Genomic DNA, 57,671 nt, shown 5'->3' on the forward strand with positions numbered 1-57,671 from the left:
TTATGCCAACTCCTTGCTATATTTCCATTGAAGGAAAAACTCAGGGCAACATCACTGCAGGCGCGTTTACTGCAGATTCTGTCGGCAACATTTATGTACAAGGTCATGAAGACCAAATGTTGGTACAAGCATTTTCTCATGTGGTGACAGTACCGACCGATCCGCAATCAGGACAACCTTCCGGCCAACGTGCGCATAAACCATTTCGTTTTACCGTGGCATTAAATAAAGCAGTTCCCCTGCTATATAACGCATTGGCTTCCGGCGAAATGTTGCCAAAAGTTGAGCTAAAATGGTATCGCACCTCGGTAGAAGGTAAACAAGAGCACTTCTTTACCACGACACTGACTGACGCGACTATCGTGAACATCGATTGCCAAATGCCTCATTGCCAAGATCCGGCTAAAGCCGACTTCACGCAACTTATCGAAGTCTCCCTCTCTTACCGCAAAGTTGACTGGGAGCATACTGTTGCCGGGACTTCAGGTGCAGATGACTGGCGTGCACCACTCGAAGCATAAGTCATGGGTTAAACGAGTCCTTAGGGGCTCGTTTACCGTTTTAGTCTCCTACTTCCCGTGAAGGATTATTGGATGTCTATAACAAATTCAAAAAAATATCAAAGGCTGGGTGATAAGGATGGCAACTCACTGAGTGGGGATAAGACATTAACCCATGGCGGTGGCAGAACATACGCGCAAGATCTCGCTTTACAAGAGCAACATAGACAACTTATAGAGAAGATCTTAAGTGGCGACATGCAAAGTGGCTTAGTGTTTACTTGTCAGATTGGTGGATTACCCGAAGAGACTTTCCAAGTCACGCAATTCGATTTACAAGAAGGGATCTCACAACTTTTCACCCTCTCCATCCAAGCCGTCAGTCCACTCCCGGAAATTGATTTTAATGATGTGTTAGGCATGGCTTCCAGTTTGACGGTAAAGCGAGATGGCCACATTCTGCGTACAGTACAAGGTATCTTAGCAGCGGCAGAGCAAGGGAATACCGATGGGGTAAAAACCTGGTATCAATTTGTGATACGTCCTGAAATGTGGGTAATGACCCTCAAACAAGATAGTCGTATTTTTCAAGATACCACCGTCCCTCATATTCTTGAGACATTACTCAATGAGTCTCACATTAAATATGATAAACAGCTTTATCACCCAGAAGAGCATTTGCAGCGCGCCTACACCACTCAAAAACGAGAAACAATGTATGACTTTTGGTGCCGTTTAGCCGCAGAAGAAGGGATTAATTTTTGGTTTGAAGAAGGCCCACAGTTATTTTATAGCGACCGACATTTGGGCATGAGAGCGGGGATATCCTTAACCTATAACCCACAATCGGATACAGATATCACCGATAGCACCGCCACAACGTGGCGCTATGTTGAACAACTCTGTAGCGATATTCGCGTTGATAAAGATTACAATCAACTTAGACCTTCCTACCCCTTAAGCCATCAAGTCACAGGAGAGGTTCATCAACAACATGAAATATTTGAAAGTTATGGACGCTTTGAAGAAGATGCACAGGGACAACCCTTTAATCAGATACGTTATGAACAATCACAAAATCAGCGTCAAGTAGGCTCTGCGACCACAAACTGCATTGAATTAGCGCCGGGGCGTATTTTTACCTTGTCTAACCACCCCAGTGCACGCATGAACACCACATGGCAGGTGATTAGTATCTCACATCACGGTGTGCAACCTCTTGCCGACAACAGTGGCGGTGAAGGGACGCAATTGAGTAATCAGCTTTCCTTTGTGCCGAGTACTCAAGAGTGGCGCCCACCTTACCGTTTTAAACCTACCGCCGATGGTGATGAATTAGCCACTGTCGTCGGCCCGCCGGGCGAAGAAATCTATACCAATGAGCAAGGTGCCGTTACGGTCTATTTTCATTGGGATAGGCGTGGTAAACCAGACCATAGTGCATCATGCTGGGTAAGAGTCGCTCAAGGTTGGAATGGGGACGGATTTGGCTTTATGGCTATTCCTCGTGTTGGGCAAGAAGTGATTATCTCTTATTTAAACAATGATATAGATAAACCGATTATCACCGGATGTACCTATAATGGTCGCAATCGTTCCCCCATTGATTTACCTAAACATAAAACCCGTACCACATTTCGCACCAAAACCCATAAAGGTGACGGGTTTAATGAATTGCGCTTTGAGGATAAAAATGGCGATGAGGAAATTTATCTTCATGCGCAGAAAAATTTAGCAATCAATGTACTGAATTCACGCGGTGAACGTATTAATTATGACCGAACGACAAGCATTGGGCATGATGATGAATTGGTTGTTGCTAATAACAGAACGGTAACTGTTGAAGGAAACCAAGCTCACAAAACAACAGGTAACTTTCAAAATAAAATAGAGGGTGATCAACATATTTCTATTAGTGGTGATCTTGTTGAAGCCGTTCAGGGTGTTGTAAGTACCGATGCTCAAGGTGATATCACACTACAAAGTAGCAGTAAAATCACCTTAAAAGTGGGAGGAAGCTTTGTCGTTATTCACAGTGGTGGAGTGGACATTAAAGGACCTTCAATTAATTTAAACTCGGGGGGAAGCCCTGGTGATATTTTACAAGCGACTAATCCTGCCGTACTCAAAGCCGCTGCTAGTAGTGGTGCCGTCTTCGTTGCTCATTGTCCGATGAAAGAAGGGCAAGAGGAGGCTGAACATGATTAAACCTGAAACTTGCTATGCCATTATTGATGCAGCTTCAGAGCCAGATATATTTAACATGCTTGCAGAGTATGAACCACCTGCCAGTTGTTTATATAGTGAACCAATACAACCAGAGGTTGAATCATTAGCGCCTTATTTAGTAGAAGCGACTGAAGAAGTTCAACGTTGGCTTAGTCAGCGAGAAACCCCTTGGGGAATTTATGTTTATACGCATGCGACAATGTATGAACTACGGCAACATTTACGTAAATATTTGATGGTCATGATCCCCGGGCAAGAAAAACCGGTATTCTGGCGTTTTTATGATCCTCGCAATGTATGGGATGTTCTTGGAACATTTGATAATTGGCGATTACATGTCTTTTTAGGGCCGATTAGCCAATTAAAAACATTATTGTGGGGTGATGAGATTGTTTCACGTTTTGAGCGAGAGCGTCGAGGTTTTCCCGATAATGCCAAACTTGGGGGCAAGTTGCTGAAGTTTACTGATTCAGAAATGGAATTGTTATCTGAACAAAAAGTGAAGTTATTGACTTCAAAGGTAACGCTATTTTTTGTTAGGGCAACAGAAAAGTACAATACACCAAATAGTGAAATAGATATTGATGAATTAGTTTGGCAGACAATCTGTAATCCTAAGATACTTTCTTTAAAATATTTTACGGAAAATTTATGTCATGAAAAAACATGGGAATATTATTTTGATTATGCCCAAAAAGTATTGAATATCTGTTATGAGTACAATATTAAACACAATAAAGCTATAAGTTTATTTTCCTATCTTATAGTTTATTCGGATATATATGATATCAGCCTTATACCAGATTATTGGTATAACATCCTATCAACTCCAAATTCAACAGACTTTTATAAAGTTGAAAAATTATCCATGACGCTGATAGATAAAATTCCAGCTTTTTATAGACAGATATAGTTACTCAAGGAGATGGTTCATGTCTAAAGAATATCCCGAAGTTGTCTGCGATTGTCAATTACCTGATGACTGCACTCTTGAGGTAGAAATTGAATTTGGAAATCAAAAAGAAACTTATCGACAAAAAGGCTTTAGTAAGAAATTCTTTCATTTGATTGATTTTAATGGAAAATATAGCACTATAGTAGCAGAGGCATTCGATTTTGATCATCTATTAGATTCAAAAAAAGAGCCAAGCTCTTTTTTACCAGAAATATTAGTCCCCTTAAAAGTCAACGCATATTCTAAAATGTGTGTTTCTAACAATCCTGAATGTCCTGTAGGTAATTTATATGGAGATATAGCTTATAATTCTGGTGAACAGCTTAATTATAATAGTAAATTAACACAGATATCCACAATAACTAATTCACGACCAGTAAAGGTAGAAAAACACTCTTTCATTGATAATATTACCCCTATAAAACCCATGGATACTTCTTTAGTTTATACAAAACAACTACATGGTTTTGGTTCAGAGGTGATAGATCCTTTCGAAATTTTTAATCAACTTCTTGTGGATGTATGGCAAGATGTAAATCATGGATTTTCATTCGAACGATTACGGCATGTTCAAAAATATCAATTATCTTTTTCAGAGTGTGGTCATAAACCTTTAAAGAAAAAAGTGCATGATGCTGCATATGCTTTAGCTCCAATAGGAACACTTTATTCACAAGCTATTCGAACTGGAAAGTTCCTATATGAAACTATTGGAACAAAATTTATTTTTTACACTACATTTTATTTAGTTTTACAACAAGAAACTAAAATTGATTTAAAAATTTCGTTTAAAGAAAAGACAGAAGCACAAAGTGATAAAGAAAGAATCAAGTTAACTACCGCTAATAATGAAGCGCTAGGAAGGAATCGTTCAAAACCAAGAAGTGGTTGGACAAAATCAGGTACAGAACTTTGTAAATCAAGTATTACATTAAAAGGTTATATATCACATACTCTTGGTATGGATAAAATAAAATGGAATTATGAAAAAAATCATGAATATTCAAAATTAAAAAAGAAAAAGGATCTTTCTATACTTGAGAAAATAAATAAAGGTGTAGATAGTTTTAATAAAATCTTATCATCAGTACCAGATAAGAGTCCAAATAAATATGAAAAGCAAGAATACGACCTAGTAAAATTCGAGCTTATTTACCCTACCATAGAAGCGTCTCTAGAGAGGAAATTAGCGTTAATAAAAAATGATCAAATAAAACCTAAATATGAAATTTATATTGGTGGAAAACCATTCTTTGGCTTTAAATTTACTTTTGATATGATTCAAGCATTTGCAGCTTATTTTGGAATTAATTCAATTGTAACGGTTATTCGTGAGAAAGGAACTGAGGATGAAGAAGAGGTAAAACGAGGCGAAGATGGTGCTTTTATCGGTGCTCAATTAGATTTAATATTTAATGTATCATTAAACTGTGGATTAAAATATAAAACAGATGATGAAGGTATAACAAAATTTGATCAAGAAGGTAGCGGTGTTGAATTACCTTTTAAAATAAGTTGTGAAACTAATATACGTGGTGGTTTTCAATACTATGGTATTTCTGGTTTTTTTAAAGCAGAAGCAAAAGTAGAAACAACACTAAAAGCAGGATGGGCTCCTAGTGGAAATGGTGAAATAGTTTTTTACCATGAAGGAATAAAAGCTTATGCTAGTGTGGAGTATGGAATAGGATTATCTATCGAAAAGGATGAAAAAATCGATGGAGTAGAATTTGGTAGCGATAAATCTAATTCAAAAATTAATATCAGTGATAAACCATATGATAAGGAATGGATTATTCTTGATCCTTTACCTAAAGATAAATCAACATATCGCTGGCAACCTTTTAATTAGTAACCACAAACATACAAGTGAGGGAAAATGAGTCATTATTCATTATTTAAAAATTCTTTATGTATTGCCATTTCCATAATGGCGTTAAATTTTAGTGGAGTCACTATGGCAAAAAATACCATGAATGATATTTATGTTATTAATTTATCCTCAAATAATGCAGTTTGTGGCGTAAAAATTAATGAAATGTTAGTAATGCATAATAAAAAATACCCTAAAGGTCATTATTCCGCTGGTCAAAATATCTCTAGCGTGCTTGAAAATGGGAAAAATACCTTAGGTATAATTATGTTTAATGGATCTGTTTTTACTGGTGAAGAAAAACTTACCCCTGATATGTGGTGTGAAGTCGAACTTAAGAAATTATCTGCAAATGGCGATAACACCTTAATATCGGGACTTAGGTTAAACGGAAATAATGACGGGAAAATGGTGGTCTCGGATAAATATCAAAATAACAGTGAGCAAATCTATTTTGGTGGTCCCAGTCGAAAAAGTGAATATAACCTTTTAGAAGCAAAAAAACAATTTAATATACAGGACCTCCCCCAATGGCAATGGGAAAAAGCAACTCCCGTTACTGAGGACGATATTCCTAAAATTCGTGCTTTTTATACCGAACTACGACAAGCATTTATCGATAAAAATCTAGATAAATTAAAAACTATGGGGAAAATATCATGGGAAGAAATGGCCTATGCCGATAATGGCTCTCCTGATATCTTTTGGAAATCGCTTAATTTTCAAGAACGATTAGAACAAGGATATAAACCCAATACTATTAATTGGGATGAATATACTTTTGTTACTTATAACGACAATCGAGTCTTTCGCTATGAGGTTGGTTTTAGCCGATTATCCCCCATTGAATTAATCAACTCTGAAGGGGATAATTATTTTTATAACCCTTACCTTTCTATTATTGATGGAAAAGTGACTATTGTCCGATAAGGTGCCTCTTTTATGCCTACCATTATTCTTATAGGTGACTCGGATACAGGCCATGATCATCATGGCCCTACCAAAGTCATCACAGGTTCATCAACAGTAAAAGTTGATGGTAAAGCGGTTGCTCGGCTAGGAGATACGTTAACCCCTCATGGAGAACATTCTAGAACGATAATCAGTGGCTCAAACAGTGTATTTATCGACGGGAAACCCGCTGCCCGAGCAGGGGACACTATTAGTTGTGGTGGGGTACTTATCGGTAACGCATCCGTTAAAGTTGGTTAAATTTTAATAAAATAACGCCCTTTAGCCTTATACATCTTTATTCTCACGTTGAAATTTGATGGATCAAAATATGAAATATCATTCCTTATTAAAAAATTTATTTTATGCAACATTTTCCATAATGGCGTTAAATTTTAGTGGCGTCACTATGGCACAAAATACCATGAATGATATTTATGTTATTAATTTATCCTCAAATAATGCACTTTGTGGTGTAAAAATTAATGAAATTCTGGTTACAGATAATACAAAAAATCCTAAAGGTAATTATTCTACCGGACAAAATATATCTAGTATATTAACTAATGGGAAAAATACCTTAGGTGTAATTATGTTTAATGGGTCGGTTTTTACTGGTGAAGAAAAACTTACCCCTGATATGTGGTGTGAAGTCGAACTTAAGAAATTATCTGCAAACGGCGATAGCTCCTTAATATCGGGACTTAGATTAAACGGAAATAATGATGGGAAAATGGTGGTCTCTGATAAATATCAAAATAACAGTGAGCAAATCTATTTTGGTGGCCCCAGTAGAGATAGTGAGTATGATGTTTTAGAAGCAAAAAACCAATTTAATATACAGGGTCTCCCCCAATGGCAATGGGAAAAAGCGACTCCCGTTACTGAAGACGATATTCCTAAAATTCGTGCTTTTTATACCGAACTACGACAAGCATTTATTGATAAAAATCTAGATAAATTAAAAACTATGGGAAAAATATCGTGGGAAGAAATGGCCTATGCCGATAATGGCTCTCCTGATATTTTTTGGAATTCTTTAGAGTTTAAAGAATTACTCAAGGATGGATATAAACCCTCAGATATAGATTGGAATCGATACGAATTAAATACCTATAACAATAACCGTTTGTTTCGCTATGAAATAGGATTTAGCAGATTATCGCCAATAAAACTTGTTAATCCTGAAGAGAGAACATTTCATTATAATCCTTACCTTTCTATTATTGATGGGAAAGTGACTATTGTCCGATAAGGTGCCTCTTTATGCCTACCATTATTCTTATAGGTGACTCGGATACAGGCCATGATCATCATGGCCAATACACTTTAAAGTCACACCATTACTCACAATTCCCTATAGAGTAATATTTATCAAAGATAACAATATACTTACGACTTTTTTGACTTATGCGCAGATCTTTAATTTGTTGATTGGGTAATAAATAAAATACATAAGGCTCTGAGTCATCATCACCATCACAATTTTGATGTAACAAAACCCTAAAATAAGTATTGCCTGTATTTTTTAATATTCCTTGATTAATATTTAAATCATATTTGAAATCTGGATCTTTAGGTCTAACAACAAAATAGGTTTCTAAACTTACTGTGGGGTAGAACAGTGGTTGTTTTTTTTGCCCTTCATCATTTCTTATATCAAGTGGCGTTTCACTAATAATAATTTTATAATAACGTTCTTTCTCATCCGCCTCTCCTCGATAGAAAATTTTGAAAAATTCCTGCTCCCCGGGTAATAGAATTTTTTTAAGGGGAGTAAAAAGAATTTCTCCATTCTGAATAGGTGTGCCCTGCTCTTGATAACCCGGCCTATCAATTTGGTAAGCACTAAATGTATATAAATTGGTTTTTTTAGTATCATTAATATAGGGCTTAGAAAAGAAGGATTCCCCCGACTCCATAGAGGAAATATCTGCACTAATATAAAGTGCATATGCATGGTGATAAAAGAAGACTAACAACATCCCGCAAAGTATCTTAAACCAAGATATTAGTTTCATATTAAAATTTCAGTATTCGTTATAATAGAAAGCGACTTAAATAAAAAAACCAGTACGTTCTTATCAGTCGCCATAACATAAAAATAATCAACTTTAGTTAATATCAGGCCCAGTCCATATAGCCTTAACCGTTACCGTTCCACTGGCTGAGACTGTTCCTAGCCAATCAATACCATCTAAAGTGAAAAATGAGTTAGCATCATTCATTGGAAAAGATAAATCTAGGTTCGTTCTATAAAAAGAGCCTAAGTCTTCATCAGGTCTATCCCATGGTGTTTCTGTCCATAACGCATTTTTTAATGAAATTTCATGACTATCACAACTCGCTCTATATTTTGCATCCGTACCATCACTATTTTTAAATGAGAGATAAGCCGGAAAAGGCACATTAAGTCGGTTATCACTGGAAGAGAATAAACAATAAGATTGCCCTTTTAATGTTGTTTGTGGCCCTTCTACAGATGCAGTAATAGAGTCGGCTTGTCTGGGGCCACTGGTGGTAACAATATAGTTAAACTCAATGGGTGGCTCTTCATTACCCACTTTTCCCGTTTTAGATTGATGAGGGTTAAAATCCGCAGGGATAATGCTTATGCCATAATCTCTCGGTTTCAGGATAAGTGTATTTGAGGGGGTGAACTCATAATACCCAGATTGAGGCACCGCTGTATTGGTAAATGAAAAGGTAAAAAAGTCTTGGCTATTTTTAAAGTCGACATTACTAGAGACGAGTCTTTTTAAAAAGGTATTAGATAAAAAGATAGAAACATTTTTATTATTAACTTTAAAATAATAATTAGCGGGATATGTTGTATTATAATTATACCAGTTATTACTGCCATCATCGGGGCCAATTTTTATTGTATTTGCCGCTGGCGTAAAAGGGATCAGTGTATTATTAATTTTTAAATTAAGCCTAATATTGGTAAATATATCCCCAGTAGTTTCATGATCAATCACCTGACAAATAATACCATTTTGGTTTGATACAATACCCACTCGGCAAAACTGAGAGCCTAAGCCAATCGTGGGATTACCGTTACTATCAATAAATATTTCTTGTAAAGCTCCCGTTGAGGTCAGTTTTATATGCCCAGACTTAGTGATATTAAACTCATGTGATGCAAGCATTCTTCCGCCGATACTTTGGCAAGATTCGCCTTTACTGGGATCATAGTCTGTTTTTGTCATACAGGCTCTATAACTATAGGTCTCTACAGTGCCGACAGGCAATTGGCGAAAATACAGGTATGCCGAATCACTAAATATCCCCCGAGCATAAGCCGATTCACCGTTAGTATTAGTCTGAACTATTTTATAAGCCCCGTCTTTACCTATATATTGCGCAGGCCAATAGCCACTATCATCTGTACAATAACGCCTCATACATCGGTTACCCACAAATGGCTTATCTATTTGAGAATTTTCTAGCCAAATATCGACATATTGATTGGCCTGAATAGATGTATTGGTATACCCCATATAACCTAAACTGAGCTGTGAAGATTTTGAATAACGCGTATATTTATTGGCACCCGAAAAACGCGGATCGGTTGTTCTTGGGGTAATAAAATATTCATTATCCACATTATTCTCAATAAAAACGTAACTATTAGTTACCGTAGCGGCTTGACTGGTTGTAGACAGCGATAAATTTAAAAGACAAGGTGCTACGAGTAAAAAAAATATTTTGCTATTCATAATAAAGTTCTCGTTATCTTTTTACGAAACTAGACTGAGGTTGACAAGTTACCTCTCCAACCCACATTGCTCCTTGTGCCCCTTTAAGATCTAAGTCTGCTTCACAGATTGTTTGCTGATCTTCTTGTAGTAACGAGATCACCGGATAACGGACATCTACATCCATTGAAAACTCACCATTTTGATCTGTTTTAGTTCGACCAATATGGTTTCGAATTGAAGCATATTTTAAAAGTTCACCATTAGGGGATTTCAGACGTCCGAAAACCGTGACTAATTGCCTCACTTCCGGTTGATAAAAGGCAATATTTCCTGGATACAATGTGATGGATTTATTTCGGCCAGAAATAATGTCAAAGCTGTCTTTCGATTTGCCATCATTCATCAATTGGATGTCATAATCTGAATAAGGAGATAATGGAATAAAGGTATTTTTTCCACTAATCGGGTAATTTTGCCCGTTAACTTTAGCGAGCATACTGCCACTACCTTTAATATCTGAATTGATAATAATGCCAGATTTACCTTGTTGACCACTGGGTGTGATCATCCCTTCACTATAAGCTATAGAGCCACGAGAAGTTAAATTACCATTGAGTCGTTTATTATCAGGGCGATTAATGGTCACCGTACCAGAGTTATACTTCGTATCATAAGAAGCGTAACCTAGTGTTGAGAAGTCAGATTCACCATTATCTTTATCATGTACTAACTTAGAAACAGAAACGCCCGCATTAGTGATCACGGAGTTTTCAAAATTCTTATTCACATAAATATTGGCTTTTACATTGCCATTGGTTGAAGAGATCCCAGTACTTAACCACGTTGAAAGAGGTAAAGAGAAATCAAGATTAATAAATTTTTCATTAGTGCTATTTTGATTATCATAATGATAACGCTGAACCCCAGCTCTTAATCCTACCGTGCCATAACGTCCCGAAAATAATGTATTTGCATATTCATAATTAATAGAATCACTACCAACTCGCTTATCTTTGGTATTGCTGATAGTAAATGAACCCGTTCTATCCATTATCTTATCGAAATTAATAGTTCCTCCATAAGAGTAACTGTCTGCCTCATATAGCGGTAAATCACCTCTTACGATAGTTTTCTCTTTAGATGCCCATAATGAACCATAGCCTTCAGGGATATTAATAGAAAGCGTACTAATATTACGGTGACTACCATGATTCTCTAACATTCCTTGCCAAGCAATAGAAAGGTAGTTATTTACCGCTACACTGATATTCGTCTCCTGTACAATAAATTTATCAAATCCATAGTTAGACATTTGAAAACGAATACCGGATAACACAGGAAAGTTATAAGCAAAAGAGCTACCGATTAAATAACTTTTTTCGGGAGTTTGGTTATAAGAGCCACCCTCTTTGATATAATGACGTTTATCAAAATCAATATAGCCACCATAAATTTCCCAATTTAATTGGTCAAAATTACCGTTAGCGGTACCAAAAGACTTATTAATGGTTTGATGTTGTGTTGTCACTACCTTGCCATCAATAACGGTTTCAATCGTTACTTCATAAATACCATAAGGCAACATGCTGGTATCAACTTCAAAATTACCCATCGGGAAATTTTGAATATTTAATAATTTACCTTGGCGATAAATACGAACTTCACCAGGACTATTTAAAAAAGCATAAATCGGAGTTAATGATTGCTGTTTATTCACCACCCTACTTGATGAATTATTCCCGATTGATGCTGCATAAATTTTACTGCTGCTCAATACTGTTAAGCTGGCTAAGGACTGTAAATTCCAAGTGCTCATTAACCCGATAGCAAAACGCAATCCATTAAAATCACGTTCATACATTGCTCTATAGAGTTCAATATTGGAATTGGATTTACCTATACTGTAGGCAGATGCATTAATATTAAAATGGTGTTCAGCTTTAGCTAATAACGTGTCTAAATTAAAGTAGCTACTGGATGAATCTTGGGCGTTTTTAACACGACTTTGAAAGACGCCCAAATCATAGTTGGCCACAGCAGAAAATGAATTAACAGATGAATTTCCTAATATGGATTGTCTAGCATGTTCTTTGGGTGCAAAAGCTGACTTATCAACATCTAATGATAAATTAAATGAAGAGACATTTAATTGAAGAACAGCATTACTATCAATAGCTATACTATTATTTTCATTAAAGATAGCATTTTTTTTACTTTCAATTTTATCAACTAATAACTGATTTAGTGTTGCGCCTTGATTATTTTCGATTAATTGAATACTTGATAGTTTTATTTTATCATTATCGATAACAATAATCGCATCTGCAATTTTCTTTTCACTTTGGTTTTGTTTATTTGCATCATTAAGTCGTAAGAAAACGGGCACCGACATACCTTCCTCTAAAGCATTAACAAATGCCGGAGGAATAATATATCCGCCCACTTTAATTCTTTTTATTTCATTAGCATTAATCGTATTCGAAAAAATAATACCTAATATTGATAAAGCGATAATACTCTTACGCATGATTTAGCCCATTCTTTATTTTTTATTTGACAACAATGAACTCTCCTTTGTGCCAAATGCCTACGCTAGATTTTTTATTTGTGAGATCGACAAGTTGTAATTTAACGGCTAAATGTGGCATAAGGTAATAACGCTCGCGACACATTCCCTCCACACCATATTGTTGTTTTTCTGCTAGACAAGGGCCTGAAGCCACAACACGAAATGAACTATTACCGATATTAGAAACTTTATTATCATGATACTGATAATTAAAATTTTCAATTCTGGGTGCAACCACTAAAATTGTACTAATAGTTGCAGATATTGTTGCTGTCGCTGATTTTGAGCTTTGTGTTATACCATTTTCAGCAATAGGATCATCTTTCCAATTTAATCGATAATAACGCTCTTTATCATCCTTAGGCCCTTGATAAATGATTTTAAATACATCACTTGCATGACCGGGAAGAATCAGATTAGCCGGTGTTGATAAAATTTCATTGGGATCAGTAACCGGAATAACTTTCCCATTTTCAAGTGGTGAGTCTAATTTTTCTATTGTCAAATTGACTAATCTTGCCGTATTTACTGTATTTTCAATTTCTTTGGCAAGAGTACTTTCATCAGAAGATATTATCTCTGTTATATTACCTACATTTACTGCAAAACTATTTTTTAATGGAAACCACAATAATAAAAAAAGGATTAATTTTATCTTATTCATAATAGTCAGTTTCTAAAAATAAATAACGATAAAGATATTACTTCCCTATAGTATCTTTATCGTAATATCAATTAGCCAATAAAGGAGAATTAAGGTTCTGGATTAGGTTTAACGGTAGAAAAGTCACCATCCCAAGTGGCAGTAAATTGCACTTTTACATCACCATCCCAGACACCATCAGCCAGTGATTTAAAATCGGCTGTTGCTCCTGCTGCTTGTGCACTGGCAATTACAAAAGTGAATTCACCACGATCTGTAGCGCGCTCAGAACCATTGTAAATACCATCAGCAGCTAAATTATCTAAACCTGAGGTTAACCCTTTTGATGTATCAATTAACACGACATCAGTTGTTTTAGAAAGGTCTTCCCCATTCCATTTAACACCAACTGTTAATGTTGAATCATCAGTTGTTCTTGCTAACGTATTAGCAATCAGTTTTGATGATAATTTAAAATCGGTTGCGCCAGATTGTCCTTGAATAGCAATATCAAATGCACCATTTTGTTGGTTAAATGATTTTTGGCCTTCAGCATAATTAAAAGTCAGACTTTTTAATGGAGTGACAACTAACATACTGGTTGTATCTTTAATTGCAGTTGCTTGCCAAGTCGCGGTTGCTTGTGCAACACGAGTATCTGCATTAGCAGCCGTAGCAAAAGAAGCAGCAATAATTGTTGATAGCATCACCGATGCTATTTTTTTATTTAACATATTATTCTCTCTAATTTTGATTTATAAAAAACAATTACATAGTATAAAAAACACCTTTAATTGTGCTTTTTATAAAATATAATCAATAAAATAATTGTAATGATAATTATTTTATGTGATTTATTAATTTTTAATGTAATTAAAAGTTATTTATGAAGTTTTTTGTTTGACAACCTTTCCATAAAATATATTTCTTTTTATTATCGACTTTGTTTATTTCTCTCTCATCGGAAAACTCATTTTCAAGATATTTAAATACATCTACCCATTTTTTATCTAAAATTAATAAAAAATTTGCTAATTGATCAACGGTAATTGCAGTAGCTCCTATTTCATATCGTGAAATTTGTTGTTGGCTAACATTCATCAATCTTGCCAACTGCTTTCCTGTCATATTTTTTTCTTTACGTGCTTTTCTTAAAAAAATACCAACATGACCACTAATCATATTAGATTTCATTAATTACACTCCAATAGAAAATTGTTAACTAAACATTTCATTTAAATCAATCATAAATATATAAAAATAAGAGTAAAAACGTTTATACCGATCGAAGTTAGTTAACTTAATAGCTACAACCTATCAAATATTGGTTATTGATCGATTTAATTTATTAGCTTACGCAAATAATTTGTATTTAAAAGAAAAGATTTTTATTAATTATATGATAATTAAATAAATTAAGTCTTTAATTAAAAAATAATTTAAAAAATATATTTTTTATAGAATTGCAGAAAAATAAAGAATAATGCATTATTGATATAGCCTAATTGATATATTTGATCATATACATTTACAATTTGTTACATAATTCATCAAATAGCGATTTAAGTACTAATAATTAGAGTACTATAATACTCTGATAAAAGCGCATTTCTGGTTGAATATCCTGTAATCATACTCATGAAGAACACTTAAGCCCAAAAATAGCACTTAATCAAAGAATTAGTATCAATATATTTGTAAAGTAATCACATGATTTTAAATATCTTTTTTAATTCTATTAATACTAATATAAAGTGTAAAAACACATTTTAATGAAAATAGAGATCAATTTTAATAAGTAATTATAATTACAGACTGACTAGATTATTGATTTAGATCAATAATAGCATTCTGTTATTATATTTTTATATATCTTTAACGGTAATTAAATGCCTAAGAAGTTATTTTAATAAAAATAATATATATAATTATGCAAAAATATTTTTCTTTGCATTAATAATATGGCAAGAAGTTTATCAATATATCGATTATAAAGATGATGTCGATTTACATGAATAATTAGCTGAATGGGAGGCTTTTTATAATTGTCATCGCCCTCACTCAGCGCATGCTGGTAAAACACCGTATGAAGTGTTAAAAAATAAGCTTAGTCTTTAAGACTAAACGTCATCCGAGATTCTGAGTGACACAGCGTAGAGATTTTTATCTAAGAACATTCTATCCGTAGTGGTAATTTCACTTATTTTTAGAGGATGGTAAATACACTACTTATCTTATTATCTTACTTACCTTTTTTTAGCAAATCTTTCAATGCCTCAATATTTGCCCTTTCCCCTTCGGTTTCTTTTAATCGACGACGTTTTTGAGCATAAATATCAAATATCTCTTTGGCTTTTTCATCAGCGGCTTTCTTACTAATTCCACCTGCGCCTTGTAATACATCACGGTCATTGAAACTTAAAAACTGATCTAGCTTAGTATCCCAATCTTGTAAAAAAACTTGCTTACGGCGCAGCGCTTGGTCTTCAGCAAAATCCAGCCACATATTGACGATACGGTTTAATTCTTTCAGCTCATTTTCGCGTAGATAATTCTTCGCAATCGTGACATCGGTTTTACGCACCTCATCAAATTTATAGCTGGTTAAGCCCATATCCGGCTGACTGGCATCTGCGCGACTAGCTATAAGCTCCGCAGCAGTCATGCCAGTACAAGCAAAATGCAGTTTGTTTTGGATAGATTGGAAGAAACGAGTTGTTTCTTTATTGGATGGTTCGTAATCCGCTGCCATGGTGAAGATCTCTTTCACCCGTAAATATACCCGCCGCTCACTGGCACGAATATCACGGATGCGTTCGAGCATCTCATCAAAGTAATCCGGTACGACTGACTGACCGATAGGCGGGTTTTTCAGCCGTTCATCGTCCATCACAAACCCTTTAATCAGATACTGTTCCAGCGTTTGCGTTGCCCACTGACGAAACTGAGTACCACGGACAGAGCGGACACGGTAGCCAATGGCAAGGATCATTGAGAGATTGAAGTATTTTACATTGTACTGCTTAGCATCATCCGCAGTTGTTCGGTAAAACCGAACAACTGAATCTTCGACTAACTCACCCTCAGTAAAAATATTGCGAATATGCTCACTAATCGTGGACTTAGCTTTACCGTAAAGCTCACAAATCGAGGATTGAGATAACCACAACGTATCAGACTCAAAGCGGCATTCGACACGAGTTTGACCATCTTCACTGCGGAACAAAATAAATTCACCCTGTGGTGCTTCAGGAAGATTATCACTCATTACATGGCCTCCGCTCTATACGTTATGCATAAACTGTGAACAACAATATAGCATATTTAACAAAAAAATAAGGCCACCAGCAAATAGATAGCAAGCACATTATTTTATGAAAAAACAATGTAATACGATCCCCGATACTATCCATCTTTCTGAATAATATTCGTACATTTTTCAGTCATCACCCATAGCGCCTTATGCAATTTACTATCACTATCAATACCATTCACCGAACATGTACGAGTATGCTTACTTTTCACATATCTGCCTAATAGCACTCCTGTGAGTCAATTCTCTTGCAAACGTTTTAACATTTGTTGAACTAAAAATAGCTTAATAACTGATCATTAAGGGATTGATTGAGTTTTGGGAGGTGTAATGAACTTAAGTGGCGGAAGATCACAGGAGTCGAACCTGCCAAGGACCGCTGGCGGCCCCATCTGGATTTGAAGTCCAGCCGCCCCACCGGGGACGATGATCTTCCATATAGGATTATTTGTATGAAATAACATGATGATTATACGCTGAAATAAAATCATTCCCAAGTGCACTAAATCAATAAAACCTCTTTCAAAGAAAATAATCCCGCTTTTGAGTAAAAAAACTGATAATTAACGCGATACTATTGAACTTATGCACTTTCATCCTCATCTTATTACCTATGACGAATAAACTCAGTGATGTATGCCATGTCACTGTAAACCCAGATACAGGATGTTTTTTATGTCAAATCCATTACTTAGCACAACGGGATTACCTGCATTTTCCCAGATAGAACCAAAACACGTTGTACCTGCCATTAAAGAAGTTTTAGCTAATTATCGTGCAACCGTAGAAAAACTTCTCGCTGACAACACCGCTTTTAGTTGGGATAATCTTTGCCAACCGTTAGCCGAAGCGGGTGATAAACTTTCTCGTGTTTGGTCTCCTGTTAGCCATTTAAACTCCGTTAAAAATAGCGCTGAATTACGCGAAGCTTACGAGCAGAGCTTACCTTTACTGTCTGAGTTCAGTACTTGGATGGGTCAGCACGAAGGATTATATCAAGCCTATAAATCTATCAAAGAAAGCGCTGATTTTGCCTTACTGACTCAACCACAAAAAAAAGCCGTTGAGAATGCATTACGTGACTTTGAATTATCCGGTATCGGTTTACCAAAAGAGAAACAACAGCGTTTTGGTGAAATCAGTGCACGCCTATCAGAACTGAGCGCCAAATTTGGTAATAATGTGTTAGATGCGACCATGGGGTGGTCTAAACTTATCACCGATGAAAGTGAACTTTCCGGTATGCCGCAAAGCGCCATTGATGCAGCCAAAGCAATGGCACAAGCAAAAGAGCAACAAGGTTATCTATTAACGCTCGATATGCCAAGCTATCTACCTGTTATGACCTATGCTGATAATCGTGAGCTTAGAAAAGAGATGAGTATTGCTTATAGCACTCGCGCCTCTGATCAAGGCCCTAATGCAGGTCAATGGGATAATAGTGAAGTGATAGCGGAAATTTTAGCATTACGCCATGAGTTAGCTCAGTTGCTCGGTTTTAAAAATTATGCCGAAAAATCACTTGCCACTAAAATGGCAGAATCACCAGAACAAGTACTTAATTTCTTAACTGATTTAGCCTCTCGAGCTCATCCTCAAGGCGAAAAAGAGCTGGCTGAATTAACGCACTTTGCCAAAACACATTATGGTGTGGAGAAACTAGAGCCTTGGGATCTGGCTTACTACAGCGAAAAACAAAAACAACATCTATTCTCCATTGATGACGAACAGTTACGTCCTTACTTCCCAGAGCACCGTGCATTAAGTGGCTTATTCGAAGTGGTTCACCGTATCTATGGTTTAACGGCTAAAGAGCGTCATGATATCGACACTTGGCACGATGATGTACGTTTCTTTGAATTATATGATGAAAGCAACACATTGCGCGGTAGCTTCTATCTTGATTTATACGCTCGTGAACATAAACGCGGTGGTGCTTGGATGGATGATTGCATTGGTAGAATGCGTCATGCTGATGGCACACTACAAAATCCTGTCGCCTATCTTACCTGCAACTTTAATAAACCAGTAGGTGATAAACCCGCACTCTTCACCCATAACGAAGTAACCACGCTATTCCATGAGTTTGGTCATGGTTTACACCACATGCTAACGCAAATTGATACCGCTGATGTATCAGGTATTAATGGCGTACCATGGGATGCGGTTGAGTTACCAAGCCAATTTATGGAAAACTGGTGCTGGGAGCCAGAAGCGTTAGCCTTTATTTCTGGTCATTATGAAACTGGCGAGCCATTACCGCAGGCTATGCTTGATAATATGCTCAAAGCAAAAAATTATCAGTCTGCGATGTTTGTATTACGCCAACTAGAATTTGGTCTGTTTGATTTCCGCCTACACGCTGAATATGATCCGGCTAAAGGTGCTCGTATCATGGAAATACTAAATAGCGTAAAAGAGAAAGTCTCGGTAGTACCTGCAACACCTTGGGTGCGATTCCCTCATGCCTTTAGCCATATTTTTGCCGGTGGTTATGCAGCAGGTTATTACAGCTATTTATGGGCTGATGTACTGGCAGCTGATGCCTTCTCTCGCTTCTCTGAAGAGGGCATTTTTAATCGCCAAACAGGTCAATCATTCCTTGATAATATTTTAACCCGTGGTGGTTCAGAAGAGCCAATGGAGCTGTTCAAACGCTTCCGTGGTCGTGAGCCGAAACTTGATGCTATGCTCAAAGGCTACGGCATTAAAGGATGATATGTGAATATCTGTTTACTTTGTGAAGAAGGCGCTGATAACAGCGCCTTATCTGCTTTAGCGCAACGTTGGGGATTAATTCACGACGCCACACAAACTATGGCGTTAGTCTTAACGCCCACTCACCTTGAATTGCGTAAACAAGATGAGCCTAAACTTGGTGGGATCTACGTGGATTTTGTCGCGGGTACTATGGCTCATCGTCGTAAATTTGGCGGTGGTCGTGGTGAAGCGGTAGCCAAAGCAGTAGGTATTAAAAAGGATTATCTACCCGATGTGGTTGATGCAACAGCAGGATTAGGCCGTGATGCCTTTGTATTAGCCTCTATTGGTTGTAACGTAAGAATGGTTGAACGTCACCCTGTGGTAGCTGCATTACTTGAAGATGGCTTGAAACGCGCTTATCTCGATGCGGATATTGGTGAGTGGATGCAACAGCGTATGAAGCTCATTTATGCTTCATCTGCACAGGCTCTCACGCAAATCAGCCCTGCACCCGATGTGGTCTATCTTGATCCTATGTATCCCCATAAAACCAAAAGCGCATTAGTGAAAAAAGAGATGCGGGTATTCCAATCTCTTGTCGGTGCGGATGAAGATGCTGATGCATTATTAGCACCAGCCATGGCACTGGCTAAAAAACGAGTGGTTATTAAGCGTCCTGATTATGCTGAGCCGTTAAATAATCAACCCGCACATGCAAGTGTCACCACCAAAAATCACCGTTTTGATATCTATCCTTGTATCTAGCCATAGATAACCCATAGAGGGGCGTGTCTCCCCCTCTTTTTCCGTAACTTTTTAATTATAATATTGCTATCTATTGAATAGTATATCCACCATCAATCACCAGATTATGGCCATTGATCATATCCGCTGCAGCGCTTGCTAAAAATACAGCCGCGGCAGCAATCTCTTCTGGCTCAGCAAATCGCCTTGCAGGTATTTGCGCTTTCATCTGTTCACCTTTTTCACCTTCCCAAGCCTTTTTACCTAAATCGGTCATCACAATAGTAGGGGATATCGCATTGATTTGTAGGCCTTTGGGTCCCCACTCTAGCGCCATCACCTTTGTCATATTGATAATAGCGGCTTTACTTGCACAATAGGCAATATGTTCTGGTAAAGCGATAATACCTGCTTGAGAGGCGAGATTAATTATCTTACCTTGCCCGCGTTGTAGCATATGCTGCCCCACTTGCTGACACAGTAAAAAAGTCCCCGTTAAATTAACTGATAAGGTTTTATTCCAATCTTCAAGAGATAACGATTCGGCGGGAGCTAAAGCGACAATACCTGCACAATTAACAAGAATATCAATGCGATCGAACTCTTCAATGACTGAATGTACCGCTTGTTTTACGGACTCTTCACTTGAAACATCACACCAGATCCCCACCGCACTATTTAAACGATGCGCCACTTGCTCAACCTGCTCTGATCTATCCAATAAAGCGACTTTAGCCCCTTTTTCGATAAACATCTGTGCGATAGATAAGCCAATTCCAGCCGCACCACCAGTAATAACAGCCACTTTATTCGAGAGAGTAAAATAAATTTGCGTAGCCATATAACCTCCAGCTTAAAAATAAATAGTCACTCTTTTAAGCATAGCAGATGAAAATTAGGCCTAAGGGGGAAGAGAAAATGATTGAAACGGTCAGAGCGAGCGCTATGCGCTCGCACTAACTTAAAAAATTACAGCACGCCTTGCGCTAACATTGCATCAGCAACTTTAACAAAACCCGCAATATTAGCCCCTTGAATATAATTAGTTTGTTTACCCTCACCGCCATAGTTTACACAAGCGTGATGAATATCCAGCATAATATGATGTAAGCGAGCATCAACTTTCTCAGCTTTCCAACTCAAGCGTGCTGCATTTTGCGCCATTTCTAACCCCGAAGTTGCTACCCCTCCAGCGTTAGCGGCTTTACCCGGTGCAAACAAGACTCCCGCCTCAATAAAAGCATCGGTTGCCGCAATGGTCGTTGGCATATTTGCGCCTTCGGCAACAGCTTTAACACCGTTTTTAATTAACACTTTTGCGGCGTCTAAATCTAATTCATTTTGTGTAGCACAAGGTAGTGCAATATCAACAGCGACAGCCCAAGGCTGTTGCCCTTCAAGATAAGTTAAACCAAACTCTTTGGCGTACTCTTCAATACGACCATAATTATTTTTAATTTCAGTTAAGCGAGCCAGTTTTTCGGTTGTAAATCCAGCTTCGTCCACCACGGTTCCGCCAGAATCTGAAGCGGTGACCACTTTCGCCCCCAGCTCAAGGCATTTTTCAATGGTAAATTGTGCCACATTGCCAGCACCAGAAACGGCTACACGCATTCCCTCAAGGGACATACCGTGACGTTTAAGCATTGCGTTAGTAAAATAGACTAAACCGTACCCTGTGGCTTCTGGACGGATCAAACTGCCACCAAATGATAAACCTTTACCCGTAAAGACACATTCATTGCTATTCGAGAGCTTTTTCATCATTCCGGCCATAAAGCCAACTTCCCTTGCTCCCACACCAATATCTCCCGCGGGGACATCAGTATCAGCCCCTAAATGACGATAGAGCTCAGTCATTAACGCCTGACAAAAACGCATCACCTCTGCGTGGCTTCTCCCCTTGGGATTAAAATCAGATCCCCCTTTAGCGCCTCCCATCGGCAGTGTTGTCAGTGCATTTTTAAAGGTCTGTTCAAAACCTAAAAATTTTAAAATAGAGAGGTTTACCGATGGATGAAAACGCATTCCACCTTTGTAGGGACCAATAGCAGAGTTAAATTGTACTCGCCATGCGCGATTAACTTGAACTTGTCCTTTATCATCTAACCAACAGACGCGAAACTGAATAATACGTTCAGGCTCAACTAAGCGCTCAAGTAATGATTGTTCACGATATTGTGGATTTTTCTCTAAAAAAGGCCACAGAGTGGTAAAAACTTCACGTACCGCCTGATGGTATTCAGGTTGATGAGCGTTATATTTTTCTACCTCTTCTAAAAACGAAGATAATGAGCCAGATCTATTCATTCAGCTATTCCTTTTTATGTAATGTGATGTTGGCATAACCTCATTTATTCGGAATATTTTTGGGATTTATGTGAGGTTGATATTGTTTTGCCTATTGAATATATCATTAAAATGTATTCCTACTTCAAGACATTTTTTTTACAATTAGACAAAAAAAAAAGCTTGACCTCACTAAAGGCTAATAAAATCAGGATTTTTGGACAAAAAAATACCTGCATAAGCAGGCATTTTTTTTGCTTAAATAATCAGTTGATTACTCTTCATCATCTTTCAGAGGAACAATTAACATATCAACATGAACGGTATTAATTAGTTGACGTGCTGATGACATCAATTTGCTCCAGAAATCTTGGTGATGACCACAAACCACTAAGTCCATATCGTATTTTTTAATCGCATCAACAAGAACTTGGCCTAAATCCCCGCTACCACTGAGTGTTTCTTGGATCTCATAACCTGAGTTATCAGAGAGATCTTTTAGTGCATTACGTGTTTCATCAGTGATGCGTTGTTGCATATCACCAAGGTTAACATCAATTAAACCGGTATACAGATCAGAGTAGTTAACATCAACGTGAATTAAGGAAACTTTGGCATTATAGGGTTTTGCCATAGATACAGCTTTCTGCACCAAGACGTTGCTCTCAGGGGATAAATCAACTGCAACTAGAATATGCTTATAAGCCATCGTAAACTCCTTCCATAAGCTGATTAATCGGTCGGAAAGGCTATTACGCCTATATCCTTTACATTAAATATAACGTTTTATGATGAAAGTTAGATGTTGCCTTGATCACAACTTAGTGCAAATACCATCAAAGAAAGCATCTATCGGTAACAACAATATACACCATTTTAAATAAGTGAGGAGTCGTTCTTCGACAATATCCACATATTAATGTGAATAATGCACAAAGCACAATAAAAACACCCTATTAGAGTTATTTTTTAATCATTTTTTTGAAAAAGCGAACAACTTGAACAACTCGCTTTTATTTCTTGCTTAATATCACCTAGACTTAAATAAGAGAAAAATTAACCTTTCCATGTAAATGCAAAAGGTTTTCTCATCTCAGAATCAGCTATTCTAGGGAGGGGATTATGTTTAGTGTCATTGTTATCTTTTGGGCGTTGTGTATTCTTTGCCTGATTAATATGATGCGTTATTTCTCATCAATTCGGGTATTACTCACCATATTGCGCCAATCTGATCCATTACTTTACCAATCTGTCGATGGGAATGGATTTTTCACTATGCATGGTCAATTTTCAAAACAGTTAAGACTTATTCGATATATAAATCAACGCCAATATACTAACCACCATGATCCTGAAGTGATTATGCGTTGTGAACGGATTTATCGACAATTCTACCTAGTAAGTCGCTTTTGTATTCTTGCTGTAGCAAGCTTGATCGCCATGATTATTTGGTAGGTTTTATAGGGATAAAAAAACGGTGACGAGTTAGTCACCGTTTCTCAATACTATTAGGATGCTTATTATTATCAGCTATTCACCAGCAGTGAAAGTGAAATCCAATAAAGCACACCGGATAAAGCAATACTCACTGGTAATGTTAAGATCCAGGCCAACGCAATATTTTTCACGGTTTTGGTCTGCACCCCACCACCATCAACAATCATCGTACCTGCAACCGCAGATGATAACACTTGTGTTGTTGATACTGGCATACCTGTATAACTTGCTACACCGATAGAAACTGCCGCAGTCACCTGAGCAGAAACACCTTGTGCATAAGTCATACCTTTTTTACCAATCTTCTCACCGATAGTTACCGCAACGCGTTTCCAACCTACCATTGTCCCGATAGAGAGCGCTAAAGCCACAGAGATAATGATCCAAATTGGTGCATATTCCACTGTATTTAGCAGGTCACGACTCAATGTTTTTAAGAACCGTGCATCTTGGGCGCTAGTTTCTGGTAGTTTAGCAACTTCCGTAGCTGTATCAGCAATACACATCAGTAAGCGACGCATTTGAGCACGCTGGTCTGCACTCAGCTCATCATAAGAGCTAATACCAGACAACATTTGTTCTGTTTGATTGAGAACAATTGGCGTTCTTGCGCTATTACAATGAAAATCCGTGTCGTTAGGATCAGCTTGTGCTGATACTACCGGGGTATTTTCAATCGCATGTTGTAGAGCTGGTTGATGCTTCTCATAATACTGTTGTAAGTGTACAACGGCATCATGAGTTTTAGTGATATCGTATCCGCTAGCATTCATATTGACGACAAACCCTGCTGGGGCGACACCAATTAAAACTAACATGATAAGACCAATACCTTTCTGACCATCATTCGCACCATGTGAGAAACTCACCCCTACCGCAGATAAAATCAGCGCGGTACGAGTCCAAAATGGTGGTTTGCGTTTACCATCTTTTTTCTCACGTTCGGCAGGGGTTAGGTGGATACGACGACGTTTTTTCGTGCCACTCCAATAGCGACGTAACAAGAAAATCATTGCGCCAGCAATCACCAAGCCAATAATTGGGGAAAGGATAAGAGAAAGGAAGATACTGATCATTTTAGGTATGTTTAATGCATCAACGATTGACGAGTCTGTCACGATAGCATTTGTTAAACCAATACCAATGATAGCACCTATCAGCGTATGTGAACTGGATGCTGGAATACCGAAATACCATGTACCTAAGTTCCAGATAATGGCAGCTAACAGCAACGAAAAAACCATGGCAAGGCCATGAGCCGAGCTCACATTTAGCAGAAGATCTGTCGGTAATAAGTGAACAATAGCGTAAGCCACGCTCAATCCACCGAGCAAAACTCCAAGGAAGTTAAATACACCCGCCATCACGACCGCAAATTGCGCACGCATAGCACGAGTATAAATAACAGTTGCTACCGCATTTGCGGTATCATGAAAGCCATTAATGGCTTCATAAAATAGCACGAAAATCAGTGCTAAAACCAACATTAAACCTGTATGAAATTCCAGGTCAGTAAACAAATGTAGCATAGACGTTAAGCCAGTTAGTTGGACATGAACGCGGCGCATTATCAGCGACAAATGCGAACGGTGGAAGCGAAATTTAACCTTTTTTTGATTTGATAACCAAGGAAAATGACGGGTTTTTAAGATAATTCCTTATATATCATTTAATTAATAAACATAAAAAAAAAGTAAATTTCTGATAAATTTTTTGCTTGCAAATACGAATTTAGGTGAAAAATACAGATTTCTCCATATAATTTTACAAAATACTCTGATTTTACACGAAGATCACTGATTAAGTAGTCAGAGACAACCAAGAACGAGACATCATTGTGGGATCATTCGATACAGTTATTATAGGTGCGGGGGCCGCTGGACTTTTTTGTGCCTCTTTAGCAGGACAAGCGGGATTATCTGTTTTAGTTTTAGATAATGGCAAAAAAGCCGGCAGAAAAATTTTAATGTCTGGTGGTGGACGTTGCAATTTTACCAATATGTATATCGAGCCATCAGCTTACTTATCCGATAATCCTCATTTTTGTAAGTCAGCACTTGCTCGCTATACACAATGGGATTTTATCGAGTTAGTACAAAAGCACCATATTGCTTACCACGAAAAGACGTTAGGGCAATTATTTTGTGATGATTCTGCCCAGCAAATTGTTGATTTATTACTCGCAGAATGTCATGAAGGAAAAGTAAGTATTCGCTTACGTAGTGAGGTGACTCAAATAGAGAAAACCGCCGAAGGCTTTACTCTTTTGGTAGGAGAGAAAACAATAACCGCCTCCTCTGTAGTGATTGCCAGCGGAGGACTTTCAATGCCCGGTTTAGGTGCCACCCCTTTTGGCTATAAAATTGCGCAACAATTTGGCCTTAATGTATTGCCCACTCGTGCAGGCTTAGTCCCTTTTACATTACACAAGCCACAACTTGAACAACTCAGCCCGCTCTCTGGTGTGGCGATCCCTGCTATTGTCACCGCTGAAAATGGCACCCAATTTAAAGAGAATATTCTTTTTACTCATCGTGGGCTTTCCGGTCCTGCTATTTTACAAATCTCTAGTTATTGGCATCCGGGAGAGAATGTGAGCATTAACTTACTTCCTGACACTGACTTGGAAAGCTATTTACAAGAAAAACGACAAGCACAGCCGAATCAATTATTAAAAAATACACTTTCTCGCCTACTACCGAAGCGTTTTATAGAGATAATGATTGAAAATAATCAACTACCTGATACCTCACTGGCTCAACTTAGCAATGAACGTATTACACAAATAACGACGTTGCTACAAGCATGGCTTGTTTTACCTAATGGTACAGAAGGTTATCGCACTGCAGAAGTCACCCTAGGTGGTGTTGATACCCGTAATCTCTCCTCTAAAACGATGGAAGCGACAAAGATAACAGGTCTCTATTTTATTGGTGAAGTGGTTGATGTCACAGGTTGGTTAGGAGGATATAACTTCCAATGGGCATGGAGCTCTGCTTATGCCTGTGCCCAAGCATTGATCTCTCGACACATGACTAAGTAGGCACGTTATTTTTATAAATAACCACACAAAGTATAGGCTAACTTATTGGTTATAACGATTTTTTTAAAAACAAAATAAAATAACTCGTTAATCAGTGAGTTAACGAAATTGGCATTATTTTTTTCTGTTTTGATTAAAAAAAACACTTTACAAATGATAGTGAGAACTATTATCATTAAATCACTTTCAGATGCACCACCTTCAGGGTCATATGAAAGAACGACATTGCTCACATTGCTTCCAGTGTTTTACTTTAGCCAGCCTGGTGCTGGCTTTTTCTTTTTGTTAGAATGGACAAAATATCAACATCCATATAATAAATATATATTTTTCAATAACCTTATGCTCATTATCTATGAATAGATATGATATTAAAAAATTTTAGAAACCAGTGAAACTGGTAAAGAAAGAGGCCATATTTTTATATCTTTTATTCTTGATTTTTCTAATAACGAAAAACTAATTTCGGCTAATTACCTAATTTTTAGTATAAAAATGAATGTGTATACATTTTATCATATTATTATTATAATATTTCTTCTTATACAACATTAGTACTTATTCATCAATAAATCTAAAAACAATAAAATTAAGAAGGCAAATATGCTAAATAAAAATGATAGAGATAAGCTAATTAAAAATAACAAACATAAAAATATAAAGTTTAATGTAAAATGTAACATTCAAGTTATTTTATTTATTGCATTGATTTCATTTATTTTTCTTAATAATCAAAACTTACCACTAAAATATAAAATTGTATTTAGTGGTGGGATGATATCTTTTATCTATATATTTAGCGCATACCATTCATTTGGTAGTCTATATCTAGCAAACAAAATAACATATGTATTTATAAAAATAAAAATAAAAAAACTAATCACTTACATTTTCAGAAAGTAATAATCTAAACTTATTTAGCGATTATTTTTACTTCAGAGCTAGTTAAAAGAAAAGATAAGAAGCCCCCTCCTGAAAGAAGTTTCAATTAATACCTAAGTAATAGTAGTTTCATACTTTATATATGCACAGTATCAACTCAATGCTCCCTTATTCAAATTATTTGGATCCTCAGATTAAATTCCTCCGCTTTTTTACTTAGCATAATTGCGTAAACTGTGTTCAACAACTTCAGAGAAGGAAACACATTATGATTTATTTACGCAAAGCAAATGAAAGAGGCCACGCTAATCATGGTTGGCTAGATAGCTGGCATACCTTCTCTTTCGCAAGCTATTACGATGCTAACTTTATGGGGTTTTCCGCCTTACGCGTCATTAATGAAGATAGAGTGATGCCCGGTGAGGGTTTTGGTACCCATCCTCATAAAGATATGGAAATTTTAACCTATGTGCTTGAAGGTAATATTGAGCATAAAGATAGTATGGGTAATAAAGAAAATGTACCCGCCGGTGAATTTCAAATAATGAGCGCAGGTACAGGTATCACTCATTCCGAGTACAACCCAAATAGTGATAAAGGCCTGCATTTTTATCAAATTTGGATCATGCCTGATACCACCGGTATTACACCACGTTACGATCAACGTCGTTTTAATACCACAGAGAGTAAACAGCTTATTTTGTCACCAGATGCACGTGATGGCTCGTTAAAAGTGTTCCAAGATATGACGCTGTGGCGTTGGAACCTAAAAAAAGGAGAAGAGGCACAATATCAGCCAGAAGCAGGAAGAAATGTTTGGTTGCAAGTCGTTAAAGGAAAGATAGCAATTAATGACATTATTGCGACCACCAGTGATGGCATCGCCATCGCGAATGAAGATATTATCTATTTCGTTGGTGATGAAGACAGTGAAGTCTTGCTGTTTGACTTACCTCCTGTAACAGCATAGTTGGGCTACCAACCTAAAGCCACTTTTTCTCAAACAATTTATTTCACTTTGTTTTCTTGTTAACTCCCTGAGATGTCTTTCATCTCAGGGAATTTTTTATCAATAAAACCAGTAACTAGCGTTTAGGGCCCACTTTTGTTAACGCTTGCCCTACTGGCGTATCAGTATATTTATCAAAGTTTTTCACAAAGCGATCAGCAAGATCGTCCGCTTTAACATCCCATTGTGCTTTATCCGCATAGGTGTCTCGAGGATCTAAAATTTCGCTATTAACGCCAGGAAGCGCTGTTGGGATCGCCAAATTAAATACAGGCAGAGTTTGAGTCTCCGCTTTATCAATATCACCATTTAAAATGGCATCAATTATCGCTCGAGTATCTTTAATTGAAATGCGTTTGCCCGTACCATTCCAGCCCGTATTCACTAAGTAAGCTTGTGCTCCACAAGCCTGCATACGTTTTACTAACACTTGAGCATATTGTGTTGGATGGAGTGATAAAAATGCTGCCCCAAAACACGCAGAGAATGTCGGTGTTGGCTCTGTCACACCACGCTCTGTTCCAGCAAGTTTCGCAGTAAAGCCTGATAAGAAGTGATATTGTGTTTGCTCGGGGGTTAAACGAGCAACCGGAGGTAGCACCCCAAAGGCATCGGCAGTTAAGAAAATAACTTTTTTAGCATGACCCGCTTTCGATACCGGTTTGACAATATTATCAATATGATAGATTGGATAAGATACACGGGTATTTTCTGTTTTTGAGCCGTCATCAAAATCAACACTACCATCTGCTAATACCACGACATTTTCTAATAAAGCATCACGTTTAATGGCACCGTAAATATCTGGCTCAGCTTCTTTTGATAGATGGATAGTTTTAGCGTAACAACCTCCTTCAAAGTTGAATACACCATCATCATCCCAGCCATGTTCATCATCACCAATCAGTTTACGCTTAGGATCTGTTGATAATGTCGTTTTACCTGTCCCTGACAAACCAAAGAAAATGGCTACATCACCACTTTCGCCAACGTTTGCCGAACAGTGCATAGAAGCAATACCTTTTAATGGCAAGAAGTAGTTCATCATAGAGAACATACCTTTTTTCATCTCTCCGCCATACCAAGTACCACCAATTAACTGAATGCGTTCAGTTAAGTTGAAAGCAACGAAATTTTCAGAGTTTAATCCCTGCGCTTTCCAATTTGGATTGGTACATTTAGCACCGTTCATCACAATAAAGTCAGGTGTAAAATTTTCTAACTCTTCTTGCGTAGGGCGAATAAACATATTCTTAACAAAATGCGCCTGCCAAGCCACTTCGGTGATAAAACGCACTTTTAATCGCGTATCTGCATTAGCACCACAAAAGGCATCAACGACAAACAAACGTTTGCCTGATAGCTGCTCAGTAACTAATGATTTTAAATCAGCCCATACTTGCGGTGAGAGTGGTTTATTATCATTTTTACCTTTACCCTGATCAGCCCACCACACAGTATCACGAGTAACATCATCACGAACAATGTATTTATCTTTCGGAGAACGTCCAGTAAAAATCCCCGTATCAACAGCAATAGCGCCTAACGAGGTTAATGTGCCTTTCTCATAACCTGTTAATCCTGGCTTAGTTTCTTCTTCAAATAATAAGTCATAGCTAGGGTTATAAATGACTTCACTAATGTCATGAATACCGTACTGCTCGAGATCCTTAGGGGTAAGACCTTTAACGTTCATAGTTTTGCTCCTGATAAATAGGCTTTTCTATGAGCATTATTAAGGTGTTACAACTAATTAACAGCGATTGTTATCAATATTTTGAAAATTTATATTTTTTTTATGTTAATAACGAGAACTAATGCACAAATCTACAGAAAAATTGTTGAATAAAAAAGGACGCAAAATAGCGTCCTTTAGGGTGATTTACGTTGCTAAATCGAATCAGTGCAAATTAGAGCTAGATAATTTATTGATATTATTAATATCTTCTTCAGTGAAGATATAATGAGCACCGCAATATTCACACTCCATATCAATTTTACCCTGTTCTTGTAACAGATGAGCTACATCTTCTTTAGATAATGTTACTAATGTATCTTCACAACGTTTACGAGAGCACGTGCAATGGAACGCTATCGGTTGTGGATCATATAATGTCACATCTTCTTCATGATATAAGCGATGTAAAATCTCTTTAGTATCAAGTGTAAACAGCTCTTGAGCTTTAATGGTGTGCGTAAGTTGTGTTAATAGCTCAAAGTGTTCTGCTGTCTCATCAGCACTATGTTCTGCACTCGCAGGTAAGGCTTGTAATAACATACCTGCCCCCGCCGCTTTTCCATCTTGCAGACCTGTGCGGATAAAGACACGGGTAGGTAACTGCTCTGATTGATTAAAGTAGTTATCAATACAAGCTTCTATCGTTTCACCATCCAACGCTACAATACCTTGGTAACGCTCACCTTTTTTAGGTGTGATGGTAATAACCATAAAGCCATTGCCCATCATCTCTTTTAAGCTGCTACCGGCTTTAACATCATCACTAAAACGTGCAACACCGCGCATCTGTTGTTCATTATTGCCGTTAATAACCACTAATCGTACTGGGCCATCACCTTGTAATTGAACGGTAATATCACCATCAAATTTCAGCGTAGCTGTTAACAAACTTGTCGCGACCAATAAATCACCTAACAGGTGTTGAACTGGCTCAGGATAATGATGATTTTCAAGTATTGATTGATAGGTTTCCGTTACGGTAACTAATTCACCACGTACCGCGCTTTTTTCAAATAAAAAGCGTGATAAAGCGTCTTTTTTAGACATAATCTTCTCTCATTGCTGGGGAGCGGTTTAATCCGATCCTGGTAAATTTGTCTGTTTCAAGCGAAGTAAGGTGCGTCTTTCCTTTTTATCAGGTCGACGTTCGGGATGAGGCATCGTTAACGCATTCATTTTTCTTGCTAGAGCGATTTTTTCTCTCTTGGCAATACTCTCTGGTGTTTCACAATAGAGCAATTGTGCTTGAGCCGCCCCTAGGCGCTGTGCACTCACCATTAAGACTGTAACTGTCCGTTCATCATTACCTTGTCGTAAGCGTATTTCAGCCCCAACTTCAACATTTTTACTTGGCTTGCCTCGCACACCATTGTAATGGACTTTCCCCCCTTCAATCATAGTGCGAGCAATGGCACGCGTTTTATAAAAACGTGCAGCCCAAAGCCATTTATCTAAACGGACAGCGCTTTCTTGCGATGGTTGACTCATCCCTTTCTCTCCTTAACTTCAACTTCTTCATGAAGGCGATAGAGTAAACACATTGCCTTCCACAACAAGGAACTTACTGAGGAGGGCGATAAAAACAGTGCTCGTAATATTGACTGATTTTATGCATGCGTTGATTATTTTGTCGCCGGCGCCGGATGATAAAAAATAAATTCAGGATCAAAAATCCAATAGCGAATAATAATAATAACGTATTACCGATATAATATAACAGGGTCATTGAGTCAGGCATGCTATGCAAAAAGATTTGTAACGTGCCATTCGCATCAATTACCATCCCCGTTATTACACCTCCAGTATTAAAAGGTGTGTGTAATAAAATATCAGATAATCGCTGTAATTCTCGCCATTGCTCTAATGGTGTAGGTTCAAATACAGAATTGGTATTTGAAGCATAATCAACGAGCTGTTTTCTTTCATCACTGATTAAAAGCACACCACCCGGTGGTGGACTATTTAACAGTATTGCGGCCTTATCTATTTCTCGGTAGATAAAAGATGATGTGGTGGTGTCAACGAGCTTTTCCAAGGCCTCAGCACTAACAGCACGTAATAAAACATTGGTTCCTGTTAATTTGCCACTTTCTGCACGTTGAACTAATGATGGCCAATCATTGACATTACTTAGGTTTACCAAGGCCATTTTAAGCCGAATACATTCATTTTCTCTCGGGCATAAATCTTGTGTTTTCAAGATAATGCCATCAAAATTATCCAAAAGATTCATGCCAGATTTAGTAATAGCTTGACCTAAGCTTGGGTTTACACGGTTGTTAGATACGGGGTGTAGCTGCTCTTCAACCAAATATAATAATGCTGCCGCTTTTTCAATCGTACTAGACTCAGGCATTGGCATTGGGTTGCTGTTGTTCCAATAAATCCCCGAACAATCAAAAGGTGCAAATATTGTTTTATTATTCTTACTGGAAAGGTTTGGAGGCATATAACACATTCCGACACCTTTGGCCTGAATAATATCCCCTACATGCAACTTGGCCGTTTCTAACTCCGTAAAGTTAGTCACTAAATGAGGTTCACTCTCTTTTATCCATGAAAAAGTTAACTTCATTGATAATGATAACGGTTGATAGAGATACAGCATACCTATAATAAATAGGCTACAAACAACAAAGATAATATTTTTAATGTAACGCTTATACGGATAGTTTTTTTCTTCATCATGCAATGATAAATAAGGCCCTTGCTTGATAACATGATGATTAGGATACATTTCTAAATAGGTCACCTTATCAATATCATTTTGAATATAAGGTTCCCAATGAGGAGGATAAACTAAATCAATTCCCCCCAACGAAATATTTTTTACCTGCCCATGATCAAAATTACCAAACAGTCCCCAGCGTTTTAAACGCCCTTTAAAACAGTGTACTTCTTGTTTTCGTGATTTGATGATGGGTCGATAAATAAGAAACAAGCCTAAAACAAGAAAAGTCCCTCCCGCAGCCATTATCCAAGGGAGAAAGACTTGTGGCATCATTAATGCCGTTAACCATAAGATTAACCCTAAGCAAATTAACGAGCCATTCCAAAAACCTGAAGAATGATGTAACCGATACTCTTCGTTGGTTTCTTGGCGAATATGTAATAAATGCGCCGCATCACCTTCATTTTTCTGGATAGTGGAAGTGCCATTTGACAGTATGGGTTCAGAAAGTTGTTTTAAACTTAACGCAGAAAAATGTGATTTTTCATCTTTAAGAAAATGGCCATTCACACCAATGACAATGGGGATAGAAGGAGTACAAACGACATCGAGGACATTTTCTTGTTGCAGATAAGGCACCAGTAATGGAGGAATATGGATCTCTACCGCATCAATGTAATAGCGCCAATGATTGAGCCCCTCTGATGATCCCGCAAACCGATTAACAATATTACGCAGTGTCGTAACGACTTCACCTTTAGTGGGTATTTCAGGAAAGTTTTGTAACGAATACCCAGAAGAAAACTTAGAGGTGCCAAAATAGGACAAATAGTCACTAATTACCCCATAATCATCTTGTGTTAGTTTACGGTAAGTCGGTTTGGCGAGGGATGGAAGATGATATGAGCCATCAAGCCGCCTTCTTTTAAAGAATAGAAAGGCGGCCATTATAAATAGGCTAATCATGAAGATAGCCAATATAATGACTGATAATCTCATTTTTTCCCCATACTCATGCTGGTGTTGCTTAGTAACAATAACAAATTTGAAATGCCACCTAACATAAGGCAATTCCTATTCTTTAGTTCTATTTTTTTATTAAAATACAATGAATTATATTTGTGTTGTTGCGTTATAATTTATATATATTATCAATTTTATATCCGCCAACCATGCCATTTTCAGATAAAATAGCGCATCAATAAATAATAATACTCCCAAAAAATCAATCAATAACTGGGTTTAGTAGCGGAGTGTACTCAATTTTCACTAAAAAGCTAAATCTAATTGTTGGATTTATTTTATCATTAATGTGTTAAATTCAGGTTAATCTCTATTCCTATCAGGGGCTGTTATGAAAGAACTAAAAAAACCGAATATACTCAATATTGATAACATTGCCCGTTCTCGGTTATTTCAGATCCAATCCGTTAATCTGGAATTTAGCAACGGCGAAAAACGTATTTATGAACGAATGAAACCCGCTAACCGGGAAGCGGTAATGATAGTCCCTATCATCAATGATGACCTGATCCTTATTCGTGAATATGCCGTTGGCATCGAAAATTATGACTTTGGCTTTCCCAAAGGGGCTATTGATGCGGGTGAAACCCCATTACAAGCGGCCAATCGTGAATTAAAAGAAGAAATTGGCTACGGTGCCGGCTCTTTAACCGAGATAGCTAAACTGTCTATGGCGCCCTCCTATTTTTCCAGCAAAATGAACATTGTTATTGCTCAAGATCTCTACCCTGAACAATTAGAAGGCGATGAGCCTGAGCCGTTAGTTCAAATACGTTGGCCTATCGCCAAGATGATGGACTTATTAGATCATCCCGACTTTACCGAAGCTCGTAATGTCAGTGCACTCTTTTTAGCACAACGTTATTTGCAACAAGTTTGTCCAAAATAATAATTGGCTCACGATATCCAGATAAAATGAAGGCCACCAAATAGGGAGGCCTTGATATCTATCGTCTCTTTTTATTAGAAAATAGCGCGTTACCACGCTTTCACCGCATCACCTTTATAAACTTCCTGCGCTTTTTGCAAAATTTCATCACTTTGGAAAACCGCGACGAGTTTTTTTAATCGTTCGTTATCTTTGTCTGTGGCTCTGGCAACAATCAAATTAACATAAGGAGAATCGGTATTTTCCATAAATAAACCATCTCGTTTGGCTAATAGCCCCACTTGTGAAGAGAAGTTATTATTGATGATGGAAAGATAAATATTAGGATCACTTAACGTACGCGTCAGTTGTGGTGTATCAATTTCTGCAAATTTAAGTTTCTTAGGGTTTTCAATAATATCAAGTGTCGTTGGTAAATACCCCACCCCATCTTTTAATTTAATCAATCCTTGAGCCTGCAGTAATAATAAACTACGACCTAGGGTGGTTGCTTCATTAGAAATGGCGACGGTAGCACCATCAGGAAGCGCCTCTATTGTTTTGATTTTATTTGAATAAGCTGCAATAGGAAAAATAAACGTTTTACCTATGATTTCAAATTGATAACCACGCTCTTTGCTTTGAGCTTCGTAGTAAGGTACGGTTTGGAACGCATTCACATCAACATCATTATTACGCAAAGCTTCATTAGGTAACACGTAGTCATTAAAGGTGATCACCTTGATATCTAATCCCTGCTTTTCTTTTGCCAGCTTAACAACTTCATCCCAAATTTGCTGATCTGGCCCTGTATTTATTGCCACTTTTAACGGTTTGTCACCTTCATCTGGTGAGCAAGCGGTTAAAACCAGTGAAGTACAGGCCAAAAGCACCACTAATAATAATTTTCTCATCTTCTCTCCAATAATCAACCATGTCACTCTTATTATTTATAACTTATTGTTATTATTAAGTTTAATGTTTTTATTATGCTATCAAGGGGACTACTTATACTATATACCAACATGTATTTAGACATCTAGACGTTTAGACAGTTATTTATAACGGGAAAGAGTGGAGAGATCAAAATAGATTTACACACAAAACATGAAATATTTTCATGTTGGAAGATGAGATGTATCTATATCTATTTATTAGATAACAAAAAGCGGGAAAAACAATCTGTTATCCCGCTTTAGTTATTCGTTAGATCGTTATTTAATCTAACTTTTTGTTTATTATATTAATCAAAATAGCTCGTTAGATTCGCCATTATCCTCAAAGATCCGTGTACCCACTTCACTTTTTGCTTTTTCTGTTGGCTGAGTGCCTTCAATAAAATACTCTTTCATTGATGGTCCATCTCCTGCCAACTTACCGGTATTGCGATCGATTTGAACAGCAACAACGCCTTTTGGCATCGGCATCATTTGTACCGGAACACCTTCTAAAGCAACTTTCATAAAGTCATTCCAAATAGGTTGAGCCGTTTTGGCCCCCGCTTCGCCACCCGTTGCGGCAGTTCGCCCTAAATTGCGGCTACTGTCATCAAAACCAATCCATGCAGTCGCCACAATATTAGCACCATATCCAGAGAACCAAGCATCTTTAGAGCTATTGGTCGTTCCTGTCTTACCACCGATATCTTGACGTTTTAAATCTCGCAATGCACGCCATCCTGTACCAGACCATCCCGGCTCACCAACGAGATTGGTTCTTAACGCATCATGCATTAGAAACGCCAGTGGCGTACTTATCACATGAGGAGCATATGGGCTTTCTTTGACTGTTTCAGCAAGAGGAGCTTGCTCTAACTCAATATCAGGCGCCGTTTCTGCCGGTTGCGCTTGCTGAGATTGTGCGACGTTTTCCATATAATCATCAGATAATGCAATAGAGCGCGTAGTATCACCATAAATCACGGGGATATCGGTACATTCTGGACAAGCGACTTTCGGCTCAGCAGTAAAGATCTCTTCACCATCAGCATTTTCAATACGCTGAATAAAATATGGCTCAATGAGATACCCACCATTTGCCATTACCGCAAAACCTCGAGCCATTTGCATTGGTGTAAATGAAGGTGAGCCTAAAGCTAATGACTCTGTTCTATCTATATTTTGATTAGGAAAACCAAAACGCAATAGATAATCTGCAGCGTAATCAACCCCCATCGCCCGCATAGCGCGCACCATAACTACGTTTTTAGATTGACCTAAACCTTGACGTAAACGAATAGGCCCTGCGTAAGTAGGTGGTGAGTTTTTAGGGCGCCAATCAGTTCCAGCTCCTGCATCCCAACGACTAATAGGTAAATCATTTAGTAATGTCGATAATGTTAACCCTTTATCTAATGCCGCCGCATATAAGAAAGGTTTGATATTTGAACCAACTTGACGTAACGATTGAGATACGCGATTAAACTTACTCAATTCAAAATCAAAACCTCCCACCAGCGCAATAATACCGCCATTAAGTGGATCTAATGCGACAAAAGCTGCATTAACCTCAGGAAGCTGTGCTAATAACCAATCGTTTTCACTATTTTGTCGTACCCAAATTTGCTCACCAGCATGTACAACAGCATCAACTTTGCTCGGCGTGGCCCCTTGAGCCGTATCAGAAATAAATTTACGCGCCCAACGAACCGCTTTTAAATCGAGAGTTATTTTATCGCCATTTTTTAATACCACCTGAGCTTCTTTAGCATCAGCGGATAACACCACAGCGGGGATTAATGGGCCATAAGTCTGTATACCCTTTAGCTTATCGTTAATGGCTTTATCATCCCAAGGAGTTTGCCCTGCATGCCACAGCACCTCTTGAGCACCGCGATAGCCATGGCGCATATCATAATCAATAACATTATTACGTAACGCTTGTTCAGCGGCTAATTGATCTTTACGGATAACTGTAGTGTAAATTTTATAACCATCCGTATAGGCATTTTCACCATAGCGCTGATACATCTCCATTCTGACCATTTCAGTCAAATAAGGCGCTGAAAAATCAATTTGTGGGGCGTGATATTTAGCCACTATGGGCTCAGCTTTAGCACTGTCATACTCTTCGCGGGTAATGTAGTTCTCTTCCAACATGCGTTGTAACACTAAATTACGGCGTTTTAAGGCACGATCATACGAATAAAGTGGGTTTAGTGTCGAAGGGGCTTTAGGTAAACCTGCAATAACAGCCATCTCACTTAAGCTAAGATCATGCACACTTTTACCAAAGTAAACATATGCAGCAGCACCCACACCATAAGCGCGATTTCCTAGATAAATTTTATTGAGATAAAGTGCCAAGATCTCATCTTTAGTAAGCTCTTTCTCAATACGGATAGCCAAAAAGGCTTCTTTGATTTTACGCATTAATTTCTTCTCAGGTGTTAAGAAGAAATTACGCGCTAATTGTTGCGTGATGGTACTGGCACCTTGCGATGCTTGCCCCGATGTTAACGCAACAACAACAGCACGAGAGATGCCAATAGGGTCAATACCATGATGTTCACGAAAACGCGTATCTTCAGTGGCAATAAAGGCATTAATTAATTGCGGAGGCATCTCCTGCAAGGTAAGAGGCAAACGACGTTTTTCGCCATATTGCGCCATTAACTCTCCGTCTGCGCTAAAGACCTGCATAGGAGTTTGTAAACGAACATCTTTTAATGTCGCGACATCGGGTAGTTGAGGCTCGACATATTTATACATGCCATATATCGAGGCTGCTCCCAAAATTATGCAAGCAAAAACGAAGATGAAAAAATATTTTAAGAACTTCACCTTAAATTTCCCATGTAATGTGAATTGGGCAGTTTATAAACAAACAGTGCGTAGTATAAAGGTAACGCCTCTTGGAAAATAGGCTATTACACATTCAATAGATATGGATATCATTTATGAAAACAGATAATTATCAGATTGGTATTGAAATTAATATCAATCATATCAATGCCGTTTTAGTATTTCAGCAGAATAAGCAATGGAAGATCAATGCATTTTGGCAATTCCCTTTACCTCTTAATGATAATATAGATGATATAAATTTAAGAACTATCTTAAAACGATGGCAACAATCTCTACCGCCAATCAACCGTGTTGCACTGGCATTACCCGATACAGTGGCAAGTTATCATACCATTGCTTTATCTAACCTGATTTCCGTGACACCAGCAGCCTATTATCGATTAGCACAACTCCGAGCCACATCTCATCAACAAGTCACCAAACAAGCGGTACAATTCGATTATCGGCAACATAACCAACATCTCGCCATCCATTTACATAACAAGACACTGATAGAGACTTATATTGCCTTATTCGCCAAAATAAACTTAACCATCACTGCGATTGATATTCCAGCTTGTGCGTTGCGTTATGTTGCCACACATCTCAACATATCGCCTCACAACATATTAATTTTTTGTCAAAATAATCAAATGCTTTGGGTTTGTGCAGATAAAGAGATGCCCCATTACGGTACTCTTTCTTATCAAGACCACCAAGAGCAAGAAAAACAATTACAGCAATTACTCATCAAGTATCATTGGTCACAGGAGCAATGTTATTTCTCAGGTGACAATGCAGAATACTTTCGCCAACAAATGCCTATTTGGCCAACCCAAAAAGAGCGGCTATTTATGTCTATACCGCCCAAAAAGACGCTACCTCTAATTGCCATTGGTTTAGCTTTGCGTCCTTGGGAGACAGCATGTATCAAATAAATTTTCTTCCTTGGCGTCAAGCCTTATATCGACATCAAGCACAGCGGTGGCTTTATTGGAGCATGATACTCGTTGTTATCACATTCAGTGCTTGCGGTTACTACGCTTATTATTTAGTACAACAAGTAAAAACACTCTCGCTTTTACAATCACAATATCAAAAACGTGAGTACTCACTACAAAAGCAATATCACAATGACCAATATGAACAGAAAGTCACCCGCTTATATCAACAGCGTTATTGGCATTATTATCAACATTGGCTTCACTATTTAAATTACCTCGCTTTCTTTCAAGCACTAGAAACACTGCTCCCTACGGAAGGTTATATCGCGCAGTTTTCTGAAAATGATGCAACATTTTCGCTTCAGGTGCGGCTCCCTTGTGAGCAGGCACTTACTTTTATATCTAAAGTTAACCAACACCCCAACCTGACATCATTAACACTCTCCTCTTTTCAACAGAGCAAACAAGATCCCCGTTACAGCGAAATAAGGTTTTCTGGTAAGTGGCAGAGTTGGCAATATCAAGTATCTCAACATAGGCATAGCGAACAGGATGTCGATAACAATGAAAATAAAGACTAATTGGGTAATTTATTTCGCCCTTTTACCTTTTTGGCAAAAGGCACTCTTAAGTTTAGCCCCTTCTATAATAGTGAGTTTGTTATGTTATTTATTCAGCTTTTCGGGCTATCAGCAGGACATAACCGCGCAACAACAGCTCATTAGCCAACACCAAACGCAGATACAACAACTGCAGTCTATATTGCATTCGTCTCCTGCTATAGCCTTATTAAAAGCGTTACAACATGACTATAAACTTCCACCACAAACAGGCTCAGCCTATCAGCGTTTACAACAGATAATCGATAACCATCACTTGATACCTCATAGTTGGCAACATAGTGTCGATAATAGTTTTAAGCTACGTTTTTCACTCTCTTACTCACAATTACTAACGTTATTAGCGCATCTACATCAAGCAGGTTGCGCTCTTTCTGCACTGCTCATTTCGCCTATCCCCCCTGATTTACTCTCAGTTGAATTGAATTTAGTCGACATAACGACACCAAATGTTCTAGCGCCTTTGAAGTCAGAGTGAAATATTATGAAAAGCGTCTTTTTTTATTTGCTGTTACTACTATCTATCTTGTGCTTTGCTGGTTTTGCTCAATCCAGAGATCCTTTTTATCCAGAACAACCTATTGATAGTAATAACACTCACCATTTCATTGATAAAACAGATAATAGTGAAACTCTTCAACACCAAAACAGCACATTACATCATCGTATCTACCCACTACAGTATGCTGATGTAACCACCGTGGCACAGCAGTTAACGAACTATGGAATTTCATTACTCAGTGATCATGGACGAATAGCCATAGATAAAGATTCAAATAGCTTATCCATTATTGATACAGAAAAAGCACATACTGAAATTTCTGATTGGTTAAAAATTAAAGAAACACCACAGCAACAGGTGCATATTACCGCACATATCATCAGTAGCAGTCAGGATGCGTTAAATGAGTTAGGAACGCAGTGGGGATTACTCAATATGAAATCGACAAATTTAGAAGGTACATCAAACAATACTGCAACACCCCATAACATAGCATCAGCACCGCTCACAGCACCTTCTCTTGCCGCATTGGCACTGCATCAAAAAACAAAAAACCCCTTACATTACATAGCCTTTAATATCGCCAGAATTAATAGTCGCCTTTTAGAATTAGAACTAAGCGCCTTAGAACAAGAGAAACAACTCGCCATCATTGCCAGTCCTCGATTAACGGCTGCACATGAAAAAACGGCATCTATCAAGCAAGGAACCGAAATTCCCTATGTCAGCAGAGATAACGACACCATCCGAGTTGAATTTAAAGAGGCTGTTTTGGGGATGGAGGTAACGCCGATCATTCAAAGAAGCAATAAAATTAGATTGCTATTAAAAATTAGTCAAAACACACCAGGTATTGCCTTAGTACAAGGAGGTAGTGAACACCTTTCAATAGATAAACAAGAAATAATGACAGAAGTTACTATTCATGATGGTGAGACTCTGATGTTAGGAGGAATATTTCAACAAAAGCAGCAACAGCATGCAGCAAAAATTCCTTTTTTATCTTCACTGCCATTACTAGGGATACTTTTTAGCCATAAGCGTGACCAACATAGTCGTCATGAATTGGTTATTTTTATTACACCCAAATTAATCTAATTTTCTTAGTGTGATTTATTTTTTTATTATAATACAAACAATTACCTTATTTCTGCCAAGATAAAACTGTAAGTTATTCATTGTTTTTTCTTATAATCTCTATTTATAGATTTGACGCTGAGGACGATTTAGCTTACAAGGGTTAGCTAATTGAGTGGGCCTGAAACATCACAACGATAATACGGATACATTTTATGCACTTCCTCTTTCTTGGAGGTAGGGCTTTTTATATGTAATATTGATCAACTGATGACAGAAAAGACAAAGTGATCAGATGCGGTTTTCCGGCTAAATTGTGTTAGAATCTCCGCATTGCCAACAAAGATAATATAATTTTTATAGGTCATATCTTGTTATGTACTGTAGGCAAAGGGATTTTTATCCTGTGTTGTCGCTTGCGACAACACGTGGTTATTTAATAGCGTTCTACTGAAAAAACTCAGTTTTAATATGAGAGTAGATACACACGTTATCAGGCGTGAATGAAATAAACACTCATAAATTTCAGTTTAGGTCCCGTCGCTGAATGAATTTGGCGGGGCGGGTTATCATTAACGAATATCTTAGTAATACCAAAAACATGGCAGAGAAACGTAATATCTTTCTGGTTGGGCCTATGGGTGCCGGCAAAAGCACTATTGGTCGTCAGTTAGCTCAACAACTTAGTATGGAATTTTATGATTCCGATCAGGAAATTGAGCGACGTACAGGTGCAGATGTAGGTTGGGTATTTGATGTAGAAGGCGAAGAAGGCTTCCGTCAACGTGAAGAAAAAATAATCAACGAACTTACTGAAAAGCAAGGCATTGTACTAGCTACAGGTGGTGGTTCGGTGAAATCAAGAGAAACCCGTAACCGACTATCAGCACGCGGTGTTGTTGTTTATTTAGAAACCAACATTGAAAAACAACTTGCTCGTACTCAGCGAGATAAAAAACGTCCTTTATTGCAAGGTGTTGAACCCGTACGTGATGTACTGGAAACCCTCGCAGAAGAGCGTAATCCTCTTTACGAAGAGATTGCTGATATCACCATTCATACTGATGATCAGAGTGCAAAAATCGTTGCAAATCAAATTATTGAATTATTAGAGAAAAACTAATAAATTCTTTAGATGAGATGAAAGTAAAGACTACTTGAAGAAGGCCGTTGCTATGGAAAAAATCACTGTGACTTTAGGTGAAAGAAGCTATCCCATTACCATTGCTTCTGGCCTTTTTCACCAGCCTGAAACCTTTTTACCTTTAAAAAAAGGGCAACAAGTGATGATTGTCACAAATGTGACACTTGCGCCGCTCTATCTAGACAAGGTAACAAACACCTTAGAACAACAAGGTGTTTTGGTTGATAGCGTGATTTTACCTGATGGGGAACAGTATAAATCCCTAACGGTAATGAATGATGTCTTTACTGCATTATTAGAAAAAAATCACAATCGAGATACAACACTGCTCGCACTAGGGGGTGGTGTTATTGGTGACTTAACAGGCTTTGCGGCTGCAAGTTATCAACGTGGTGTACGTTTTATTCAAGTTCCTACCACGTTATTATCACAGGTCGATTCTTCTGTCGGTGGAAAAACAGCGGTTAACCATCCACTGGGTAAGAATATGATTGGTGCTTTCTATCAGCCAGCATCTGTTGTTATCGATCTCGATTGTCTTGCAACGCTTCCTCCTCGTGAGTTGTCATCAGGCTTAGCGGAGGTGATTAAATATGGCATTATTTTAGATAAAGACTTCTTTATCTGGCTTGAAAACAATATTGATAAACTGATAGCGCTTGAACCTAAAGCCATGGCTTACTGTATTCGCCGTTGCTGTGAACTTAAGGCACAAGTAGTCGCAGCAGACGAAAAAGAGACGAGTGGTCTACGAGCTTTACTTAATTTAGGTCATACTTATGGTCACGCAATTGAAGCACATATGGGATATGGTGTGTGGCTACATGGTGAAGCTGTCGCTGCGGGTATGGTTATGGCGGCTAAAACCGCACAAGATTTGGGTCAATTTACTCAAGCAGAAACTCAGCGAGTGATCCAATTACTTAAAAAAGCAAATCTTCCAATCAATGGCCCTGATGAGATGCAACCTGAAGACTATTTACCTCATATGATGCGAGATAAAAAAGTTTCCGCGGGTAAATTGCACCTTGTATTACCAAAAGGTATCGGTCAATCAGAACTACGTGCGGATATCTCTCGCGAACAAGTGTATAAAGCGATAACATCATGCATTAATGCAAATTAAGCATACCATCACCTAACGAGAGATAAACTGGAAAGTCTATTTAAGGAAAATTCTGGTTAATAATCTCAAATGTGACGTTTCAGAAAAAGCGTTTCATCCTTATACTAGAGGTAATGGCTAACTTTCGCTTTTTGACGCTCTGACGGAGGGCATAATGGACGAGTTCAAACCTGAAAATGAAATTAAGAGTGGCGATAACTCACTCAAACCTGATACTTCGGATAGACCCGAACGTCGCACTAATCGACCTCGTAATAACCCATTAAAAAATGCTCGTTTCTCTGTATCCCGTCAACAGATGATGATAGGTGTTGGGGTACTGGTTCTCATTCTTTTAATTATTGCGATAAGCTCTGCGCTGAAATCACCAGACAGTGATAAAGAAACAACCGCCTCAACAACAGGAACAGAAAAGAATATTGAACTGTCTCAGCCTTCAGTAACATCAACAGACAATCAAACATCCACACCTCAGGAGCTGACGGGTCAACAAATACAGCAGCCTACAACGCAGCCATCTCAAAATCTTCCCCCAATGATTGACTCTCAAGGTCAACGCGTTGAGATCCCAGGAGATATTGTTGATTCACTCAATCAACAACAAGCAGGTGTTAACCAAGCGGTTAATCAACAACAGCAAAATACACAAAACCAACCGACAACGCCACAAACCCCGGTGACCAAACCACAACCGGCACCAACGCAAAAACCAGAGGTCAAACCTACACCAACCAAGCCGGTAACACCTCCTGCAACCACACAAACTAAGCCTGTGGCAAAACCAACCACAAAACCCGTAGCATCAGGAGCCTTATCAGCAAATAACCTAGCCGCCATTCCTGCAACAAATTATACTTTGCAGTTAAGTGGTGCGAGTCGCCAAGATACGTTAGAGGCTTTCGCTAAAAAAAATCTTAATGGAAACTACGCTATTTATAAAACCCAGCGTAATGGTAATCCTTGGTATGTACTCATCTATGGTAACTATCGTAATATAAGCGAAGCAAAACAGGCCGTGGCTTCATTACCGGCGGCTGTGCAAGCTAAAAAACCTTGGGTTAGACCGATGAAACATGTTCATCAGGATCTAAAAAAATAAGTTAACGATGTTCACCGCTGATATGCTGTCTGAAACAGAGTACAATCGGCGACTCTGAAACGATTGAGAAATTTGGACGGCATGAAAAAAAAACGCGCATTCCTAAAATGGGCTGGTGGTAAATACCCTTTGGTAGATGACATTAAGCGTCATCTACCTCAAGGTAACTGTTTAATTGAACCTTTTATGGGTGCTGGCTCTGTATTTTTAAATACAGAATATGATTCATATATTCTTGCCGATATAAATAGCGATCTCATCCATCTCTATAATACGGTAAAACTGTATCCTGAAAAATTTATGAAGGATGCTCAACTATTATTCACCCCTCAGATGAATAATGCAGAAGAGTTTTATCAACTACGACAAGACTTTAATCAATCAACAGACCCATACCAACGCAGTGTACTTTTTCTCTACTTAAACCGTCATTGCTACAATGGATTATGCCGTTACAACTCCAAAGGTGAATATAATGTTCCTTTTGGTCGCTACAAAAAACCTTATTTTCCAGAAGACGAATTGATTTGGTTTTCAGAAAAAGCGCAAAAAGCCTTATTTGTCTGCCAAAGCTATTCATCAACCATGACAAATGCCACCAAAGGTTCTGTTGTATACTGTGATCCACCTTATGCACCGTTATCACCGACGGCAAATTTTACCTCATACCATACAAATAGCTTTAGTTTCCAAGAACAACAGCATCTAGCTCAACTTGCCTCAATGTTGGCTTACGAGAGAGAGATACCCGTGTTAATATCAAATCATGAAACTGCGTTAACAAAAGAGTGGTATGTAGACGCGAAAGAGCTACATAGTGTGAAAGTCAGAAGAACAATTAGTAGCAACACACTAGGTCGTAGCAAAGTGAACGAATTACTAGCCTTATATAAATAATCGTTAACACTTCCCGACAATGGGAGTGTTGTCAGGAGAACGCGATGAAAGATTTTCTGATTGCCCCTTCTATTTTATCTGCAGATTTCGCCCGCCTTGGTGAAGATACGGAGAAAGTGCTCGCCGCAGGTGCTGATGTGGTTCATTTTGATGTGATGGATAACCACTATGTCCCTAACTTAACGTTCGGTGCACCAATTTGTAAAGCGCTACGCAACTACGGGATCACAGCACCTATTGATGTCCACTTAATGGTAAAACCGGTTGATCGTATTATTCCTGATTTTGCACAAGCAGGAGCAACCTATATTTCATTTCATGCCGAAGCCAGTGAGCATGTTGATCGCACCATTCAATTAATCAAAGATTGTGGCTGTAAAGCAGGTTTAGTCCTTAATCCTGCCACACCTCTCAACTATCTCGATTATGTAATGGATAAATTAGATCTTATTCTTCTGATGTCAGTCAACCCTGGCTTCGGTGGTCAATCATTTATACCAAAGACACTCGATAAATTACGTCAAGTTCGCAAGATGATTGATGATGGTGGCTATGACATTCGTTTAGAAATTGATGGCGGTGTCAAAGTTGATAATATTGCCGAAATAGCTCAAGCAGGTGCGGATATGTTTGTTGCTGGCTCTGCTATTTTCAATCAGCCAGATTATAAACAGGTTATCGACAGTATGCGCCGAGAATTAGATAAGGTATCGAAATGACAGAAAAAAAACTCAAAGGTATTCGTGCTATCGCTTTTGATCTTGATGGCACACTAACTGACAGCGCTGTTGGACTAACCGAAGCCACAAACTATGCACTAAAAGCAAAAGGCTTCCCAACAGTGGATAAACACCATGTCACCATTTGGGTTGGTAATGGTGTTGATATGCTATTAAAGCGCGCTCTGCAACATTGTGGTGTTAAAGATGTCACCGATACTTTATTAAAAGAGGTACGTGATCTCTTTGATGAGTGCTATGCAAACTCTGTCAAAACAGGAAGCAATCTATTTCCACACGTTAAAGAGACACTAGAAAAACTTGCTTCGTATCCTCTCTCATTAGGCATAGTGACGAATAAACCGACTCCTTTTATCCAACCACTGTTAAAGCAATTAGGTATAGACAACATCTTCTCATTGGTGCTTGGTGGTGATGATGTAAAACAAAAAAAACCCCATCCAGCGCCATTATATTTAACAATGGGTACATTTGGTGTTAAAAAAGAAGAGCTTCTTTTTGTCGGAGATTCCCGTAACGATATTATCGCCGCTCAAGCAGCACAGTGCCCTTGTGTGGGGTTAACTTATGGTTATAACTACGGTGAACCCATTGCAGATAGCAAACCCGATTTTATACTCGACGATTTTGCTGATTTGCTCTCTATCCTTGATATTACGTCAATGACAACAGTGGAACAGAACTAACATGACGACTTCAGTAGAAAAAAAGGCTCAAAAGCCTATTGTATTCAGTGGTGCACAACCTTCTGGTGAGTTAACTATCGGGAACTATATGGGTGCACTACGTCAGTGGGTACAAATGCAAGATGACTACGATTGCATTTACTGTATCGTTGACCAACATGCCATCACTGTACGCCAAGATCCTACCGAACTGCGAAAAAGAACCTTAGATACACTGGCTCTTTATCTCGCTTGTGGCATTGATCCTGAAAAAAGCACAATCTTTGTACAATCTCATGTTCCACAACATGCACAATTAGGCTGGGCGCTAAACTGCTACACCTACTTTGGTGAATTAAGCCGTATGACCCAATTTAAAGATAAATCAGCTCGTCATGCTGAAAATATCAATGCGGGATTATTTGATTATCCCGTTTTAATGGCAGCCGATATCCTCCTTTATCAAACCAACCAAGTACCGGTTGGCATTGACCAAAAACAACATCTTGAATTAAGCCGTGATATTGCCCAACGCTTTAATGCCATCTATGGGGACATTTTCACCGTACCCGATCCTTTTATTCCAAAAGGTGGCGCGCGCGTGATGGCACTACAAGATCCCGCTAAGAAAATGTCTAAATCTGATGATAACCGCAATAATGTTATCGCTTTACTTGAAGATCCCAAAGCGGCGGCGAAAAAAATAAAACGTGCCGTGACAGACTCAGAAGAGCCACCTCGCGTTGCGTATGATCTAGAAAACAAAGCCGGTGTCTCTAACTTATTAGATATTTTAGCGGGTGTAACAGGTAAAACGATCCCTGAACTCGAAGCTGAATTTGAAGGCAAAATGTACGGTCATCTAAAAGGCGCGGTTGCTGAGGCTGTATCAGATATGCTGACAAATATTCAAGAACGCTTTAACACCTTCCGTAATGATGAAGCACTATTAAATAAAATCATGAAAGAAGGTGCTGATAAGGCGAAAGCGCGCGCTCAAACAACCTTAGATAAGGTTTATGAGGCTATTGGGTTTATTGCTCACCCATAATCGTTATTATAGGCCAGTTGACAGCTGGCCTATTTTCTGACTATTTCTTAAATAGCCTTCTATCAAAACTTTCAATAGTTTGTTTTTGCAATCTTAACTGCATGGTTTTACACCAACTAGCAGATAGTCCTGCCGCTGCTAATAAGCGACGATACGACTCCTCATCAAATGGCATATGAAAAGCAATAGCAATTGCTTCTTTGACAGAGATATCGCTATTTCTTGAGCGTAGAACAAAAGGATGATGACAGCCTACTTCGCCGGGACTTATCACCCGATATAACCAGCCACAAAAACCGCTATCTTGCATCAGTTGTGAAAAATCGCTGATATCAGTCACCGTATTTAACTTATAACAAGGTGAACGAGGCTGGGTCACTTGAATTAAAGCGTCACCCCATTGGTATATATCACCAATAAAGACATTCTCTTCTGTCAGACCGGTAGTCGAAATATTTTCACCAAACGCAGGAGCATTAAATAAGTCAGCCAGTTGAGGAAATTGCTCAGCCCAGTAATGATAATGTTCTTGAGGATAATGGCACAAAGCGCGATCAGGCCCACCATGAAACCCTTTTTCTGCTTGCTCATCACCTGCTAAGCCCAATGATGTTAGTTTAATATGCCCATCCACCAGCCTTTTGCTGATCGCACTGGTAAATCCATTTGCCGTCGTCGTGATATTGCCAATAAAAACACTGGGGAAATAGCGCATAACTCATTACCTCAATGAAAAAAAGTCCTTTTATAATAAAGAGAGCAGGCTAAAGAAACAATGCCGACAATAATTGTCGGCATTGATAAATAGAGAGAAAAGAGAATGATAGCGATATTATGCTTTGCTCTGATAGCGTTTTTGCGCCTCATCCCAGTTAACTACAGACCAGAATGCTTTGATATAATCAGGACGACGGTTTTGATATTTCAAGTAATACGCATGTTCCCATACATCTAAGCCAATAATTGGATAGCCAGATGCACCTGCTAACTCTTCACCCATTAATGGGCTATCTTGGTTTGCGGTAGAAACAACAGCTAATTTTCCATCCTCTTTTAATACTAACCATGCCCAACCTGAACCAAAACGGCTAGCAGCGGCTTTTTCAAACAACTCTTTAAATGCATCAACACTACCGAAATCACGTTCAATGGCATCTTTTAATGAACCATGTAATTGAGTGCCTAGCTTTAATCCTTTCCAAAAGAAAGTATGGTTAGAATGACCACCCGCATTGTTACGTACAAAGGTACGTTGATCAGCAGGTACTTTATGTAAATTCTTAACGAGTTCATCAATTTCTAAACCCGCTAATTCAGGCAGTTTTTCTAACGCGGTATTGGTATTGTTCACATAAGTTTGATGATGCTTAGTATGGTGAATTTCCATTGTGCGCTCATCAAAATGAGGTTCTAGCGCATCATAAGCATAAGGGAGTGCAGGTAATGTATAGCTCATATTAATCTCCAGTGCTGTTTTATATTCGATCACGCCATGTGATTTATCTCTTTATTATAGTGAAAAAAGCGCTAATGAAAATCATTATCATATCCATGTTATTTTTGTGGTTTTTTTATCCAGTCCAGTGACATCAATTTTCACAGTATTTTATTTTAAATAAAAAGCTTACCATTGGTTTAATATTTCATAAATTAACCAAAAGGTAGATAAATTATACATAACAACCTTTAGCACTAATTGATCACGCCATGAAAAGCATTTCCATTATTTCGTGATCTTCTGCGCAAAAAAGAAACAATGTCTCTTTACCCTCTTTTGTTAACGACTTTTTGACATAGTATTAACAATAGTAAGGAGAACAATTATGACAAAAATAAACCAGCATCACATTCCTGCAAACATTGCAGAGCACGCCCTGATTAATAAAGAGCAATACCAAAAAGATTATGCATTATCCATCGAAAACCCTGAGGCCTTTTGGGCAGATAAAGGGAAAATTGTTGATTGGATAACTCCCTATACTATCGTGAAAAATACCTCCTTTGATCCAGGCCATGTCCGTATTCGCTGGTTTGAAGATGGGCAACTTAACATTAGCCAAAACTGCCTTGATCGCCATTTAGAAAAACGCGCGGATCAAGTTGCTATTATTTGGGAAGGTGATTCCCCTAATGAATCGAAAAGCATTACCTATCGCCAACTTCATCAAGATGTTTGTCAATTCGCCAATGTATTAAAAAAACTGGGTATCAAAAAAGGCGATGTGGTGGCTATTTATATGCCAATGGTTCCTGAAGCGGCTGTTGCGATGTTAGCTTGTACTCGTATTGGGGCTATTCATTCTGTTATTTTTGGTGGTTTCTCACCAGAAGCAGTGGCAGGGCGCATTATTGACTCTAAAGCAAAATTTGTGATCACCGCAGATGAAGGCTTACGTGCTGGTAGAGCAATACCCTTAAAGAAAAATGTTGATGATGCCCTCACACATGCTGATATCCCGCCTATCGAACATGTTGTGGTCTTGCGTCGAACAGGGCAAACAGAACAATGGATTGAAGGACGCGATTTATGGTGGGATGAAATCATTCAAGGCGTCAGTACAGAATGTGATGTGGAAGTCATGAACGCAGAAGATCCACTCTTTATTCTCTACACATCAGGCTCTACGGGGAAACCCAAAGGCGTGTTGCACACCACTGGCGGTTATCTTGTTTATGCCTCAATGACCTTTAAATACACCTTTGACTATCATGATAGTGAGATTTATTGGTGTACAGCAGATGTCGGTTGGGTAACTGGCCATAGCTACTTGTTATATGGCCCGCTATCAAATGGTGCCACAACAGTGATGTTTGAGGGCGTCCCCAATTACCCCTCAGTCAATCGTATGGCCCAGATTGTTGATAAACACCAAGTTAATATTCTCTATACCGCACCTACTGCGATCCGCGCATTAATGGCGGAAGGAGACAAAGCCATTGAAGGTACACAACGAACCTCTTTACGCATTTTAGGCTCAGTAGGAGAGCCTATTAACCCAGAAGCTTGGGAATGGTTTTATCAAAAAATGGGACGTAGCCAATGCCCTATTGTTGATACATGGTGGCAAACAGAAACAGGAGGTTTCATGATAACCCCATTGCCGGGAGCAATGGATCTAAAACCAGGCTCAGCGACTCGTCCATTCTTTGGTGTACAACCTGCGATTGTTGACAATATGGGGGAAATACAAGACGGTGCTTGTGAAGGTAATTTGGTGATCGTAGATTCATGGCCGGGCCAAGCAAGAACATTATTTGGCGATCATGACCGTTTTGAACAGACTTACTTTTCGACTTTTAAAGGCATGTACTTTTCAGGTGACGGTGCCCGTCGCGATGAGGACGGTGATTATTGGATAACAGGCCGTGTTGATGATGTTTTAAATATCTCTGGTCACCGTTTAGGTACTGCCGAAATTGAATCCGCACTTGTCGCCCATCCTAAAATTGCAGAAGCGGCTGTTGTTGGTATTCCCCATAATATAAAAGGACAAGCTATTTATGCTTATGTCACGCTAAATCATGGTGAAGAGCCTACGGCAGAGCTTTATACAGAAGTGCGCAATTGGGTACGTAAAGAGATAGGTCCAATAGCAACACCTGATATCCTTCATTGGACAGATGCCTTACCTAAAACCCGCTCTGGGAAAATTATGCGTCGTATCTTGCGTAAAATTGCCTCTGGCGACACAACTAACCTGGGAGATACCTCAACACTCGCCGATCCAGGCGTTGTAGAAAAACTGTTAGAAGAAAAACAGTCTCTATCACTGACCATTTAAAGTGCTAGTGCTCAAATAATACAGCAGTCAATAAAACCAGAATACTACTATGCAAAGGCATTTTATGCCTTTGCAGGGCTCTCTTATCACAAATTCATGACATGCGGGGATAAACACCTCTAAATCATGTAATAAACCAAATAATTATTTTGAGGAGAACTCTGATGAATCCCAATATTTATCAAGAGATAGAAAATAACCCTCGCTTTAAAGAACTGGTTAAAAAACGTAGTCGTTTCTCATGGGGACTTTCGATTATTACACTTGTTATGTATGTCTCATTTATATTGCTGATTGCTTTTTATCCACAATGGTTAGGTACACCGCTCTATGAAGGCAGTTACATTACTCGAGGTATTCCTATCGGTATTGGCTTAATTATCGCCTCTTTTCTACTAACAGGGATTTACGTTATTAGAGCAAATACAGAGTTTGACAAATTAACGGCAGAAATTCTTGGTGAGGTAGAAAAATGAAAAATAAACACTACGCCATATCACTATTAACGTTATTATCCCCCAATGTATTAGCCGCAGCGATAACCGAAGGGGGTGAAAAACAGCCAATTAACTTCCAAGCCATTATCATGTTTCTGATCTTTGTTGGCTTAACACTGTATATTACTTACTGGGCCTCTAAACGAACACGATCACGGTCTGATTATTATACTGCGGGTGGCAAAATTACCGGATTTCAAAATGGTATGGCTATCGCTGGTGATTTTATGTCTGCCGCCTCCTTTTTAGGAATTTCAGCGTTAGTATACACTTCTGGCTATGATGGACTTATCTACTCTATTGGCTTTTTAATCGGCTGGCCAATCATTCTATTTATTATCGCTGAACGTTTGCGTAATTTAGGACGCTATACTTTTGCTGATGTTGTCTCTTACCGTTTAAGTCCAAAGCCCATTAGAACACTTTCTGCAATAGGTTCATTAGTTGTTGTTGCCCTCTATCTTATTGCTCAAATGGTAGGGGCAGGTAAATTAATCGAGCTACTTTTTGGCTTAAACTACCATATTGCGGTGATCTTAGTCGGTATTTTAATGGTTCTTTATGTCCTTTTTGGCGGCATGTTAGCCACCACTTGGGTACAAATAATCAAAGCCATTTTATTACTCGCCGGTGCAACTTTTATGGCGGTCATGGTAATGAAAGCGGCAGACTTTAACTTCAATACCTTGTTTAAAGAAGCTGTTAACGTCCATCAAAAAGGCTTTTCTATCATGAGTCCAGGAGGGTTAGTTTCTGATCCTATCTCTGCATTATCCTTAGGTCTTGCCTTAATGTTTGGTACCGCAGGACTTCCCCACATTATCATGCGCTTTTTTACCGTTAGCGATGCAAAAGAGGCTCGTAAAAGTGTTTTCTATGCGACAGGTTTTATCGGTTATTTCTATATTCTTACTTTTATTATTGGTTTCGGGGCTATCTTACTCGTTAGCCCTAATCCTCTGTTCAAAGATGCCGCTGGTGCTTTAATTGGTGGCACCAATATGGCCGCTGTTCATTTAGCGGATGCTGTTGGTGGTAATTTCTTCCTTGGTTTTATTTCTGCAGTCGCTTTTGCCACTATTTTAGCCGTTGTTGCAGGATTAACTTTAGCAGGTGCATCTGCCGTTTCTCATGATTTATACGCCAATGTAATTAAAAATGGCCAAGCAGATGAGCGGCAAGAGCTAAAAGTTTCGAAAATAACGGTTGTTATTCTCGGCATTGTCGCCATTGGTTTAGGTATTTTATTTGAGAAACAGAATATTGCCTTTATGGTCGGTTTAGCTTTCTCTATCGCTGCAAGTTGTAATTTCCCTATTATCTTACTCTCTATGTATTGGAAGGGATTAACAACACGTGGGGCTGTAATTGGTGGCTGGTCTGGCTTAATTGTTGCCGTTACCTTAATGATCTTAGGTCCCACGATCTGGGTGAGTATTCTTGGTCATGATACACCTATTTATCCTTACGAGTACCCTGCTCTTTTCTCTATGATCATTGCCTTTATCGTTTCATGGTTATTCTCCATTACCGATAATTCTTCTCTGGCAACTCAAGAGCGTATGAAATTTGAAGCTCAGTTTATTCGCTCACAAATAGGTATTGGTGCAGAGCAAGGTAAACCTCATTAAACATCTGTAAAATAGTTTTTTATTCTTAAAGTGCCAACAATGTTGGCACTTTTTTTTACTCTTTACTTAATTAAATTAATATCGGTTTAAAAATACATATCTATACGATATTTTAAATTACTATTGACTAATGTGGTTTAATTTTAAGTCTATTGGAAAATTTCAAGCAAGATCAATTAATTAAAATTATTATAACAATAATTAAAAGTGTAAATATAACTATAAGTAACAGTATAATAAGTCAATAAAAGATAAGATAAGTACTGAAATATCAATTTCAGACTCGTTTTAGCTAAACAAGACTTGTATTATGAAATGCTAAATGGTTAACTTTTTATTCTATATGGAAAAAGGTGATAATGATAAAAGCATGTCTCAAGTAATAAACTTTTCTCTTTTATTTATTTTATCTATAGTACCTGCACTATTAGCGGGTTCAACCCTGCATATTGAACAAAAGTTCTCTATGGTGATTATCGGTTGGCTCCTGATGTTGCTCTGCGCAGGTATCTATCGGTTTACTATAGGAAAAGTGATTACTTTTATTGTTGCAGCTTTATGGTCTTTAAACCTCTCCATCTCACTGTTTTTTTATCGTGAACATGATATTCCCTTTTCATCATCAATAGCAGAAACTTTCATTAATACTAATGGAAGTGAAACTGTTGGTATGCTCTCTTATAATAAATATTATGTACTCTTTTATATTGTTATATTTACCTGTTTTTTCTATTTAATACATATTAGCGCCCGTTATTTAAATAACAAAACTAATAAAAGATGTTTAATTGCTATTTTTATATTAATAATTCTTATTTCTCTATACAAGAACTTAGCAATAAGATCAGAGAGTAAAACCCAATTACTTGCTGAGTATTATCTACTTAATACCCCTTTTTACAATGCAGCAGCTTTAGTGCGGACTTTCCACGAAAATAGACAAATCAAAAAAATCACATCAGAAAAAGTTAATTTTAACTATGATAAAGTGGATCAAAAAACAGAAATTTATATTCTTTTGATTGGTGAATCAGTACGACGTGATCATTTAGGAATTTATGGGTATCCGTACGATACTACCCCTAATTTAGAGAAAGAAAAAAATAATATTTTATTATTTAAGCAAGCTTATTCTCCAGCGCCTGTGACCATATTATCAGTACCCATATCCCTTTCTAATATCAACCTAACAGAGTTATATGATAAGAAACACTACGCTGATAATATCATTTCTCTTGCCAATCATGCTGGCTTCAAAACATATTGGTTAAGTAACCAAGGTAAAGGAAATCCAAAAACGAGTGTGATTTCTGTTATTGCCAATATGGCCCAACATAAAAAATGGAATGAATTTATTGGCTATGATGAAGAATTATTGCCATTTTTAGATAATGCGCTTAATGATAACTCATCAAATAAAAAGCTCATTGTCCTACATACTTATGGTAGTCATGAGCCAGCATGTAATCGTTTTCCTAGCACTTACCTTAAAACCTTTTCCCAACAAGAAGATGATAACTGCTACGATAGCTCTATCGCTTATACTGACAAGCTTATCAGCCAAATTATTGAAAAAATACAAGATAAACCCGCATCTATACTCTATTTTTCAGATCACGCATTACAACGATTAGATAAAAATAGAGAAGTACGTTATCACCATGGCGTGAACAGTCCTCGCCAAGAAGCTTATAATATACCGCTCTTTATTTGGTATAGCGCATCTGCAACGCGACCAAATATCAATAAAGAAAATTTAAATAAACCTTTTTCCACCGCAGATAATTATTGGCTATTAAGCCAATGGCTAGGTATTGAACATAACTCAGCGAAAAAATGTTACTCACCTTTAAGCGAATGCTATCAAACAAAAACGTCAATGATGGTCATCGATGGTAATAAGAAGTTATTAAACTACGCACTATTAGAATCAGAAGAGCAAGCGCCTCAATAAAGAGGCGCGTGACTTAATTTAACAATCTTCAATAATCACATAAATCGCATTTAAAGAGCCATGAATACCAACAACCTTAATTAGTTCAATATCTGATGTGCAACTAGGACCACTAATAATATTAATACAAGAAGGCATTCTTATATTTTTTAATGCCATTTGATGTAATCTTTCTGCTAACTGAGCAACTCGAGGTAAAATCGTACTGCGTTTTAGTACAAAAATCGTGGTTTCAGGGATCAATCCAACACTTCTTCCTTTGTCAGCCCCAGAAAATAAAACAACACCGCCAGATTCTGCAAGTCCATATTCAGCAAATACAATTCCGACTTTTGCCTCTTTTACCCGTTCAATATTTTTTTTACCCTCAGTATGATCCCAAATATTGGCATGACAGTGTTCTGATAAATAATCAATCACACCACTTTCCTGTAATCGTGGATCACCCGTTAATATCACTGGTAAACCATACTGTTCACAAAGAGTCTCTAAATACTTAGGTAAAGATGACAATGTTGTCGTTTCATAAGTACTTCCTGCTAACTGAGCTGTATTGAGAAAATATTGATAAAGTTCATCATCAGAAAGCTCCGTTAATCGTTGTTCTGGATATAAATTTACTGGTTCAGGTAAAGCTTCAGGTTGCGTTTTTAACGGCCTACCTAATTGAGAAGCAAGATTTGATAAAAAGCGTTCTTTATTGTTATCCATCTCTTATTTCTCCTCTTTTTGGTGTTTTTTAAACCAACTACGAAAACTTTCACCATCACCTTCAGGTAAATTTCTCGCTTCTGTCCATGCTTTTATTGCACCGATATTTAATGGCGCTTTACCTTCTTTAATAAACCATTTTGTAGCATGAGCCCCCATATTCATCCCAACTTTCCATAACATAGGATGGCGGTTCACATAATTAAATACCCGAGTAATATTACGTTCAGTTGTCGGTGTTA

Annotated in this window: 50 protein-coding genes, 1 tRNA gene and 1 pseudogene (1 of these 52 running past the window's edge); 29 read left to right on the plus strand and 23 right to left on the minus strand. The window is 38.0% G+C overall.

Annotation, left to right across the window (positions count from 1 at the left end; genetic code table 11):
• Positions 1–2 precede the first annotated feature (2 nt).
• The 7 genes from GWI58_RS13045 to GWI58_RS13075 all read left to right on the plus strand — a co-directional run bounded on the left by GWI58_RS13045 (position 3) and on the right by GWI58_RS13075 (position 7,763).
• Entirely contained in the window at positions 3–521 is a 519-nt protein-coding gene (locus GWI58_RS13045; protein ID WP_004249011.1) for an Hcp family type VI secretion system effector, read from the plus strand.
• Positions 522–593: 72 nt separating this feature from the next.
• The gene (locus GWI58_RS13050; RefSeq protein ID WP_161769259.1) at positions 594–2,708 is read left to right on the plus strand and encodes a type VI secretion system Vgr family protein; all 2,115 of its coding nucleotides are present in this window, start codon (positions 594–596) and stop codon (positions 2,706–2,708) included.
• Entirely contained in the window at positions 2,701–3,642 is a 942-nt protein-coding gene (locus GWI58_RS13055) for a DUF4123 domain-containing protein (RefSeq protein WP_110229600.1), read from the plus strand. Before GWI58_RS13050 ends, GWI58_RS13055 begins: the two co-directional genes overlap by 8 nt.
• 19 nt (positions 3,643–3,661) lie before the next feature.
• Positions 3,662–5,536: a hypothetical protein gene (locus GWI58_RS13060; protein WP_161769260.1), complete on the plus strand. Its 1,875-nt coding sequence runs from the start codon at positions 3,662–3,664 to the stop codon at positions 5,534–5,536.
• A gap of 105 nt (positions 5,537–5,641) precedes the next feature.
• Positions 5,642–6,487: a hypothetical protein gene (locus GWI58_RS13065; RefSeq protein WP_223852262.1), complete on the plus strand. Its 846-nt coding sequence runs from the start codon at positions 5,642–5,644 to the stop codon at positions 6,485–6,487.
• Between the two features lie 12 nt (positions 6,488–6,499).
• Positions 6,500–6,769, plus strand: coding sequence for a PAAR domain-containing protein (locus GWI58_RS13070; protein ID WP_110229603.1), 270 nt, complete (start codon positions 6,500–6,502; stop codon positions 6,767–6,769).
• A gap of 70 nt (positions 6,770–6,839) precedes the next feature.
• The gene (locus tag GWI58_RS13075; RefSeq protein WP_223852261.1) at positions 6,840–7,763 is read left to right on the plus strand and encodes a hypothetical protein; all 924 of its coding nucleotides are present in this window, start codon (positions 6,840–6,842) and stop codon (positions 7,761–7,763) included.
• Between the two features lie 88 nt (positions 7,764–7,851).
• On the opposite strand, the gene GWI58_RS13080 is transcribed toward GWI58_RS13075, so the two are convergent.
• From GWI58_RS13080 to GWI58_RS13105, 6 genes are all read right to left on the minus strand, one after another.
• On the minus strand, positions 7,852–8,529 hold the full coding sequence (locus GWI58_RS13080) for a fimbrial protein (protein WP_161769262.1): 678 nt from the start codon (positions 8,527–8,529) through the stop codon (positions 7,852–7,854).
• A gap of 93 nt (positions 8,530–8,622) precedes the next feature.
• Positions 8,623–10,230 carry a fimbrial protein gene (locus GWI58_RS13085; RefSeq protein ID WP_110229606.1) on the minus strand — a complete coding sequence of 536 codons (1,608 nt, stop codon included), beginning with the start codon at positions 10,228–10,230 and terminating at the stop codon, positions 8,623–8,625.
• Between the two features lie 13 nt (positions 10,231–10,243).
• Complete coding sequence (locus GWI58_RS13090) at positions 10,244–12,739, minus strand: TcfC E-set like domain-containing protein (protein ID WP_161769263.1); 2,496 nt, start codon at positions 12,737–12,739, stop codon at positions 10,244–10,246.
• Positions 12,740–12,761: 22 nt separating this feature from the next.
• Positions 12,762–13,445, minus strand: coding sequence for a hypothetical protein (locus GWI58_RS13095; RefSeq protein ID WP_161769264.1), 684 nt, complete (start codon positions 13,443–13,445; stop codon positions 12,762–12,764).
• Between the two features lie 89 nt (positions 13,446–13,534).
• Positions 13,535–14,158, minus strand: coding sequence for a common pilus major fimbrillin subunit EcpA (gene ecpA / locus GWI58_RS13100; protein ID WP_004246669.1), 624 nt, complete (start codon positions 14,156–14,158; stop codon positions 13,535–13,537).
• Between the two features lie 139 nt (positions 14,159–14,297).
• The gene (locus GWI58_RS13105) at positions 14,298–14,618 is read right to left on the minus strand and encodes a helix-turn-helix domain-containing protein (RefSeq protein WP_004246668.1); all 321 of its coding nucleotides are present in this window, start codon (positions 14,616–14,618) and stop codon (positions 14,298–14,300) included.
• A 771-nt stretch (positions 14,619–15,389) separates the two neighbouring features.
• Between GWI58_RS13105 and GWI58_RS13110 the strand changes: the two are divergent.
• Positions 15,390–15,567, plus strand: a pseudogene (locus tag GWI58_RS13110) (IS481 family transposase); the annotation flags it as partial.
• A gap of 99 nt (positions 15,568–15,666) precedes the next feature.
• Here the strand turns inward: GWI58_RS13110 and GWI58_RS13115 are convergent.
• A complete protein-coding gene (locus GWI58_RS13115; RefSeq protein ID WP_110229608.1) occupies positions 15,667–16,692 on the minus strand; it encodes a virulence RhuM family protein in 1,026 nt (341 codons plus the stop codon).
• A 386-nt stretch (positions 16,693–17,078) separates the two neighbouring features.
• Positions 17,079–17,173 (minus strand) — tRNA-Sec (locus GWI58_RS13120).
• Between the two features lie 239 nt (positions 17,174–17,412).
• Between GWI58_RS13120 and prlC the strand changes: the two genes are divergently transcribed.
• Together prlC and rsmJ are read left to right on the plus strand one after the other, a co-directional pair.
• Positions 17,413–19,455 (plus strand): oligopeptidase A, encoded by a 2,043-nt coding sequence (gene prlC / locus GWI58_RS13125; protein ID WP_161769265.1) that lies wholly within the window; start codon positions 17,413–17,415, stop codon positions 19,453–19,455.
• 3 nt (positions 19,456–19,458) lie between these two features.
• Entirely contained in the window at positions 19,459–20,205 is a 747-nt protein-coding gene (rsmJ, locus tag GWI58_RS13130) for a 16S rRNA (guanine(1516)-N(2))-methyltransferase RsmJ (RefSeq protein ID WP_110229610.1), read from the plus strand.
• A gap of 70 nt (positions 20,206–20,275) precedes the next feature.
• Here rsmJ and GWI58_RS13135 read toward each other — a convergent pair whose 3' ends face one another.
• The 3 genes from GWI58_RS13135 to uspA form a co-directional block, all read right to left on the minus strand.
• Complete coding sequence (locus GWI58_RS13135; RefSeq protein ID WP_161769266.1) at positions 20,276–21,025, minus strand: SDR family oxidoreductase; 750 nt, start codon at positions 21,023–21,025, stop codon at positions 20,276–20,278.
• Positions 21,026–21,153: 128 nt separating this feature from the next.
• Positions 21,154–22,494, minus strand: coding sequence for an NADP-specific glutamate dehydrogenase (gene gdhA / locus GWI58_RS13140; RefSeq protein WP_004246662.1), 1,341 nt, complete (start codon positions 22,492–22,494; stop codon positions 21,154–21,156).
• A gap of 253 nt (positions 22,495–22,747) precedes the next feature.
• Positions 22,748–23,182, minus strand: a complete 435-nt coding sequence (gene uspA, locus GWI58_RS13145) for a universal stress protein UspA (RefSeq protein WP_004246661.1) — start codon at positions 23,180–23,182, stop codon at positions 22,748–22,750.
• A 413-nt stretch (positions 23,183–23,595) separates the two neighbouring features.
• Between uspA and uspB the strand changes: the two genes are divergently transcribed.
• Positions 23,596–23,928 (plus strand): universal stress protein UspB, encoded by a 333-nt coding sequence (gene uspB / locus GWI58_RS13150; RefSeq protein ID WP_004246660.1) that lies wholly within the window; start codon positions 23,596–23,598, stop codon positions 23,926–23,928.
• A 71-nt stretch (positions 23,929–23,999) separates the two neighbouring features.
• Here the strand turns inward: uspB and pitA are convergent, their stop codons facing one another.
• Positions 24,000–25,499 carry an inorganic phosphate transporter PitA gene (pitA, locus tag GWI58_RS13155; RefSeq protein WP_004246659.1) on the minus strand — a complete coding sequence of 500 codons (1,500 nt, stop codon included), beginning with the start codon at positions 25,497–25,499 and terminating at the stop codon, positions 24,000–24,002.
• Positions 25,500–25,807: 308 nt separating this feature from the next.
• On the opposite strand from pitA, the gene GWI58_RS13160 reads away from it, so the two are divergent.
• Positions 25,808–27,013 carry an NAD(P)/FAD-dependent oxidoreductase gene (locus GWI58_RS13160; RefSeq protein ID WP_161769267.1) on the plus strand — a complete coding sequence of 402 codons (1,206 nt, stop codon included), beginning with the start codon at positions 25,808–25,810 and terminating at the stop codon, positions 27,011–27,013.
• Positions 27,014–27,024: 11 nt separating this feature from the next.
• Here the strand turns inward: GWI58_RS13160 and GWI58_RS13165 are convergent, their stop codons facing one another.
• Positions 27,025–27,246: a hypothetical protein gene (locus tag GWI58_RS13165; protein WP_161769268.1), complete on the minus strand. Its 222-nt coding sequence runs from the start codon at positions 27,244–27,246 to the stop codon at positions 27,025–27,027.
• Between the two features lie 917 nt (positions 27,247–28,163).
• Between GWI58_RS13165 and GWI58_RS13175 the strand changes: the two genes are divergently transcribed.
• Positions 28,164–28,865 carry a pirin family protein gene (locus tag GWI58_RS13175; protein WP_004246656.1) on the plus strand — a complete coding sequence of 234 codons (702 nt, stop codon included), beginning with the start codon at positions 28,164–28,166 and terminating at the stop codon, positions 28,863–28,865.
• Between the two features lie 115 nt (positions 28,866–28,980).
• Here GWI58_RS13175 and pckA read toward each other — a convergent pair whose 3' ends face one another.
• The 4 genes from pckA to umoB all read right to left on the minus strand — a co-directional run bounded on the left by pckA (position 28,981) and on the right by umoB (position 34,312).
• Positions 28,981–30,600, minus strand: coding sequence for a phosphoenolpyruvate carboxykinase (ATP) (gene pckA, locus GWI58_RS13180; RefSeq protein ID WP_004246655.1), 1,620 nt, complete (start codon positions 30,598–30,600; stop codon positions 28,981–28,983).
• A gap of 204 nt (positions 30,601–30,804) precedes the next feature.
• Positions 30,805–31,689 (minus strand): Hsp33 family molecular chaperone HslO, encoded by an 885-nt coding sequence (gene hslO / locus GWI58_RS13185; protein WP_004246652.1) that lies wholly within the window; start codon positions 31,687–31,689, stop codon positions 30,805–30,807.
• A 27-nt stretch (positions 31,690–31,716) separates the two neighbouring features.
• Positions 31,717–32,130, minus strand: coding sequence for a ribosome-associated heat shock protein Hsp15 (gene hslR / locus GWI58_RS13190; RefSeq protein ID WP_004246651.1), 414 nt, complete (start codon positions 32,128–32,130; stop codon positions 31,717–31,719).
• Positions 32,131–32,203: 73 nt separating this feature from the next.
• Positions 32,204–34,312, minus strand: a complete 2,109-nt coding sequence (umoB, locus tag GWI58_RS13195; protein ID WP_110229613.1) for a flagellar biogenesis regulator UmoB — start codon at positions 34,310–34,312, stop codon at positions 32,204–32,206.
• 355 nt (positions 34,313–34,667) lie between these two features.
• Between umoB and nudE the strand changes: the two genes are divergently transcribed.
• On the plus strand, positions 34,668–35,225 hold the full coding sequence (gene nudE, locus GWI58_RS13200) for an ADP compounds hydrolase NudE (protein WP_004246647.1): 558 nt from the start codon (positions 34,668–34,670) through the stop codon (positions 35,223–35,225).
• Positions 35,226–35,314: 89 nt separating this feature from the next.
• On the opposite strand, the gene GWI58_RS13205 is transcribed toward nudE, so the two are convergent.
• Positions 35,315–36,118, minus strand: coding sequence for a MetQ/NlpA family ABC transporter substrate-binding protein (locus GWI58_RS13205; RefSeq protein WP_046335099.1), 804 nt, complete (start codon positions 36,116–36,118; stop codon positions 35,315–35,317).
• 333 nt (positions 36,119–36,451) lie between these two features.
• On the minus strand, positions 36,452–38,986 hold the full coding sequence (mrcA, locus tag GWI58_RS13210) for a peptidoglycan glycosyltransferase/peptidoglycan DD-transpeptidase MrcA (protein WP_161769270.1): 2,535 nt from the start codon (positions 38,984–38,986) through the stop codon (positions 36,452–36,454).
• 116 nt (positions 38,987–39,102) lie between these two features.
• On the opposite strand from mrcA, the gene GWI58_RS13215 reads away from it, so the two are divergent.
• From GWI58_RS13215 to trpS, 11 genes are all read left to right on the plus strand, one after another.
• The gene (locus GWI58_RS13215) at positions 39,103–39,927 is read left to right on the plus strand and encodes a hypothetical protein (protein ID WP_161769271.1); all 825 of its coding nucleotides are present in this window, start codon (positions 39,103–39,105) and stop codon (positions 39,925–39,927) included.
• Positions 39,915–40,514 (plus strand): PilN domain-containing protein, encoded by a 600-nt coding sequence (locus GWI58_RS13220; protein WP_094960125.1) that lies wholly within the window; start codon positions 39,915–39,917, stop codon positions 40,512–40,514. Before GWI58_RS13215 ends, GWI58_RS13220 begins: the two co-directional genes overlap by 13 nt.
• The gene (locus tag GWI58_RS13225; RefSeq protein ID WP_004246640.1) at positions 40,498–41,031 is read left to right on the plus strand and encodes a hypothetical protein; all 534 of its coding nucleotides are present in this window, start codon (positions 40,498–40,500) and stop codon (positions 41,029–41,031) included. The genes GWI58_RS13220 and GWI58_RS13225 overlap by 17 nt, the downstream gene beginning before the upstream one ends.
• A gap of 6 nt (positions 41,032–41,037) precedes the next feature.
• A complete protein-coding gene (locus GWI58_RS13230; protein WP_094960126.1) occupies positions 41,038–42,153 on the plus strand; it encodes a secretin N-terminal domain-containing protein in 1,116 nt (371 codons plus the stop codon).
• Positions 42,154–42,733: 580 nt separating this feature from the next.
• Positions 42,734–43,255: a shikimate kinase AroK gene (gene aroK, locus GWI58_RS13235; RefSeq protein ID WP_012368596.1), complete on the plus strand. Its 522-nt coding sequence runs from the start codon at positions 42,734–42,736 to the stop codon at positions 43,253–43,255.
• 52 nt (positions 43,256–43,307) lie between these two features.
• The gene (gene aroB / locus GWI58_RS13240; RefSeq protein WP_110229615.1) at positions 43,308–44,402 is read left to right on the plus strand and encodes a 3-dehydroquinate synthase; all 1,095 of its coding nucleotides are present in this window, start codon (positions 43,308–43,310) and stop codon (positions 44,400–44,402) included.
• Positions 44,403–44,556: 154 nt separating this feature from the next.
• Positions 44,557–45,501, plus strand: a complete 945-nt coding sequence (locus GWI58_RS13245) for an SPOR domain-containing protein (protein WP_004246636.1) — start codon at positions 44,557–44,559, stop codon at positions 45,499–45,501.
• 81 nt (positions 45,502–45,582) lie between these two features.
• On the plus strand, positions 45,583–46,398 hold the full coding sequence (gene dam, locus GWI58_RS13250) for an adenine-specific DNA-methyltransferase (protein WP_161769272.1): 816 nt from the start codon (positions 45,583–45,585) through the stop codon (positions 46,396–46,398).
• 44 nt (positions 46,399–46,442) lie between these two features.
• Positions 46,443–47,117 (plus strand): ribulose-phosphate 3-epimerase, encoded by a 675-nt coding sequence (gene rpe, locus GWI58_RS13255; protein ID WP_161769273.1) that lies wholly within the window; start codon positions 46,443–46,445, stop codon positions 47,115–47,117.
• A complete protein-coding gene (locus tag GWI58_RS13260) occupies positions 47,114–47,824 on the plus strand; it encodes a phosphoglycolate phosphatase (RefSeq protein ID WP_161769274.1) in 711 nt (236 codons plus the stop codon). Before rpe ends, GWI58_RS13260 begins: the two co-directional genes overlap by 4 nt.
• Before the next feature lies 1 nt (position 47,825).
• A complete protein-coding gene (gene trpS / locus GWI58_RS13265; protein ID WP_004246627.1) occupies positions 47,826–48,854 on the plus strand; it encodes a tryptophan--tRNA ligase in 1,029 nt (342 codons plus the stop codon).
• A gap of 40 nt (positions 48,855–48,894) precedes the next feature.
• Here the strand turns inward: trpS and yiiM are convergent, their stop codons facing one another.
• Together yiiM and sodA are read right to left on the minus strand one after the other, a co-directional pair.
• Complete coding sequence (gene yiiM, locus GWI58_RS13270) at positions 48,895–49,569, minus strand: 6-hydroxyaminopurine reductase (protein ID WP_094960129.1); 675 nt, start codon at positions 49,567–49,569, stop codon at positions 48,895–48,897.
• Positions 49,570–49,686: 117 nt separating this feature from the next.
• On the minus strand, positions 49,687–50,310 hold the full coding sequence (gene sodA / locus GWI58_RS13275; RefSeq protein WP_094960130.1) for a superoxide dismutase [Mn]: 624 nt from the start codon (positions 50,308–50,310) through the stop codon (positions 49,687–49,689).
• A gap of 367 nt (positions 50,311–50,677) precedes the next feature.
• Between sodA and acs the strand changes: the two genes are divergently transcribed.
• From acs to GWI58_RS13295, 4 genes are all read left to right on the plus strand, one after another.
• Positions 50,678–52,636: an acetate--CoA ligase gene (gene acs, locus GWI58_RS13280; protein WP_094960131.1), complete on the plus strand. Its 1,959-nt coding sequence runs from the start codon at positions 50,678–50,680 to the stop codon at positions 52,634–52,636.
• 164 nt (positions 52,637–52,800) lie between these two features.
• Positions 52,801–53,112 (plus strand): DUF485 domain-containing protein, encoded by a 312-nt coding sequence (locus tag GWI58_RS13285; RefSeq protein ID WP_004246621.1) that lies wholly within the window; start codon positions 52,801–52,803, stop codon positions 53,110–53,112.
• Positions 53,109–54,764, plus strand: coding sequence for a cation acetate symporter (locus tag GWI58_RS13290; protein WP_004246620.1), 1,656 nt, complete (start codon positions 53,109–53,111; stop codon positions 54,762–54,764). Before GWI58_RS13285 ends, GWI58_RS13290 begins: the two co-directional genes overlap by 4 nt.
• A 322-nt stretch (positions 54,765–55,086) precedes the next feature.
• Complete coding sequence (locus tag GWI58_RS13295; protein ID WP_036919377.1) at positions 55,087–56,718, plus strand: phosphoethanolamine transferase; 1,632 nt, start codon at positions 55,087–55,089, stop codon at positions 56,716–56,718.
• An 18-nt stretch (positions 56,719–56,736) separates the two neighbouring features.
• On the opposite strand, the gene GWI58_RS13300 is transcribed toward GWI58_RS13295, so the two are convergent.
• Positions 56,737–57,429, minus strand: coding sequence for a LutC/YkgG family protein (locus GWI58_RS13300; protein ID WP_161769275.1), 693 nt, complete (start codon positions 57,427–57,429; stop codon positions 56,737–56,739).
• Between the two features lie 3 nt (positions 57,430–57,432).
• On the minus strand, positions 57,433–57,671 hold the 3' portion of the coding sequence (locus tag GWI58_RS13305; RefSeq protein ID WP_110229620.1) for a LutB/LldF family L-lactate oxidation iron-sulfur protein. The gene runs 1,180 nt beyond the window's last position; the window shows 239 of its 1,419 coding nt (coding positions 1,181–1,419); its start codon lies beyond the right edge, outside the window; it ends in the stop codon at positions 57,433–57,435.

It is taken from the genome of Proteus sp. G2674 (assembly GCF_009915195.1).
GTDB lineage: Bacteria > Pseudomonadota > Gammaproteobacteria > Enterobacterales > Enterobacteriaceae > Proteus > Proteus mirabilis.

Coding starts and splice junctions, on each gene's coding strand:
- GWI58_RS13045 (WP_004249011.1), top strand. CDS start 3: ATGCCAACTCCTTGCTATATTTCCATTGAAGGAAAAACTCAGGGCAAC.
- GWI58_RS13050 (WP_161769259.1), top strand. CDS start 594: ATGTCTATAACAAATTCAAAAAAATATCAAAGGCTGGGTGATAAGGAT.
- GWI58_RS13055 (WP_110229600.1), top strand. CDS start 2,701: ATGATTAAACCTGAAACTTGCTATGCCATTATTGATGCAGCTTCAGAG.
- GWI58_RS13060 (WP_161769260.1), top strand. CDS start 3,662: ATGTCTAAAGAATATCCCGAAGTTGTCTGCGATTGTCAATTACCTGAT.
- GWI58_RS13065 (WP_223852262.1), top strand. CDS start 5,642: ATGGCAAAAAATACCATGAATGATATTTATGTTATTAATTTATCCTCA.
- GWI58_RS13070 (WP_110229603.1), top strand. CDS start 6,500: ATGCCTACCATTATTCTTATAGGTGACTCGGATACAGGCCATGATCAT.
- GWI58_RS13075 (WP_223852261.1), top strand. CDS start 6,840: ATGAAATATCATTCCTTATTAAAAAATTTATTTTATGCAACATTTTCC.
- GWI58_RS13080 (WP_161769262.1), bottom strand. CDS start 8,529: ATGAAACTAATATCTTGGTTTAAGATACTTTGCGGGATGTTGTTAGTC.
- GWI58_RS13085 (WP_110229606.1), bottom strand. CDS start 10,230: ATGAATAGCAAAATATTTTTTTTACTCGTAGCACCTTGTCTTTTAAAT.
- GWI58_RS13090 (WP_161769263.1), bottom strand. CDS start 12,739: ATGCGTAAGAGTATTATCGCTTTATCAATATTAGGTATTATTTTTTCG.
- GWI58_RS13095 (WP_161769264.1), bottom strand. CDS start 13,445: ATGAATAAGATAAAATTAATCCTTTTTTTATTATTGTGGTTTCCATTA.
- ecpA (WP_004246669.1), bottom strand. CDS start 14,158: ATGTTAAATAAAAAAATAGCATCGGTGATGCTATCAACAATTATTGCT.
- GWI58_RS13105 (WP_004246668.1), bottom strand. CDS start 14,618: ATGAAATCTAATATGATTAGTGGTCATGTTGGTATTTTTTTAAGAAAA.
- GWI58_RS13115 (WP_110229608.1), bottom strand. CDS start 16,692: ATGAGTGATAATCTTCCTGAAGCACCACAGGGTGAATTTATTTTGTTC.
- prlC (WP_161769265.1), top strand. CDS start 17,413: ATGTCAAATCCATTACTTAGCACAACGGGATTACCTGCATTTTCCCAG.
- GWI58_RS13135 (WP_161769266.1), bottom strand. CDS start 21,025: ATGGCTACGCAAATTTATTTTACTCTCTCGAATAAAGTGGCTGTTATT.
- gdhA (WP_004246662.1), bottom strand. CDS start 22,494: ATGAATAGATCTGGCTCATTATCTTCGTTTTTAGAAGAGGTAGAAAAA.
- uspA (WP_004246661.1), bottom strand. CDS start 23,182: ATGGCTTATAAGCATATTCTAGTTGCAGTTGATTTATCCCCTGAGAGC.
- uspB (WP_004246660.1), top strand. CDS start 23,596: ATGTTTAGTGTCATTGTTATCTTTTGGGCGTTGTGTATTCTTTGCCTG.
- pitA (WP_004246659.1), bottom strand. CDS start 25,499: ATGCTACATTTGTTTACTGACCTGGAATTTCATACAGGTTTAATGTTG.
- GWI58_RS13175 (WP_004246656.1), top strand. CDS start 28,164: ATGATTTATTTACGCAAAGCAAATGAAAGAGGCCACGCTAATCATGGT.
- pckA (WP_004246655.1), bottom strand. CDS start 30,600: ATGAACGTTAAAGGTCTTACCCCTAAGGATCTCGAGCAGTACGGTATT.
- hslO (WP_004246652.1), bottom strand. CDS start 31,689: ATGTCTAAAAAAGACGCTTTATCACGCTTTTTATTTGAAAAAAGCGCG.
- hslR (WP_004246651.1), bottom strand. CDS start 32,130: ATGAGTCAACCATCGCAAGAAAGCGCTGTCCGTTTAGATAAATGGCTT.
- umoB (WP_110229613.1), bottom strand. CDS start 34,312: ATGAGATTATCAGTCATTATATTGGCTATCTTCATGATTAGCCTATTT.
- nudE (WP_004246647.1), top strand. CDS start 34,668: ATGAAAGAACTAAAAAAACCGAATATACTCAATATTGATAACATTGCC.
- GWI58_RS13205 (WP_046335099.1), bottom strand. CDS start 36,118: ATGAGAAAATTATTATTAGTGGTGCTTTTGGCCTGTACTTCACTGGTT.
- GWI58_RS13215 (WP_161769271.1), top strand. CDS start 39,103: ATGAAAACAGATAATTATCAGATTGGTATTGAAATTAATATCAATCAT.
- GWI58_RS13220 (WP_094960125.1), top strand. CDS start 39,915: ATGTATCAAATAAATTTTCTTCCTTGGCGTCAAGCCTTATATCGACAT.
- GWI58_RS13225 (WP_004246640.1), top strand. CDS start 40,498: ATGAAAATAAAGACTAATTGGGTAATTTATTTCGCCCTTTTACCTTTT.
- GWI58_RS13230 (WP_094960126.1), top strand. CDS start 41,038: ATGAAAAGCGTCTTTTTTTATTTGCTGTTACTACTATCTATCTTGTGC.
- aroK (WP_012368596.1), top strand. CDS start 42,734: ATGGCAGAGAAACGTAATATCTTTCTGGTTGGGCCTATGGGTGCCGGC.
- aroB (WP_110229615.1), top strand. CDS start 43,308: ATGGAAAAAATCACTGTGACTTTAGGTGAAAGAAGCTATCCCATTACC.
- GWI58_RS13245 (WP_004246636.1), top strand. CDS start 44,557: ATGGACGAGTTCAAACCTGAAAATGAAATTAAGAGTGGCGATAACTCA.
- dam (WP_161769272.1), top strand. CDS start 45,583: ATGAAAAAAAAACGCGCATTCCTAAAATGGGCTGGTGGTAAATACCCT.
- rpe (WP_161769273.1), top strand. CDS start 46,443: ATGAAAGATTTTCTGATTGCCCCTTCTATTTTATCTGCAGATTTCGCC.
- GWI58_RS13260 (WP_161769274.1), top strand. CDS start 47,114: ATGACAGAAAAAAAACTCAAAGGTATTCGTGCTATCGCTTTTGATCTT.
- trpS (WP_004246627.1), top strand. CDS start 47,826: ATGACGACTTCAGTAGAAAAAAAGGCTCAAAAGCCTATTGTATTCAGT.
- yiiM (WP_094960129.1), bottom strand. CDS start 49,569: ATGCGCTATTTCCCCAGTGTTTTTATTGGCAATATCACGACGACGGCA.
- sodA (WP_094960130.1), bottom strand. CDS start 50,310: ATGAGCTATACATTACCTGCACTCCCTTATGCTTATGATGCGCTAGAA.
- acs (WP_094960131.1), top strand. CDS start 50,678: ATGACAAAAATAAACCAGCATCACATTCCTGCAAACATTGCAGAGCAC.
- GWI58_RS13285 (WP_004246621.1), top strand. CDS start 52,801: ATGAATCCCAATATTTATCAAGAGATAGAAAATAACCCTCGCTTTAAA.
- GWI58_RS13290 (WP_004246620.1), top strand. CDS start 53,109: ATGAAAAATAAACACTACGCCATATCACTATTAACGTTATTATCCCCC.
- GWI58_RS13295 (WP_036919377.1), top strand. CDS start 55,087: ATGGTTAACTTTTTATTCTATATGGAAAAAGGTGATAATGATAAAAGC.
- GWI58_RS13300 (WP_161769275.1), bottom strand. CDS start 57,429: ATGGATAACAATAAAGAACGCTTTTTATCAAATCTTGCTTCTCAATTA.